Genomic DNA, 57,205 nt, shown 5'->3' on the forward strand with positions numbered 1-57,205 from the left:
CATAAGCGTCGTCCATCGCGGCGTAACCTGCCGCGCGGATGGCCGCGAAGGCGGCATCCGCCGCGTCCGGATCATGCGCCAGGACGTTCCATGGCTCAGGCGAACGCGCCGCTAGCGTAATGGCGTGATTACGTTCGGGTGGCGCGCAGAAGGCGAGGAAGGCCCGGCCAAGGGAGGTGGCGAGCACCGGGGCACGGAAGCCGGTGCGGCGCTCAAACATGAAGCGCCCCTCGCCGCGGCTTGTATGTGCCACGACCATCGCATCGCCATCGAACACCGCGACGTCGGAGGGCCAGCCGATGCTGGCACGCAGCCGGGTCATCACCGGCGCCGCGGCGATGCCGACCTCCCGGTGCAGGGTGTAGCCCGCACAGAGTTCCAGGGTCCGTCCGGTTGGGAAATAAAGCGGCAGCTGGGGGTGGCGTATCACATAACCGGCGTGGATCAGTGTTTCGAGCATGCGCACGATCGTTGGCGGGTTGAGTCCCGTGAGCCGATGGATCTCGGAGACGCCGGCCTCCGACAGGCGGTTCACAATCCGCAGCACTTCCAAGCCCCGCAGGAGGGCAGCTACGGGTTCATAGGATGGCATCATGACGCCTCATTGCCTGAGACTGCGCTTTCCAGGTTTGCATCGCTGCAACCCCATGCCATAGTTCGTCTGAAATTAAATTTCACCTGTTGAAATTGGCCTCGAAAGTAGGAGCCGACAGGGCGGAAGTCCAGCTTGAAACGGCCGGCCGGCCGGCATCGGATCGGTGAGTTTGAGGTCAGAGTACGGGAGGAAACGCCGAATGGCTGCTGGGAAGCGGCGCCTGCCGACAGGCGGCGCCAGCGTGAGCGGGGCGGCAATCAGCGTCAACCAAGGCGCCTACGCCGTACCCAACGTCGTCGGCCGTGAAGTCGTTGCAGACCTGCCGGCCGGAGACCTCCGCATCAGCCGGCTGCGCTTCGACGCCGCCCTGCGCCAAGCCGATCTCCACGACCACGCCTTTCCAGTGCAAGGTGCCTCCGGCAGCTTGCTGTTCGTACGAGGCACCGTCCTCCCCAGTGATCTGGATTGAGCTGCATGAGTAGCTTCTTGCTTTCATGGCATCACAAGCAGCTGGCCGCGCCGGCTGGGAGCGTCCCGGCGCGACGCAGCGCCTGCGCCGCACGGAGAAGTGGGGGGCAGTTCGATCAGGACGCGTCGCCTGAAGTTCAGGAACCACTGCGGTGACGGGCAGCGCCGAGGTCCTGCCCCGGCGAGTGCAGCTCCAGGGTTGCACCAACATGCGCGACATCGGTGGCTATGCCGCGCATGGCGGGCGGCGGGTGCGCTTCGGCCAGGTGTACCGCGCCCCTTCGCTGAGCGGCCTCACCGACGAGGACCTGCCCCGCTTCGTGACGCTCGGCCTCCGCACCATCGTCGACCTACGCGGCGTGCACGAGAGCGCCAAGGCGCCCTCCCGCCTGCCCTCTCCCGGGCCGGAAGTGGTGGCGCTGCCGATCGAGCCCACGGTCGGCGCCTCCCTGCGCGACATCCTGGCCACCGGCCGCGCCACGGGCGAGGACGTGCTGACGCTGCTCGGCCGCGCCTATGCGGCCTATGCATCGGAGAAGCTGCCGATCTATCGCCGGCTGCTGGCGCTCGTCGCCGATCCGGCGCGGCGGCCGCTCGCCTTCCACTGCTCGGCCGGCAAGGACCGCACCGGCTTCGGCACGGCGCTGCTGCTGATGGCCCTCGGCGTCGCCCGCGACGACATCGTCGAGGACTACCTCGCCACCAACCGCTTCTGGCGCCGCGAGCACGCGCTGCCCGAGGGCACGCCGCCGGAGGTCGCCGAGGCGCTGACCCGCGCGCACCGGCCGCTGCTGGAGGGCGCGATCGAGATCGCCCTCACCGGGCACGACAGCGAGGAGGCCTTCCTCGCCTCGCTCGGCCTGGATGCGGCGCGGCTCGCCGCGCTCCGCGACCAAATGCTGGAATAAGGCCAAGGCGGGCCGCACCAAGCGGCCCGCAACGAAGGGACGAAGGATGGACAGAAGGAATTTCCTGCGCGGGACGACCGGGCTGGCCATCGCCGGACCCCTCGCCATGCCCGCGGTCGCGGCGAGCGGCGGCTTCCCGTCGCGTCCCGTGACCATGATCGTCCCCTTCCCGCCGGGCGGCGCGACGGATGTCGCCGCCCGCACCATGGCGGAGAAGATGGCGCCCCTGCTCGGCCAGCCGGTGATCGTCGACAACAAGCCCGGCGCGCAGACCGCCATCGGCGCCGATGCCGCCGCGCGCGCCGAGCCGGACGGCCACACGATGCTGATGGCCTCCGGCACCACCATGACGCTGAACCCGCTGCTGCCGGACAAGCTTCCCTACAAGGCGGAGGATTTCGCCCCGGTGGCGCTCGTCACGACGCTGCCCTTCGGCATCGTGGTGCGGAAGGGGTTGGCGCATGACATCGAGAGCTTCATCGCGCTGGCGAAGGCGCGCGGCGGCCAGCTGAACTACGGCTCCAACGGCCCGACCAGCTTCAACAACCTCGCCGCCGTCGTCGTGATGGAGGGTCTCGGCATCAAGATGCAGGAGATCACCTACCGCGGCGATGCCCAGCAGCTCACCGACCTGATGAGCGGGACGCTGGACGTGATCTCGGTCGGCGGCTCCTCCTCGCTGGCGGCGCTGCGCGCCGGGCGCGGCACCATCATCGGCTGGACCGGCGAGAAGGGCGAGCGGCTGGCGGTCACGCCCGACATCCCGAACTTTGCCGAGCGCGGGCCGGACATGGTCTGCCAGACGCATTTCGGCCTGCTCGTCCCCGCCCGCACGCCGCCCGCCGCCATCGCCCGGCTGAATGCCGCGGCGCAGCAGGCGATGCAGGCGCCGGACCTGCGCAAGCGCCTGCTGGACGAGGGCCAGTACGTAATGGGCGGCACGGCGGAGGACTATGCCGGCTACCTGCAGCGCGACCGCGACCGCTGGCGCGACCTCGTCACGCGCCTCGCCAAGAGCAATCCGGCCTGACATGCGCAACACGGTCATCATCGCCGGCGCGCTGGGGCTGGTCGGGCGCGCGGCGCTCGACCGCTACGTTGCCGATGGCTGGGACGTCATCGGCCTCTCGCGCCGCGCCCCGCCGGAGGGCACCGGCGCGCGCTTCCTCTCCGTCGACCTCACCGATGCCGCCGCCTGCCGGCAGGCCCTGTCGGGCCTCGGCGCGACGCACCTCGTCTACAGCGCGCTCTACGAGAAGCCCGAGCTCCGCGCCGGCTGGCTCGACACCGAGCAGATGGAGACCAACCGCCGCATGCTCGCCAACTGCGTCGAGGCGCTGGAGGGCGACGGCGACAGCGGCCTGCGCCACATCTCCGTGCTGCAGGGCACCAAGGCCTATGGCGTGCATCTCGGGCAGATGCCCATCCCCGGCAAGGAGGATGCGCCGCGCCACATCCACCCCAATTTCTACTGGCTGCAGGAGGACTACCTCCGCGAGCGCCAGCGCGGGCGCGGCTGGCACTGGACGGTGTTCCGCCCGCAGGCGGTGATCGGCTTCGCCCTCGGCAGCGCCATGAACATGCTGACGGCAACCGGCGCCTATGCCGCGATCAGCCGCGCCATGGGCCTGCCGCTGGTCTTCCCCGGCAAGGGCGACCGCGTCACCGAGATCACCGATGCGCGGCTCCTTGCCTCGGCCATCGCCTGGGCCGGCCGCAGCGAGGCGGCGCGGGACCAGATCTTCAACGTGACCAACGGCGACACGCTGACCTGGCGCGGGCTGTTCCCGGTCGTCGCCCGCGTCTTCGGCATGGAGCAGGGCGCGCCGCACCCGATGTCGCTGCCGGTCATCATGTCGGACAAGGAGGCCGTGTGGCAGCGGATCGTGCGCGACCACCAGCTGCAGCCCCATACGCTCCGCGAGCTGGTCGGCGCGTCCTGGCAATTCGCCGACTTCGCCTGGAGCCGCGACGACCAGGCAGCCTCGCTGGTGAGCACCATCAAGATCCGACAGGCCGGATTCCACGACTGCATCGACAGCGCCGCCATGCTGGAATGGTGGCTGCGCGACCTGCAGCGCCAGCGCATCCTGCCGCCATGACCTGAAGCGCCTTCCCGCGTGCCCGGGGCGGCTTCTCCCGGGCAAGGACCCCGACCATGGAAAACCATGGCGGCCATGGAGGACGTTCCGATGTTGATATCCCGCAAGGGCTTCCTGCAGCTGGGCGCCATCGGCGCCGCATCCCTCGCCGCGCCGCGCCTCGCCCGCGCCGCCGATCCCATCAAGGTCGGCGCGCTGTTTCCGCTCAGCGGCGGCACCGCCGTGCAGGGCCAGCATGTCTGCGAGGCGATCGGCATCGCCGCCAGCATGGTGAACGACACCGGCGGCGTCATGGGCCGCAAGGTCGAGGTCATCCGGCGGGACGACGAATCGACGCCCGCGGTCGGCGTCAGCCGCGCCAACGAGCTGATCGGCGAGGGCGTCTCGGTCATCATCGAGGGCTGGAACAGCCCCGTGACCCTGGCGATCCAGACCGTCATCGCCCGGGCCGGCGTGCTCGACATCACCGCCATCTCCAAGGCGGACCAGATCCTGACGGGCGGCGGCAACCCGCTGGCGATCCGGCTCAACTCCTCCAACGCCCAGGACGGGCAGGTCATCGCCGACCACCTGAAGGCGACCGGCGCCAAGCGCATCGCCTTCCTCACCCAGAACGATGCCTATGGCAACGGCGCCCAGGCCGCGATCGAAGGCATGCTGAAGGCCAATGGCCATACCTATGAGAAGGTGGCTGAGGAGCGCTTCCCCTTCACCCAGGTGGATTTCCGCGTGGCGCTCACCAGTATCCGCGGCAGCAATGCCGACGCGGTCGTCGCCATCAACGCGAATGAGGGCTCCGGCCTGCCCGCCCTGCTCCGCCAGGCACGGCAGATGCGCCTCAAGGGCGAGCTGGTGACCGCCGTCGGCACCGTCGCCCCGAGCGTCATCTCCGTCGCGGGCGATGCGGCCAACGGCATCGTCGGCGCCGACATCTACTTCCCGAAGGTCGAGCCCTTCGCCTCCAACCCAGTGAACCAGGACTTCGTCCGCCGCGGTGAGGAGAAGATCAGCTACACGCCAGACAAGTTCATGGCGCTCGGCGCCGCCTCGCTGCAGGTCTGGGCCACGGCGGCGAACGAGCTCAAGACGCTCGACCGTGAGAAGCTCGGCGCCCATATCCGCAACGGCGCCTTCAAGGGCACGATCTTCGGCGACGTGGCCTTCAAGGACGGCCAGCTCGGCTCCTCCCACCACCTCTTCACGGTGAAGGACGGCAAGATCGAGGTCCGGGCGTGAGCGGGCCCGCGCCGGCGCTCCGCGTCGAGGGGCTCGGCGTGCGCTACGGCGCCCTGGTGGCGCTCGAGGGCGTCTCCTGGGAGGTCGCGCCCGGCGAGATCCTCGGCATCATCGGGCCGAACGGCGCGGGCAAGAGCTCCTGCTACGACGCGACCACCAACATGGCGCCTCGCTCGGGGCGCGTCTGGATCAGCGGTGAGGAGGTGACGGCGGTGCCGCCGCATGGCCTCGCCGAACGCGGCCTCAAGCGCGCCTTCCAGCAGAACGCCTTCTTCGCCGCCCTCACCGTGCGGGACAACATGGTCGCCGTGCTGGCGCGGGAAGCGGGCACCGGCCTCCTGCAAAGCCTCGCCCTGCCCTGGCGCGAGGCCTCCCGCCGCCACGCGCTGGAGGCGGAGGCGGCGGCGATCCTCGAGCGCTTCGCCGTGCCGCGCGAGATGCACGGACTGCGCCCGGGCAACATCCCCTATGGCAGCCAGCGCATGCTCTCCATCGCCCTCGCCTTCGGCCGCGGCGCCCGTGTGCTGATGCTCGACGAGCCGGCGGCCGGCCTCGGCGGCGCCGACATGGCCCGGCTCATCGCGCTGCTGCGCTCGCTGCGGGGCGAGGGCATCGCCCTGGTGGTGATCGAGCACCACATGGACCTCATCATGTCGGTCGCCGACCGCATCGTGGTGCTGGAGCAGGGGCGGTGCATCGCCAACGGCACGCCGCAGCAGATCCAGGCCGACCCGCGCGTGCTGGAAGCCTATCTGGGGCAGGCGGCATGAGCCCGGTCCTCGAGGCGCGCAACCTCCGCGTCGCCTATGGCGGCAATCTCGCGCTCGACATCCCGCATCTCGCGCTCAAGCCCGGCGAGCTGGTGGGCGTGGTCGGCGCCAACGGTGCGGGCAAGTCGACCCTGGTGAACGCGCTGCTCGGCTGGTCGCGCGGCACGCCGAGCGTCAGCGGCAGCATCCGCCTCGACGGCGAGGAGATCGGCCATCTGCCGCCCCACGCCCGCGTCGCCCGCGGCCTGACCCTGGTACCCGAGGGGGGCGCCGTCTTCATGCGCCTCACCGTCGAGGACAACCTCGCCGCAGCCCAGGCGCCGCGCGGCAGCAACCGCCGCGCCCATGACGAGGCGGAGATCTACGCGCTCTTCCCCCGCCTGAAGGAGCGGCTGCACCACCACGCCTCCATGCTCTCTGGCGGCGAGCGGCAGATGCTGGCCATCGCCCGCGCCCTGCGCCTCGGCCCGCGAGCCCTGCTGCTGGACGAACCCTCGATCGGCCTCGCCCCGCGCCTCGTGGCGGACGTGCTGCGCACGGTACGGGACCTCGTCGACGAAAAGCTCTCAGTCCTCCTGGTCGAGCAGAATGTCCGCGCTGCGATCGAGGTGGTGGACCGCCTCGTGCTGCTGGAGCGCGGGCGCATCCTGGCCTCGGGTCCGGCCGCCGCCATGCGCGACGACCCGCGCATCCTGGCGGCCTATCTGGGGGAGGCCGCCGCATGAACCTGGTGCAGCAGCTCATCAACGGCATCGTGCTCGGCCATGCCTATGCGCTGATCGCCATCGGCTGGACCGTGCTGCTGGGCGTCGCCCGGCTGGTCAATTTCGGCCATGGCCAGATCTACATGCTGGCGGCCTTCGTCACCTGGTGGTCGGTCGCGGCGCTCGGCCTGCCCTATCCGGTGGCGATCGGGGTCGCGGTCGCCGCTGGCGTCGTCATCGGTTTGATCATGCAGGCGGCGATGCTGCGCCTCACCTTCGCGCAGGACCTCGTCTCCATCATGATCGTGACGCTCGGCTTCGGGCACATGATGCGCGGCGTCGCCGGCCTCGTCTTCGGCGGCAACCCGCAGGTGCTGGAGACGCCGCTGAGCTGGGTGGAGTTCGAGGTCGCCGGTTCCTGGGTCACGGCGCAGGACCTGGCGATCGTCGTCGTCGCCATCCTGTTCTTCCTCCTCCTCTACTTGGTGCTGGAGCGCGGCTCGCTCGGCCGCACCGCGCGCATGGTGGCCGAGGATCCGAAGCTCGCGCAGCTCGCCGGCATCGACGTGCGCCGCGTCTACTTCGCCGTCTTCGCCTTCGAGGGGGCGGCGGTCGCGCTCGCCGCCGCGCTGGTCGCGCCGCGCACGCCCATCCTCACCAATATTGGCTTCGAGGAGGTGATCATCACCTTCGTCGTGGTGGTGCTGGGCGGCATCGGCTCGGTGGCCGGGAGCTACCTCGCCGGGCTCGGCCTCGGCATCTTCACGGCGCTGTTCGGTGGCTTCGTCTCGCCCGCCTATGCCACCACGGCCGCCTTCCTCGTGCTGATCGTCGTGCTGGTGTTGCGCCCGAGCGGCCTCGCCATGGGGAGGGCCAGCCGGTGACCGCGCCGCTTCGTGCCGCGGCCTTCGCCGTCGCGGCCGTCCTCGTCTTCCTCCTGCCAGGCTGGATCGGCGGCGTGCACGGCGCCTTCGCGGTCATCGCCATCATGGCCGTCGCGGCCTACGGGCTCGACATCGTGGTCTCCGACCTCGGTGAGGTCAGCCTGGCCCATACCGTGTTCTTCGCGGCCGGCGCCTATGCCGCGGGGCTGCTGTCGACCCGACTCGGCGCCGGCGCCTGGGTGACGCTCGGCGCGGCGCTGGCGAGCGGCGCGCTGATCGCGCTGCTGCTCGGCCTGGTCACGCTGAAGCTGCGGGAGTTCGTCTTCTCCCTCGTCACCTATGCCGCGACGGTCGTCGCCGCCGCGATCGCGCATAACTGGAGCGTGCTCGGCGGCTCGGACGGCGTCTCCGGCATCCCGACGCTCGATCTCTCGGTCGGCCCGCTGCACCTCGCCGCGACGAACGACGTCGAGCTCTGGCCCGTCGCCTTCGCGCTGCTCCTCGTCACGCTCTACGCCATCCGGCAGTTCCGCCGCTCCCGCCTCGGCGCCATGGCGATGATGGTGCACCTCAACCCGCGCCTCGCCACCATGTCGGGGATCGAGCCGCGGCGCGTGCGGCTCGCCGTCTTCGTGCTCTCGGCGCCCTTCAGCGCGGCGGCCGGGTGGCTCTACGCCTATCAGCGCGCCTATGTCGGGCCGGACCTCTTCGAGACCTACTTCCTCGTGCTGATGCTGACCGCCGTGGTGCTGGTCGGCCGCCGGCGCCTGCTCGCGCCGCTGATCGGCACGGCGCTGGTCGTCGGGCAGGAGCGTTTCCTGTCCTTCGGCGGCGACGTCAACGCCATCATCCTGGGCGGCGCGCTCGTGATCGCGCTGGCGGTCCTGCCCGGCGGGATCGATGCCACGCTGCGCCGCCTCGTCGAACCCCGCCGCGCCACGCTGATGGGCGCGCCGAACACCAAGCCGGTGGTGCAGCCATGACCCCTGACATCCTCTCCGCACCCACCCGCCGCCCGGTCTATCGCCGCGCCGACCTGCTCCGGCTGCTGGAGCCGGGGAGCATCGCCGTCGTCGGCGCCTCTGCCCGGGCCGGCTCCTTCGGCGAGCGCACGGCGCGCAACCTCGCGGGCTTCGCCGGCCGGCTCCACCTCATCAATCCGCGCTACGAGACGCTCGGCGACAGGCCCTGCTTCCCCTCCATCGCCGCCCTGCCGGAAGTGCCGGACATGGTGGTGGCGGCGACGCCGATGGGGGCCTGCGAGGCGGTGGTGCAGGACTGCGTCGCCGCCGGCGTCGGCGCCCTCGTCATGTATGCCGCGGGCTTCGCCGAGACCGGCAAGCCCGATCGCATCGCCTTGCAGCACCGCCTCGTCGCCATGGCACGCGAGGGTGGCGTGCGGCTCGTCGGACCCAACTGCCTCGGCCTCACCGACTACATGCGCGGCGCCGAGATTTCCTTCACCGCCATCCCGCGCCCCGCCGCGCCGCCGACGCGCCCTGCCATCGGCATCGTCAGCCAGTCCGGCAATCTCGGCTTCGCCCTCGCCCAGTCGGTCGAGGCCGGGGTGCAGGTCTCACGCGTGCTCACCTGCGGCAATTCCGGCGATGTCGACGTCGCCGACCTCGTCGCGGCGCTGGCGGAGGATCCGGGCTGCTCGGCCATCGCGCTGCTCTTCGAAGGCATGGCCGAGCCCGGACGGCTGATCGAGGCCGCCGAGATCGCCTGGCGACAGGACAAGCCCGTCGTCGTGCACAAGCTCGGCACGGGCGAGCAGGGTGCACAGGCGGCGATGTCGCATACCGGCTCGCTCGCCGGGGCCGATGCCGTCTACCGCGCCGCCTTCGAGCGGGCGGGCATGGTGCATTCCGAAAGCTTCGAGGGGCTGCTGGAGCTCGCCAGCTTCCTGAGCAAGGCCGGCACGCCGCGGGCGCCCGGCGTCGCCGTGGTCTCCACCTCGGGCGGCGCCGCCATCATGGCGGCGGATCGCGCCGAGGCGCGCGAGGTCGCCCTGCCGCAGCCCGGCCCCGAGGCCCGCGCCGTGCTGGAGGCGCGCATCCCCGAATTCGGCTCGGCCCGCAACCCCTGCGACGTCACGGCCCAGGTGCTGACCGACCCGAACTCGCTCCGCGACTGCATGGATGCGCTGTTCGCCGACCCGGCCTATGGCGTGGTGCTGGTGCCGAACGGCTATGCCTATGACGTGGCGACGCCGCGCTTCCGCGTGATGGGGGAGCTCGCCGCCAAGCACGACAAGGCCGCCTGCGTGGTCTGGACCACGCAATGGCTGGAAGGCCCCGGCGCGCGCGAGGCGGAGGGCGAGGAACGCGTCGCGCTGTTCCGCTCCATGGACCGCTGCATGGCCGCCATCGCCGCCTGGCACGCGCGCGATGCGAAGCGCCGCGCCGGCGCCGCCGTCGTCTCCCGCGCCGCGCCGCCGGAGGCCCGCGCCGCAGCCGCATCGCTGCTCGATGCCGCCCAAGGCGCCGTGCTGACCGAGCGCGAGGCCAAGTCCGTCCTCGCCGCCTACGGCATCCCGGTCGTTGCCGAAACCCTCGCCACCGATGCCGAGGCCGCCGTCACCGCTGCCGAAGCGGCCGGCTACCCCGTGGTGCTGAAGGTCGAGAGCCCGGCCCTGCCGCACAAGACCGAGGCGGGGGTGATCCGCCTCAACCTCGGCAGCGCGGAGGCCGTGCGCGAGGCCTTCGCCGCGGTGATGGCGAATGCCCGCAGGCACGCGCCGGACGCCCCGATCAACGGCGTGCTGGTGCAGCCCATGGTGCCGCAGGGAATCGAGATCGTCGTCGGCGCCCGGCGCGACCCGCTCTTCGGCCCAACCGTGCTCGTCGGCCTGGGCGGCATCCTGGTGGAGCTGCTGCGCGACAGCACCATCGCCCTCGCCCCCGTGGGCCATGCGGAGGCGCGCGCCATGCTCGGGCGGCTGAAGGGCGCGGCACTGCTCTCCGGCTTCCGCAACATGCCCGCCGTCGACCTGGACGCGCTGGCCGGCATCGTCCAGCGCGTCTCGGAACTCGCCGCCGACCATGCCGACCGCATCGCCGAGATCGATGTGAACCCGGTGATCTGCGCCGGGCCGCGCCTCGTTGCAGTCGACGCGCTGATCGGCCTCAGCGCGGGGGGCCATCCCCCGCATGCGTGACGAGCAGCAGCTTGCCCACCGCACGCCGGTTGATGAGCAGCTCGAGCGCCTCCCCGGCCCGCTCCAGCGGGAAGCGGTGCGACAGGGCGGGCACGAGCCTGCCCTCCGCCACCCATTGGAACAGCCGGGCCAGCATGGCGCGGTTGTTCTCCGGCTCGCGCCGCACGAACTCGCCGTAGAAGACGCCGATGATGGCGCAGTTCTTCAGCAAAGCGAGGTTGAGCGCGATGCGCGGGATCTCGCCGGCCGCGAAGCCCACTACCAGGTAGCGCCCGCGCCAACCGATGGAGCGCAGCGCCGGCTCTGCATAGGGGCCGCCCACCGGGTCGAACACCACGTCCGGCCCGCGCGCCCCGGTCAGCTCGCGCAGCTGGTCGCGCCAGCCGTCGCGGGTGTAGTCGACCAGCCCATCCGCCCCGGCCGCGCGGCAGGCCTCCAGCTTCTCCGCCGAGGAGGCGGCCGCAATCACCCGCGCGCCGAGCAGCTTGCCGATCTGGATCGCCGCCATGCCGACGCCGCCCGCGGCGCCGAGCACCAGCAGCGTCTCGCCGGGTTTCAGCGAGCCGCGGTCCTCGAGCGCATGCAGCACCGTGCCGTAAGCTGCGCAGACCGCGGCCGCCGCATCCGGCGCCACGCCCTCCGGCACGGGCACGAGGCGCCCCGCCTCGACCGCCACGGCCTCGGCGAAGCCGCCATAAGGGATCAGCGCCGCCACGCGCGTGCCGATCGCCGGCCCCGGCACGCCTTCGCCCAGCGCCGCAACGGTGCCGCACACCTCGCCGCCCGGCGCGAAGGGCATGGCGGGCTTCTGCTGGTACTTGCCCTGGATCATCAGCGTGTCGGGAAAGTTCACGCCGCAGGCCTCGACATGCACCAGCACCTCGCCGGCGCCCGGCACGGGCTCGTCCACTTCGCTCACCACCAGGCTCGAGGGCGGCCCGAATTCGCGGCACAGCACGGACTTCATCTTTGCGTCCCTCCGGTCGTTCTGCATCGTCAGAAGACTGGACACGCGCGCCCAGACACACAAGCCTGCCCATCGAACGACTGAAGGAAACGTCCCATGGATTTCAGCTTCTCCCCGAAGGTTCAGGAGCTGCGCATGAAGCTGCAGGGCTTCATGGACGAGCACATCATCCCGAACGACCACCTGCACCACGAGCAGCACGCCGCCATGCCCGATCGCTGGCAGCCCATCCCCATCGTCGAGGAGTTGAAGACACGGGCGAAGGAGGCAGGGCTTTGGAACCTGTTCCTGCCGCAATCGACGCATGGTGCCGGACTCACCAACCTCGAATACGCGCCGCTTGCCGAGATCATGGGCCGCATCCCCTGGTCGAGCGAGGTGTTCAACTGCTCCGCGCCCGATACGGGCAACATGGAGACGATCGAGCGCTACGGCACGGAGGAGCACAAGGAGCGCTGGCTGCGGCCGCTGCTCGCCGGCGAGATCCGCTCCTGCTTCGCCATGACCGAGCCCGATGTCGCCTCCTCCGACGCCACCAACATCCAGACCCGGATCGAGCGGCAGGGCGACGACTACGTCATCAACGGGCGGAAGTGGTGGTCCTCGGGCGCCGGGGACCCGCGCTGCGCCGTCTTCATCGTCATGGGCAAGACGGCGCCCGACAGCCCGGACAAGTACCGCCAGCAATCGATGATCCTGGTGCCGCGCGGCACGCCGGGGCTGACCATCAAGCGCATGCTGCCGGTCTTCGGCTTCGACGACGCGCCGCACGGCCATGCCGAGCTGCTGTTCGAGAATGTCCGCGTGCCGGCCTCGAACATCCTGCTCGGCGAGGGCCGCGGCTTCGAGATCGCGCAGGGGCGGCTCGGCCCGGGGCGCATCCATCACTGCATGCGTGCCATCGGCCTCGCCGAGCGCGCGCTCGAGCTGATGTGCCGCCGCTCGCTGCAGCGCCGGCCCTTCGGCAAGCCGCTGGCCGACCAGGGCGTCATCATCGACCGCATCGCCCAGGCGCGCATCATGATCGACCAGTGCCGGCTGCTGACGCTCCACGCCGCCTGGCGCATGGACACGGTTGGCAACAAGGAGGCGCGCGCCGACATCGCCGAAATCAAGGTCGCGGCCGGCGAGATGGCCTGCCAGGTGATCGACTGGTCGATCCAGGCGCATGGCGGCGGCGGCGTGACGGAGGACTTCCCGCTCGCCTACATGTTCAAGACCGCCCGGACGCTCCGCATCGTCGACGGTCCGGACGAGGTGCACCGCTTCCAGCTCGGCCGCATGGAGCTGAACAAGTACAAGCCGCCGCGCAACTCGCAGGCCGGCGCACCGGCATGACACCAGCCACGCCGCAGCCAGGTGTCCCGATGCTGGTCCCGGTGCTGGACATCCATCGCTTCGACGAGGCGGCGCTCGCGCGCTACCTCGCCGGCCGGCTGCCGGGCTTCGACGGCTCCGGCCTCGTCGTCCGGCAGTTCCAGGGCGGGCAATCGAACCCGACCTTCCACTTGACGACGCCGTCCGGCGCCTACGTCCTCCGCAAGAAGCCGCCCGGCAAGCTGCTGCCCTCGGCCCATGCGGTGGAGCGCGAGTTCCGCGTCATGCAGGCGCTGAACGGCAGCGCGGTGCCGGTGCCGCATATGCGCCTGCTCTGCGAGGACGCCGCCGTCATCGGCACGCCCTTCTTTGTCATGGACCACGTCGCGGGCCGCATCTTCGCCGACCGGGTCATGACGACCGGCGCGCCCGCCGAGCGCCGCGCCGTCTACGACGACCTGGCCCGCGTGCTGGCGGCGCTCCACGCCGTCGACTGGCGCGCCGCCGGCCTCGAAGGCTTCGGCAAGACCGAGCGGTACATGGAGCGCCAGGTCGCGCGGGGCATCCGGCAGTGGGAGCAGGTGAAGGTCGAGGAGATGCCGGCGATGGATCAGGTCGGCGCCTGGCTCGCCGCCAACCTCCCCACCGACGACGAGACCGCCATCGCCCATGGCGACTACCGCATCGGCAACGTCATCATCCACCCGACCGAGCCGCGCGTCGTCGCCGTGCTGGACTGGGAACTCGCCACGCTCGGCCACCCGCTGGCCGACCTCGGCTATGCCTGCCTGACCTACCACATGCCGCCCGGCCCCACCGGCGTGACGGGGGTGCAGGGCCTGGGCTACGAGGATACGGGCATCCCCACCCAGGACGAGTTCGTCGCCGCATACTGCGCCGCCGCCCGCCGCCCGATCCCGCAGAACCTCGACGTCTTCATTGCCTTCTCGATGTTCCGCCTGGCCTCCATCGTCGCCGGCGTATGGCGGCGCAAGCTGGATGGCAACGCATCCGATCCGAGCGCCGTCGGCTACCGCGAGCGCTACCGCGGCATGGCGGAGGTCGCCTGGGCGATTGCACGGCGCCTCGGCGCCTGATCATGCCAGGCGATTCTAGAAAAGGGAGGTCAAGCCCGCCACGGCAGTCATGGGTTTGGAAATGGGGACCGCGGAACTTCCATCCACCCGGCGGCTCCAGGTATCCGATCGATCACTGGGGGTTCCGGAGGTCGTCTGCCGTCAAGCACGCCGCGCCTTGCCCGCACTTCAACCGGGTAGGGCGAAGCCCGCGCTGGCGAGGACAGCCATCCTACCCTTGAGCCGCATAAGCGACTCAGTTCCGCACGGCGGCGCAGAGCCCGCCATCGACGAGGATTTCCGTCCCCGTGATGTACTTCGCGGCATCGGAGGCCAGGAACAGCGCAGCCTCGGCAACGTCGAAGGCTTCGCCCATCCGCCCCATCGGCACCTGCTCGTGGCGTCGGCGGAAGAAGGCCTCGCGGTCGATGCCCGTCTCGCGGCTCGCGAATTGGGACGCGAGCTTCTCGACGAGCGGCGTCTCGATCAGGCCCGGCAGCACGCAGTTGAGCCGGACACCGCGCCGCGCATAGTCGACCGCCACCACACGGCTGAATTGGATCAGCCCGGCCTTGGCTGCGGCATAGCCAGCCTGCGGCTTGCCGGTGTAGCGAATGCCGGCCGTGGAGGCGATCGAGACGATGGCGCCCCTGCCCTGCTTCTCCATCAAGGGCAGCACCGCTTTGGTGCAGAGGAAGGCCGACTTCAGGTTCACCTCGATCTGCGCGTCCCATACCTCCTCCGCCATCGTAGCCGGGTCGCCCGGCAGCGACAGGCCGACATTGTTGACCAGGATGTCGACGCGCCCGAGCTTCGCCACGCAGTCGGCGACCAGCGCCTCGACGGTCGCCCGCTGCGTCACGTCGCCGACGCCGAGCACGAAGCGGCCGCCCTCGCCTTCCACTAGGCGCTGCGTCTCCTGGCCCGCCTCGGGGTGAAGATCGACCCCATAGACCGCCGCGCCGGCGCGCGCGAAGGTGACGGCGATTGCCTTGCCGTTGCCCCAGCCCGGCCCCTGAGAACCGCAGCCGGTGACGATCGCAACCTGCCCCTCCAGGGCCCGTCGCTCAGGACTGGGCATGAGCCGATGCCGTCATGTCGTCATGGTGGTCGATCTGCAGCGCTTCTAGGAAGCGCGAGACCATGTTGTAGGCGCCGATCGTTGCAGTGAGCTCGACGAGCTCCCGGTCCGGCAGGGCGCGGCGCACCCGGGCGAAGACCGCGTCGGGCACGCGGATGTCGCGCGTCATCGCATCGCAGTAGGCCAGTACCGCGCATTGCGTCTCATCAAACAGGTCGGAGCCCTGCCAGTCTGTCAGCGCGGCCACCTGCTGCTCCGTCAGCCCCTCCCTCACGGCGATCGGCGCGTGCTGGGCGGCCTCGTATGGGGCGCCGTTCAGGGTGGCGATCCGCATGATGACCATCTCGCGTAGCGCACCAGACAGCTGGCACTCGTGCCGGATCGCGGTGAGATAGCGCAGCCATCCCTCGGCCACGGGGCCGCTGTGCATCAGCATCGCATAGAGGTGCAGCACGCTGCCGCGTTCTCGGATGATGCGCTCTGCCAGCGGGCGCGTTTCGGCTTTCGTAGGGTCGGCATAAGCAAGACGGGCCATTTGGCGCTTCCTTCCACGTCGCCCCGTACAGGGCGCTTCTGCCTGGCCACGAAACAGCAGTGCCCTGTATGGGTCAACCGGGGCGTTGCTCCGTCAGGTCTCGGCGCCAGCTCGTTGCAACCGCCACGCCGCGTCGCCCCATGAAACTCATATTGGCGAAGCAGCCAGATGGCGGCAACGCGTCGATATGGTCGAACCTGCGGCAGGAGGATGATCGCCAAGGCATTGTGCGCGCATCATTCCGAGTGTGGTCATCTTGCTCGGCGCCCGCCTGTCGTTGCCTGCCTTGACACGCTGAGAGTCGAGGTTCCTCGTGAAGCCTGATGCGGAGCATGGAACTGGCCGTCGCCAATCTCAGCGTCACTGGGGTGGTGATCTGGTGAGCAAGCGGGCGACGTGGCAGACAGCCGGACAACGGTGCGAACCGGCGGACATGATCAGCCGGGCGGGTGAGAATTAGATGCGATCCGACACAGGATCAGCCAAGCGACACCCAGCCCGCACCCGCCTGCCCGGAAGACACCGCCGCTTCGATGAAGCGCATCCCGCGCATTCCCTCCTCGATCCCTGGGACGAGCCGGCTCATGGGATCGGGTGGGCGGCCCTCGCGAACCGCGACGATCTGGTCGGCGAAGTCGCGGTACAGTTGGGCGAAGGCCTCGAGATAGCCCTCGGGGTGCCCGGCGGGGATGCGGCTGGCTTGCGCGGCGATGAACGATGCGCCAGCGCCGCCGCGGCGGATCATGCGCGGCGCCTCCGCGAAGGGAGTGTGGACGAGCAGGTTCGGCTGCTCCTGCGCCCATTCCAGGCCGCCAAACTCGCCATAGACGCGAAGCCGCAGCGCATTCTCATTCCCCGGTGCGACCTGTGAACACCAGAGCATGCCGCGTGCACCGCCGTCGAAGCGCAGCAGCATGTGGGCGTTGTCGTCGAGGCGACGGCCAGGCACGAAGGCGGCGAGATCAGCCGCCAGGCTGCCGACCCGCTGACCGGTGACGAACTCCGCAAGGTTGAAGGCGTGGGTGCCGATATCGCCGACACTGCCGGCGGCGCCACTGCGCGCCGGATCGGTCCGCCAAGCGGCCTGCTTCTGGCCCGTGCTTTCGAGCGACGTCGTCAGCCAATCCTGCGGATACTCGACCTGCACGATGCGCACCGTGCCGATCGCGCCCTCCGCGACCATGGTGCGCGCCTGGCGCACCAGCGGATAGCCCGTGTAGTTGTGCGTTAGCGCAAAGAGCGCGCGGCTGGCCTTCGCAGCGCGCTCCAGCTCCCGCGCTGCGTCCAGCGTGTGGCAGAGCGGCTTGTCGCAGATCACATGGATCCCGGCGTTGAGGAAGGCGATGGCTGGATCGGCATGCAGGTGGTTGGGGGTGACGACCGAGACTACCTCCACGCCATCCGGCCGTCCGGCTTCCGCGGCAGCCATGGCCTGCCAACTTCCGTAGGCGCGGTCAGGCGCGACATGCAGCGCGGAGGCGCTGGCGCGCGCCCGATCGGGATCGGAGGAGAAGGAGCCAGCGACGAGTTCGTATTGATCGTCGAGCCGCGCAGCGATGCGGTGCACGGCGCCGATGAAGGCACCCTGCCCGCCACCTACCATACCGAGCCGGATGCGCCCGCTCATCGCGCGAGGCCCAGCATGGCGCGGTTCGCCGCCTCATCCACGCCGCTGGCGGCGAAGTCGTCGAAGGCGCGCTCGGCCACGCGGATGATATGAGAGGCGATGAAGGGCGCGCCCTCGGCAGCGCCCTGCTCGCTGTCCTTGATGCAGCATTCCCATTCCAGTACCGCCCAGCCGTCGTAGCCGTACTGGCTGAGCTTCGAAAAGACGGCACCGAAATCCACCTGTCCGTCGCCGAGCGAGCGGAATCGCCCGGCGCGGTCAACCCAGGGCGCGTAGCCGGAGTAAACGCCCTGACGGCCCGTGGGGTTGAACTCCGCATCCTTGGCGTGGAAGGCGCGGACGCGCTCGTGATAGATGTCGATGAAGGCGAGGTAGTCGAGCTGCTGCAGCACGAAATGGCTGGGATCGTAGAGAATGTTGCAACGCGGGTGGTTGCCCACGCGCTTGAGGAACATTTCAAAGGTGGCGCCGTCGAACAGGTCCTCGCCCGGGTGGATTTCGTAGCAGACGTCCACACCGGCCGCGTCAAACTCGTCGAGGATCGGACGCCAGCGGCGTGCCAGCTCGTCGAATGCGGCCTCAATCAGGCCTGCAGGGCGCTGCGGCCAGGGATAGGCGTAGGGCCAGGCGAGCGCGCCGGAAAACGTGGCATGCGCAGTGAGGCCGAGCCGCTGCGAGGCACGGGCGGCGAGCTTCATCTGCTTCACCGCCCATTGCTGGCGCTCCGCAGGGCTGCCGCGCACTTCGGATGAAGCAAAGCCGTCGAAAGCCATGTCATAGGCTGGGTGAACGGCGACGAGTTGGCCCTGAAGATGGGTCGAAAGCTCCGTCAGTTGCAGCCCGGCATTCACCAGCGTGCCGCGGACCTCGTCGCAGTAGTCCTGGCTCTCCGCCGCCCGCGCGAGGTTGAAGAGGCGGGCATCCCAGCTCGGGATCTGCACGCCCTTGTAGCCGTGGCCTGCCGCCCAGTGCGCAATTTCGGACAGGCTGTCGAATGGCGCGGCGTCGCCGGCGAACTGTGCCAGAAAGATTGCTGGTCCCTTGATCGTCCTCATCCGCATTCCCCCTCGTCAGCGCTTTGCGAAGTGACGCTCGTTTACCGTGCGAAAGGCCTTGAGGAACACGTTCTGCTCGGTATTCGGGATCAGCGTCACGTCATCCCGTGCCGAGGCGTCCCAATCGCCGGTCCAGGTACCGAAGGTGCTGTTGCCGTCCGTCACGGGCCAGAGGCGCGGGCCGCTGACATAGTTCATCCAAGGCATGTCGCATTTCGTGATGCAGTAGGAGAAGCTGTGCTCGGTGTCGTCGAGATGCAGAAGCTTCTCGTGCAGATGGCCCGCACCGAAGTAGAAATCACGCGTGCCGGAGACCTTGTCGCTGCGAACGCCGCCGATCATGTGCATCCTGGTGATGTCGTCATGCCAGCCGCCCATGCCGGCGAAGTCGCGGATGATGGCCCAGACTGCGTCCACCGGCCCGTCGATGACGCTGCTGCACCAAACCTTGTTTGGCGGGAAGCCGGCCCAGCGCTTCGCCCCGGCCGGCGCCTTGCAACTGGCGATCTTCGGCTTCAGCGCATCCCAACCGCCCTGGAATACGGCATTGCCGATGATCTCGACATACTTGCCCCGGTCCTCCGGCGCCTCGTCGAAGACCGCCTCCCACTCGGCGAAGGTGCGGTCGGTGTCGGTGACCGGCATCAGCCGCACGCGGGCGACGTAATTCGTGACCGGGAAGGCGGGCATCTCGAAATTATAGGAAAAGCTGTAGTCACGGTCGCTGAGGCTCAGCAGACGCTCGCGCACCATTGCGCCGTCCTGCAGTTGGAAGCGGCGGATACAGCCGACCACGTCGGAATCGAGACCATCCTCAATCTCCGACCGCGCAATGCCGGGATGCCAGGAGGGCAGGCCGTTGAAGTCGCGGATCACGTCCCAGACCGCCTCAACGGGCGCATCCAGGATGGTGGAGGCATAGGCGCGGGCCATGGCGTGTATCCCTCAGAAAGAGATCGACTTGAATTCGCGGGTGCGCCCGGTCAACGCGACCTCGGTCGGCAGCCGCTCCATCGAGGATGCGCCGTAGAATCCGTTGACGTTGTTGGTGTTCCGCAGGATGTAGGTCGCGTCCTCGGGCGTTGCGATCGGACCACCATGGCACAGCACGATGATGTCCTTGCGGACACGACGCGCGGCCTCTGCCCATTCGTCGATCAGCTTCGGGCAATCCTCAAGCTTCAGCGCCGTCTGCGCACCAATCGCGCCGCCGGTGGTCAGGCCGAGATGGGGGACGAGGATGTCGGCGCCGGCCCTCGCCATCTCCGCCGCCTCATCGGCATCGAAGACATAGGGAGTGGTCAGCATGTCCTTGCTGTGGGCAAGGCGGACCATATCGATCTCATGCCCGAAGCCCATGCCGGTCTCCTCCAGATTGGCGCGGAAAGTGCCGTCAATCAGCCCGACGGTAGGGAAGTTCTGCACGCCCGCGAAGCCGAGCGCCCTCAATTCATCGAGCAGGTGGTCCATGATGGCGAAGGGGTCGGTGCCGTTGACGCCGGCGATCACTGGCGTGCGTGTCACGACCGGCAGCACCTCTCGCGCCATCTCCTTCACGGTCTCGTTTGCGTTGCCATAAGCCAGCAGCCCGGCGAGTGAGCCGCGGCCAGCCATGCGGTAGCGTCCTGAGTTGTAGATGACGATGAGGTCGATGCCGCCCGCCTCCTCGCACTTGGCGGAGAGGCCTGTGCCGGCGCCGCCACCGATGATCGGCTCGCGCCGCGCGACCATGGCGTTGAACCGGTCCAGCAACTCCTTGCGGGTGAAACGGGGCATGTCAGGCGATCTCCCGGAAGGCAGCAAGGACGGCATCAGCGAAGGTGCGATCGTTGACCGCAGCCGGCACCTCGATCAACCGGCGGTTCGGAGCGGGCGCGAAGCCCGCGCGAATGGTGTCAAACAACGCGGCATCGGCATCCGGGTCGTGGAATGGCATACCGGGCACATCGATGGCCGAGACGCCGCCGAGCGGCAGCAGGAAGCGGACCGGGCCGTCCATGTGATTCAGCCGCTCCACGATGAAGCGACCGATTGCTCGGTTCTCCTCCGGCGTGGTGCGCATGAGCGTGACCTGCGGATTGTGGACGTAGAGGTTGCGGCCGGCGAACTGCGCCGGCACTGTGTCCTTCGCGCCAAAATTCACCATGTCTACCGCTCCAACGCTGCCGATATAAGGCAGGCCCGTGCGGATCGGCGCGCCAAAGCGATCGTCATCGCAAGGAAAAACGCCGCCGAACAGGAAGTCCGGCACCTCGGTCGTCGTCAGGTCGATCAGCGCCGCAACAAGGCCGGAATCGGCCAACTTCTCCATGCTGCGGCCGCCGGCGCCGGTGGCGTGGAAGACGTAGCACTCATGCGTCGGCTCCAGCGCCTCGCGCAGCATGGTCACGCAGGTGGTGGTGACGCCGAACATGGTCATGCCGATGCCCGTTTTCTCCGGGACAGCAGCGGCGGGCGGAGCGCTCAGCGCCATGCCAGCCGCTGCATGCGCGGCATTGGCGATCACCCGACGCGATATCGCATTGATGCCAGCCACATCCGCCACGGAATACATCATTGCAATGTCCGTCGGACCGACATAGGGCGCGACATTGCCCGAGGCGACGGTGCTGACCATCAGCTTCGGCGTGCCGATCGGCAGCGCCCGCATCGCCTGCGTCACCAGCGCCGTGTTGCTCGATCCACCAAGGCCGAGCACCGCACCGATATCGGCGCGCGCGAGCAGCCAGCGTGTCAAGGCCTCCGCCATGCCGGTCACCGCCTTACCGCGATCGTTCAGACCGAGTACGGCGTCGGCGCCTGCGGGGTGGTATGTGGCGATCTCGGCTGCGGTCACGTCGGCGTCGTGACCGCCCCCCTTGGTGCCGACATCCACCAGCACCGGCACCGCGCCGGTGCGGCGCACGCAATCCGCCGCGAAATGCAGCTCCTCGCCCTTCGTGTCCATTGTGCCGATGACGTAGACCCTCGCCATCACGTCCCTCCTTGCGTCAACGCCCGCCTGCCGCCACGCCGAGGTAGCGGCGCTGCAGTTCCTGGTCCCCCACAAGCCGCGCAGCCGGCATCGCCGCGGCTATGCGGCCCGTCACCATGATTGCGACATCCTCGGCCACCTCGGTCGCCACCCGCAGGTTCTGCTCGACCAGCAATACCCCCATGCCATCCGCCGGCAGCCCTCGCAGCACTGCGATGAGCTGGTCGACAATGACCGGGGCGAGGCCCTCGCTGGGCTCATCCATGATCACGAGCTTCGGATTCATCAGCAACGCTCGCGCGATGGCGAGCATCTGCTGCTCGCCGCCCGAGAGTTCCGCGCCGCCGTTGCGACGGCGCTCCGCCAAGCGTGGGAAAGTTCGGTAGACGCGTTCGATGTTCCAGCTGGCGCCCGGCACCGCGACCAGCCGCAGATGCTCATCCACCGAAAGGGACGGAAAAGTGCGCCGTCCCTGCGGCACCAACGCAACGCCGCGCCGCGCGATGCGGTAGGGTGGCATGCCGTTCAGCCGACGACCGCCGAACGCGATTCCTCCCTCGCTCGTGGCGACGAGGCCCATTACTGCCTGGCACAGTGTGGTCTTGCCCATGCCGTTGCGCCCGACGATTGCGACAGGCCGCTCGCCGACCGAGAGCGAGACGCCCTGGAGGATGTGCGCTTGGCCGAACCGCACATGCAGATCGCGCACCTCCAGCATCAGTGGCCGCCGCCGAGATAGATGGATTGCACCACCGGATCACCCTCGATTCGGTCGGGTGGCGCCTCTACGATAACCTCACCGTCCTTCATCACCGTCACGATGTCGGCTGCAGGCAGCGCGATGTCCATGTCATGCTCGATTAGGATCAACGTCAGCGTACGGGGCAGGTCATGCAGCAGCCTCAGCAGCTCCGGCCGGTCGCCGGGCGAGAGGCCTGCGGCCGGCTCATCCAGCATCAGCACGCGCGGATCACCGGCCAACGCCATTGCGATTTCGAGTTGACGGCGCTGGCCGTGGCTGAGGTTCACCACCTCCGCATCCACGAGATGGTCCAGCCGCATGCGTTGCGCGAGGTTGCGCGCCTTGGCCACTGCTTCATCGCCGCGGCGGGGGCGGAGAAATGAGAAACGGTTGGGCCGCAGGCCGCGCACCGCAATGAACAGGTTTTCGAGCACCGTCAACCCGTTGAACAGCAGCGAAGTCTGGTAGGTGCGGCCAATCCCCAGGCGCGTGCGTTGGTGCGGCTTCAGTCCTGTAATGTCGGCGCCGAAGAAGGCGATGCTGCCGGAAGTCGGCGGGAAGTCGCCGCAGATCGTGTTGAACAGCGTTGTCTTGCCCGCGCCGTTCGGGCCGAGCACGGCACGCCGCTCGCCATGCATGACGTCGAAGTTGATGTCGCGCACGGCTTGCAGCGCGCCGAAACGGCGGCTGACGGAACGGAGGCGGATGGCGGGTTCGGTCACGGTCGGCCGCGGGACTGGCGGGGCCAGGCAGGCCAGCGCCGCCGATTGCCGCTCACGAGGCGATGCAGCCCGTGTTGTCGCGCGAGGGCGAGCCGAGCGTCAGAAACTGCTGCTCGGGCAAGCCGAGTGTCTGGTTGACTGCCCGTGTGCGGCCGAAGGCGACGACCTGCGCCGTGCTGCCCCGCTCCTCGATCTTGTTCAGAAAGATGTCGGAGATCGCTTGGCGGTTGTGGTCGAGCTTCACCGCTGCGCCGGTAGGTGCGGTGATCTCGGCGGCGGCGAGTGCGTGCTGGAAGGGCTGCTGGTTGCTCGACAGGTCGCCGTTCACCGCTTTCAGGGCATGCAGGATGCCGTAGAGGTTGGTAGCGTAGTTGACAGCATGGATGGAGGGCGAGGTGAAGCCGCCCTCGTTTGCCCAACGGCGGCGGTAGCGCGCGACGAAGTCGTTCCAGGTCGGGTCGTCGATGACATCTGCGATCGGGCCCCCGGAGATCATGTCAACCATGACACGGCGATGCGGGCCGCGCGCTGACAGCATCGTCTGGTCGGCCATGATGGAGCCGCCGATCAGCGGTTTGCTGCCGCCGGCCTGGGCGTATTGCGTCATGAAGGCAAGACCATCCGTACCACCATGCACTACTACGACGGCGCCCGCGTTGGAGCGGTTGATCTGTGCGATCTGCGAGGTGAAGTCGGTGGTGCCGAGCGGCGCCCAGTAATGCGTCGTGCGGCCGCCGAGGCGGCAGAATTCCAGGTTGAAGCCGAAGACCTGTGCATAGGGGAAAGCGTAGTCGCCCGCGGTGACCGCAACCTCGCGGATGCCCATGGTCTGATGGACATGCTTGCCAAGCCCGGCCATCCACTGCGTGCCATCGGTGGAAAAACGGAAGAAATTCGGCGACGGGTTGCGCAGCGTTGTATCGGACGCGCCGGAAGAGCCGTTGACAATAGTCTTGCCCGTCAGCGTGCGAGAGTAGTCGCGGAGCGCGATGCCCTCCGCACCTGAGAGCGGGCCGAGGATGATGTCGACATTGTCCTGCTCGATCAGCTTACGGGCGCGGGCCAGTGCCACGTCGGCTTGGGCGTTGGAGCTCTCGCGGACGAACTCGATCCGCCGGCCGCCGACGGTATGGTTGACGCGCTCCAGCTCCATCTGCACGCAGCGATAGGCATCCTGTCCGCCCGTGGCAAAGGGGCCCTCCAATGTGGTGAGACCGCCGAGGCGGATGGGCGCGTTCTGCGCGATGGAGGGCGCGGCGAGCGCGCCGGCCGCGAGACTCGCGCCGCCCAGCAAGGTGGCGCGACGGGTGATCCGGACGTCCATGGCAATCCCTCCTTCATGATCCGTTGACGTGCTGCGCGGAAGCAGGCTTGTCCCCGAATACGTTGCGCTCATCGTCGCGATGCTGCGAGCAGGCGGCGCAGTCGCACGCCAATGCCGATCGCGCCGTCCGGCGAAACCAGTACTATCGCCAGGAAGACAAGGCCGATCAGCGTGTTGAAGCGGTCGCGGTCGTAGATCGTCGCCGCAAAGGTATCGAAGACGGTGAAGATCAGCGAGCCGATGAAGGCGCCGATCGGATGGCCGAGGCCGCCGATCACGCTCATGATCAGTACGTTCACCGTGCCGCCGAGCCCGATCGTGCCTGGCGAGATCCCGATATTGTAGATCGTGGAGAGTACGCCGCCGCACCCCGCGATAAAGCCGGCGACGCCGAAGGCGGCGGTACGGTGCAGCGCGACGGAATAGCCCAGCGCCGCCACCCGCCTGGGATTGTCACGGATTCCCTGCAACACCAGCCCGAAGGGCGTCCGCACCAAGTAGATGATTCCGATGTATAGCAGCGCAGCCGTGCCGAGCGCGACGTGGTAGAATACGAAGGTATTTCGGAAATCCATGCCGAGCACCGAAGGACCGACGACGTTACGGATGCCCTCGTAACCGTTGAACCAAGCGATGTTGGTCTCGATGAAGCGGAATACGCCCATCGCCAGCGCCAGCGTGATCATCAGCAGATAGATATCGCGCGTGCGCATGCTGATCGCGCCGACCAGCAGCCCCATGGCGGTGGCGGCGAGCAAGCCGAGCGGGATGGCGGCGCCATAGCCGAGGCCGCCGACGATGCGCGGCACGGCACCTTCGGCGAAGACTGCCAGAGTATAGCCCGCGACCCCGGCGACCATCATCTGCGCCAACGAGATGAAGCCGCCATAGGTGGCGAGGAAGGTCAGCGACATGGCGATAATGCCGAAGACGATCGCACGACCTAGGATGTTTGCGATCCAGAACTGTGCCTGCCCCGCAGGCATGACCTGCGGTAGCAGCCAGGGCAGCGCCAGCAGCAGGAGGGCACTCAGCAGCGACCAAGTCACCGTGCGGCTATGCACGGCCCAGAATCCCCTGCGGCCGCAGAGCCAGCACGACAACCATGATAACGAAGGTTAGGACGACCGAATAGGTCGGGAACATCGCTTGGCCGATCTGCTCCGCCAGACCGATCAACACAGCACCGAGTGCCGTGCCCGTCACGCTGCCCATACCGCCGACGATGACGACAACCAGGGAGATCAACAGGAAGCGTCCATCGGCCCCCATCGCCAGCGGCTGCGCGGTGGCGCCGATGATGCCGCCAAGCCCAGCGAGCGCCGCGCCGAGGGAGAAGACGGCCACCCCAACCAGCGGCACGTTCACGCCGCAAGCCCCGAGCATCTGCCGGTCATCGACGCCAGCGCGGATCATCATGCCGAGCTTCGTGCGGTTCAGCAGCAGCCACAGCCCTACGCCCACCGCCACGGCAACGCCGATCTGCACGAGCCGGAAGGTCGGATAACCGCCTATCCCCGGCACACGGGTCGAGCCGAAGATGGCATCGGGTGCAAAGAATTGCCGCGGCGTCCCGCCATACATGGCGAGGAGCTGGTCGGCGACGACGATGGACAATCCGATGGTGACGAGGGCCTGCCGCAGTTCCTGCCCCTGCATCCAGCCGAGCAGCAGCACCTGAACCAGCGCGCCGAACACCGCGGCAAAGGCGACGCCCGCGGCCAAGCCGGCATACCAGGCATACCAGAGGTCGTGGTCGTAGAGCGGCTCGAAGACCGAGTAGCCGACATAGCCGGCAACCAGGTACATCGCACCATGCGCCATGTTGACGACGCGCATGAGCCCGAAAATGAGCGAGAATCCGCTCGCCACAATGAAGTAGAGCGCGGCCAGCGTCAGCCCGTTCAGCACGATAGTGGCCGCAAGGTCCATGCGCCGGCCCGATCCTCCCGGCGGCGTCGTCGCGCCGCTTCCGGCCGCGACCATGGCAGTCCAAGTTTGGGCGATGCAAGATGATTCGAGTGCAAAGCATGGGTAAGAATGGGTAATGGCCACCCGACTGCTTCCAACTCTTCAACCGCGAGCCGAGATCAATGCACTTGGACCCGCCGAGCGGTCCCGGGCGATCTTCCTTCCGGCCCTGGCCCCCTTTCCACCTGGAATGTGGCCCCTCGTCGCCTTGCTGCCGGTGCTCGACATCAATGGCGCACTGCGCGCAGCGTTGAAGGCACGTCGCCCTTTCCGCGGCTCGCCGCCGGTGGCCGGCGTCTTCGCTTGCGATCCCTTTCTGCGGATGACGGACATGGTGGCGAGTCTGCGCCAGGCAGGCATCACGGCCGTGGTGAACTACCCGACCGTGCAGATCCTGGAGGGCGAGACAGCCGCCGCTCTTGCCGCTGTCGGCTACCGCGCCGAAGCCGAGTTACGCTTCCTTCAGCGCCTGGCGGAACAGGGTTTCACGCCCATCGCCTGCGCAACCTCGCGCCGCGCAGTGGATGCGGCGCTCGGCCTCGGACTGCGCCGCATCCTGCTAAACCCCGGACTACTGCCGGGCTGCGAGGCTGCCGCATGGTGGGCGGACCTCGCCGGGCATGTCGCTATCAAGGGCGGCGAGGCGCTGGTCTGGGCCGCGCCGTGCACAGCTCAGGTCTCGAGACCCAAACGGCGCATACGGTTGTAGAGCGTTTTGCGGGCGATCCCGAGGAAGGACGCGGTCTCGCCTCGGCGGAAGCGGTTGCGGCGCAGTGCATCAAGGATCCAGGCACGCTCATCCACCGGCGAAGCGGGCATGACGGCACTCGCCGGGCCGAGTTGCGCCTCCAGCACCGCCAGCGTAATGCGCCCGCCCGCCGCTTCAGTCGCAGCTTGTGCCAGCACCTCTGCCAGATCGCGCAGGTTGTTTGGCCAGCTTCGAGCCATGAGAAGCCGCAGCGCTGCCGGCTCCAGCTCCGCCACATTGCGTTGCATACCACGAAGCATCGCCCGCGCGAGCAGCGGGATGTCCTCCATGCGGTCCCGCAGCGGTGGGACTATGAGGCGCTGCGCCGAAAGCGAACGCGCCAACGCCTCTCCGCCCGGTGGATGCGTCAGCACGAGCCGGGCGCGCGGCACGCGCTCCTCTGGCTTGGCAAAGCGATCAAAGGTGCCACGCTCGATCCAGTCCCCAAGCTTCGTCCGCAAGGTCGGTGGCAGTGCGTCGGCGTTCTCGATGACCACCGTGCTCTGGCGCAGCGCGAGCAGCGCCGCCGGCCCACCCTCCCCGAAGAGGTGCGGGGCGATGTCCTGCCTTGCGTCAAGGAAGGTCAGGCTGCCAGCGCGGCCGCTCGCCTGATGGATTGCCCGCGCGACCGTGGTGCGGCCGGCGCCAGGCTCGCCTGCGACTAAGATGGGCAGGTCTGTTGCGACCAGGCGCGCCACGCGCTCGGCAAGCTGGCGAACTGCCTGCGAATGTCCGACCAGGCCTGGAAGCCGGCCTGCCTCGCGCGCCGGTTTGTCGCGCAGCAACCCCGCCGTCTTGAAGGCGGAGGTGGTCTGCATCACGGACATTTCGAGCGGCAGGCGGTCGAGTGTCGAACCGCCCACATAGCCATCCGCCCGCGACGTGTCGCAGACCTGCAGCAGATGGCCCGGATCGATGATGGGGCCACCCTCGACGAGGCAAAGCGTGCCGGGTGCCCGGCGCCGGACGTGGGCGAATACCCGGCGCGCCCGCTCCGCCGCTTGGTCGAGCGGCACGCCGCTCGGCACGCCCTGGCTGCCGCCCGAGTTCCACCCGAAGTTGAGGCAGAGGCGCTCGACCCCGGCAGCAATGACAGCGTCCACCTCGGTACGGGTTTTGGCGTAGCCGAGCGTTGCCAAACCGAAGCGCGGTGCGGCGCGCAGCATCTCGACCTCGCGCGCGAAGCCGAGCCCAGCGCCTTCCAACGCGGCGCGGAAGGCGCCGTCATAGTGTATGGCCGTCGGGAAATTGGCCACACCTTGATAGCCCGCGTCGCGAATGCGGCCCAGCAACCCATCGATGGATAGGCGCGGGTCGCAGGCGGCCGCGCCGAAGAAGACCGGAATGGAGACGCGATCAAGGATCTCCCCGCGTGCGAACTCGTCGGTGAAGGCATTGCTGTCGCGGATCGGCAGCATCGCGGCGATTGATGGCGCGCCCATCACGCGGAGCCGCCCGGCGCTGAGCGCCAGCAGGAAGTCGGCTCCGCCGTCTGCCGCGGCGCGCGCTGTCATCCCGAGACCGATGGCGGCACCAACAAGGATCTCAAGCCGTTTTGGCATCGCATCGCCTCCGAAGTCATTCTTGCGGGCCCGACTCAGGATGCGAAGATGCGCGGCCCAGCCACCCTCTCCGCCGGCGCTGGCCCTGTTTGCCCACTAGTCTGAGACGGGCGAGCAGGAGCTGTGCCTCCTACTGCGACGGCCCGCCTTTCGTCGAAGAATCGTTCATTCAGCAGAGCCACGACCTGGGCCGCGCTTGCCATGACGCTGCGGTAGGCACCGCACGCCGTCGCCTGCGGTTTGCCCCGATAATGGTCGTGCCGCTGCCGAGCGCGTGCGGAACGGCGGATGCCGCACCCCGGGCTCCGGATTACAGGCGAAGCCCCCGCGCGGGTCAGTGCCGGTCGTGCTCCCCCAAGGATGGGAGGGCCAGCCTACGCGTCAGCGCGCCGACATCCCCTCCCGTACGGAACGAGCGGATACAGACGAGGCTCGCCTCGACAGCGTCAGGAGCGAGGCCGGAAAGTGGCACAAGGCGCCGGTACTTCGCCTCGACATCCGCCCACTCAAGGCCGCCGGCATGCGACCCGCGCGGCGCCTTGCAGGTGCTCCTTACCTCGCGCCCGTCTTTCAGGACGAGCGTCACCGTCCCACCATGTCGGTGCGGAAAGCGGTCAGGCAGCGGTGGAGGGTTCGGGTCAAGAACCACACGGGCGAGCAGGCCCTGGATCACCGGGTCGGCCATCTTGGCCGGTTCAATGTGTTCCCACCGGAAACCGCGGTCGGCCACCGCGGCGGCAACGAAGTAGACGAAGCTGTGGGCCGCGCCGACAAGGTCCGTCGGATGAGTCGGTCCGTGCCAGTCGGCAAGCTGTGCGGCAGTCAGGACGATACGTTCGACCTCATCGGGACGCACATTCCCGGCAATGGCCGCTTCGGACGCCGCCTCGGCAATGGCGTGGAATGGATGGGCCCCGGGCATCAGCTTGATCGCCATATCCGTCACGATATCCCAGGACGCGCCGAGATCCTGAGCAATCGCCTTGACCGCCTCGCCGTTCATCGCCGACAGGAAGCCCCGGGGCGCCTCAAGCACGGACGGCTCTGCGCGGAAGCCCCGCGCCGCTGCCCGCGCCGCATCCAGCCCGAGCATGGCCGCGAGGCCCGCATGCCACTCACGCGCCCAGCTCGTATCGGCCGCTATCGCCATGCCGCCGACCGAAGTTGCGGCGAGCGCGATCGCATGCGTCATGCGCTCCTCGTCCAGTCCAAGCAGGGTGCCAGCCGCCACGGCCCCGCCGAACACCGTCGAGACCGAGCCGTGAAACCCGCGGCGCATGCGGCCTGGCGTGAGCGCCTCGTCGATCCGGCCAGCTACCTCGTAGCCGAGCACCATGGCCCGCAGCATCTCGGCCCCGCCGAGGCCCAACTCCTCGGCGAGGGCCATGGAGACGGTCGAGACGATGGTGCCAATATGAGCAATGCTGCGCATATCGCTGTCGTCGGCGGCGGCGGCATCGCTGCAGACGGCGTTGGTTCGAGCCGCAGCGCGCGCCGGGAGCCGCGCCGGGGTGAACCACACCGCGGCCGCAGGCGCTCCGCCCGCGTCCAGTTCCATCGCGCGGACGATCGCCGCGGACGGAATTGACAACCCGGCCGCCGCACTGGCGATCGTGCTGGCAAGGCTCATAGCGGCCCGATCGAGCGCGAGCGGCGGGATGTCCCCCTGGCGGGTGCCCACCACAAACTCGGCCAGAACTCTGGTGAGAGGCGCTGCGCCAGCGCCTGCTGCTTCTGCGGACAAAGGAAATCTCCTTGATCTAGGCCCGCAGACGGAGCCCCTTCTGACGCTGGATGCCCGTGCGAGGCCTACTCAGGCTTCGCGCCGGCTTGACGCAAGATGGCCGGCCACTTCGCCAAGTCATCCTGTATCAACTGCAAGAACTCCGCTGGCCCAGGCACGGACCCGGGCGGGAGGTCGAAGCCCTGCGTCGTCAGCTTCTCCCTCAAGGCGGGCTGCGAGAGGATCTGGTCAAGCGTTTTATGGATACGTTCGATTATGAGCGGTGGCGTACCCGCGGGCGCCACGAGGCCAAGCCAGGTCGACACGTCGTAATTCTGCAGCCCTGCCTCCTCAAGCGTGGGGAGATCGGGCAACGAGGCTGAGCGGCGCATGGCCGTGACGGCAAGCGGGCGGAGATCCCCCGCCGCGAGAAGTCCTTTTGCAGCAGGGATGTTGAAGAAGCCCGTGTCGACGTCTCCCGAGATGATCGCAGTCATCGCGGCGGGTGCACCCGTGTAGGGGATGTGCGTAAGCTCCGTATCGGTCGTACGGGCGAACATGGCGCCCGCGATGTGCATGCTCGTGCCAACTCCGCTTGAAGAGTAGGTGACTGTGCCTGGTGGCTTTGCCCGAATCGCTTCGATCACCTCACGAACCGAGCGGTAGGGACTGTGGCGCGAGACCACCATGACGTTCGACATGGCTGCTACCACGGCGATTGGCGCGAAGTCGCGGATCGGATCGTAGCCGATGTCCCGGTAAAAGGCCGTGTTGATCACCATGTTGCCCTGGCTGACCTGGCCGAGCGTGTAGCCGTCAGGCGCGGAGCGTGCGATAGCTGTGGTGCCGATGTTGCCGCCGGCACCGACGCGATTCACGACGACGGCAGGCTGTCCGAGCACGCTTGAGAGCTGCTGCGCAAGATCGCGCATCAGGGAGTCGGCCGCGCTGCCGGCCGCGAGTGGGGCGATGATCGTGATCGGCCGGGATGGGTAGCTTTCGGTCTGCCCGCGTGCCACGGATGCCCTTGCAAGGAGAGCTGGCACGGCGACTGCCGCCACGACAGACCTCCGCCTGATGTATCCGCCAACAGCAGGCGGACCTCTACCCGCGTGGCACATCGACATAGGCGGCTCCTCTCCCTCCCCGGTTGGCTGGGGTTTCGTCAAATCGGAGCGGATGATAGCCATCGACCGCGCTTCGCTGCAACGATTCAGCCGATTCGAGGCCTGCGGACATCGCTGTGGTTGAGCAAGGCTGTGCAGAACGGGGCGTTGTCCACTCCAATACTGTCCATCAGACAAGCGTCTCCGCTAAACTTCGGGCAGGTTTGCTGCGGCGCTGGTCCTCAATGTCGGGCAACGGCGATGAACGCCTGCGTCGCCATAGGGCTAAGAGTTCGCGGAACAGCCGTCCAAGCATCATTACATCGGTCATCCAAAAGGAGTTCTTTGGGCTCCTTGCAGCGTAGCTCGTAAACGCCTGGGGGAGCGGAGCAGGAGCCTAGGAGGAATTGCGCGGCCTGCGCCTCCGCCCCCATCGCGGAGCGGCCGGAGCTACCGGCGATTACGCTGCCGAGCCTGTGCCAAGCAGTTCAAACTGCGTTGCAACAAGCTGCTGCACCGCAAACGGCATATTTCTGTCGTGATCAAGCTGGTGGTCCTGTGGCGGCTGCACTACAGCCTGATCTTGCGCGACTTGACCTAAATATCCCTCCAGCGCGGCATCCAGCACTTCTGCCTCCGATCCCAGCAGATCGGAGGAACTACGGAATCAGCACACCAGCGCCGGCACGGCGTCCCCCGGGAGGGGGCGGCGCGGTCGCAGAACCGGATTGCGGCGCCGGCCCTGGTGATGCATGAGGGGGGCCGAAGGCGAGCGCAGGCCGCCTACTGCGTTTTTCCGGGCGCGACCGAGTGTTGCTGCCACCTCGCGCCCCATAGGGGGCGCACCGCCTGCCCAACCATGACGCGGTTGGATCACCACGAAGGACGGAGACGATCGATGAGCTGGAACCCCTGCCCGGACCCGACCCTCGGCGACCGAAGGAGCGCGGAAGCCATCGAGATCACCATCGTGCCGCGTGCGGTCGATCTCGGCGAGATGACGGTTCGCCGGGCTCTGCCCTCCAGCAAGCGGCAGATGGTCGGTCCCTTCATCTTCTTCGACCAGATGGGGCCCGCCGAGTTCCTGACCGACCAGGGCATCGACGTGCGGCCGCACCCGCACATCAACCTTTCGACGCTGACCTATCTGTTCGAGGGCGAGATCCTGCACCGCGACAGCCTCGGCACCGAAATGGCGATTCAGCCCGGCGCGGTGAACTGGATGCGGGCCGGGCGCGGCATTGTGCATTCCGAGCGCACGGCCGAGGCACGCAAGCAGAGCGGGCAGCGCCTGTTCGGCATCCAGACCTGGATGGCGCTGCCCGTGGCGCAGGAGGAGAGCGATCCCGCCTTCCTGCATCACGGCGCTGACGCCCTGCCGGTGGTCGAGGCCGGCGGCATACGGGCCCGGCTGATCGCCGGGCGCGCTTTCGGCATGACCTCGCCCCTCGAGGCAGCATCCGAGACCCTTTATGCCGATGTGCAACTGCAAGCCGGCGCGCGCATGCCGATCGATGCCGGCTACGACGAGCGGGCACTCTACACGCTCAGCGGCCGGATCGAGATCGCCGGCGACAGCTTCGAGTCCGGGCAGCTGCTGGTGCTTCGCCCCAACGATGCGATCACTGTGACAGCGACGGCGGATGCGCGCTTCATGCTGTTCGGCGGCGCGCCGATGGAGGGGCCGCGCTACATCTGGTGGAATTTCGTTTCTTCCCGCCTTGAGCGTATCGAGGCCGCGAAGGAGGAATGGGCAAAGGGCCGCTTCAACACCGTGCCGGGCGACGAGGCCGAGTTCATCCCACTGCCGACCCGCACCGACGCGCCGCAGCGCGCGACTGGTGGTGTATTCTACCCCTGAGCGATCGCTCAACATCGGAGTGTTGGAAGCGCTATCTTGAGCTCAGGAGCCAAGCCTGTGACGGCTAAGCATTAGGCCGCCTTGAGGCGGCGAGAGCTCTTCCATATCGGGGCATGACTCGCAAAGCCGAGCTGTTCGAGGTTTCGAACGGAGGGTTGCGCTGCCCCCGTCCCGCCGGAGAAGCACGACCTGCGCTGCCTCGCCTGTATTTCCCTTCAGATGACTTGGCGGACCCTCGCTCGATCCGTCATCCCGCGCATTCCAGTGCCAGGAAGGGGGAGGCTTGGCGGCTTTCGAATTCGAGGCGCTCGTTGATCGGAGGCCCTGCAAGTGGCCGCGCAATCAATCAAGCCCTATCCCAAAAGCGCCCAGGCGAACCCACTTCCGCCAATCAGTCCCGCCTCTCACAGGACGCCGCCGCCGGGCTTCGCCAGGCCGATGCTGATCGATCCCCACTCCGCCCCGGTCGCCTCGGCCTCCATGGCGACGGCCACGACCAGGGCATAGGTGGCACCGCTCCTGGTCCGCAGCGCCGGGCCAAGGCCGTCGCCCTCGCCGGCGCTGCCTCATGTTAGCGTCGTGCCCGACAGCGGTGGCCAGCTGGCCCGCGTGGCGGTTGACGGGCCAAGCCAGACAATCTCCTTGGCTCCTCGTCCCTGAAGCAGCCGGAAGGCGGTGGCGCCACCGGTAAAGGTGTTGGCCAGGGCCAGCGAGCCGCTTCGCGCGCAGCGATCCAGGACAACCGCTTCCAGACTCTGGTTGTCTTCGGCCACGATGAAAATCCTCGGCCAACGCCGGATCGACCTCAACCGGCGCGAGCGCGCGATCCAGCGCGACCGGATCGCTGCCGCGCGCCGCGAGCTTGGTCTCCAACTCCGGGTAATGCGCCTGGAAGCCCAGCTTCAGACTTCCGCCTGGCGTCAGCGTCTCGACTCCCGCCAACATCTCGCCGGCATGGGACTCACCGATGCCAACGGAGTGGAAGCGCTTCAGGCGGGCCACGCCGCCCAGCCCGGCGCTGGCGAGGAGCCGGGACAGCAGCTCCTCCGGCCTGCGCCGCATCTCGCGCGGCACACCCGGAGTGAAGTAGAAACGTGCGGCCCCAATGATGACCGCGAAGCCGCAGGCCGTGCTGATCGGTTTGTCGATAAGTTCCGCACGGTGCGGCAGCATAGGCTGCTCGCGGTTGTTCGACGGCGGCCAGCCGGCTGCTTCCCTGTCCAGGAGGCCGACCCCCTATCTGCGTGAGCGTGCGGACATCGTCGAGCGCCGCGTGCCGCAGATCAACCCGCTGCTCGCCTGCGCGCGATGACCATCGTGGCAGCTGCTCAATCCCGCCGGATGGTGCAGCGAATGAACTCGACTCACTTCACCAGCTCGGTGCTGATTCGAGAGGGTATTTGGTACCCGCAAGGGTGGCCTCGGCCTGTAGCGGATGCGCTGGATCAGGTTCGCCAAGGCAAGGTTGCAGTCCGCATCGCCGCAACCGCTTACAATCGACTGCGCGCTAACCCTGCCGAAGCCTGCCACGATCTGCCACGGGACGTGTCAGCCTGCAGCAGGCCTTGCCTTCACAGAAAGGGCGGTGCAGGACAGCAGCAACAGGTCGAGCGAGCCACGACGACGCCAATGCCAACTATGGCCCGATGGCTACATACACGCACAGCGCTCGTTAGCTGTGCTATTTGGTACCGCTCCTGTCCAGCTTGCGCTACAGCTGCACGCGACATAAGGCAGCCCTCCGTCGCCTACCCATTCACGGTCTGCTTGGCCACCTTTCCATGCCAACAGAAAAGTTATGATCAGGTCGCGGATATGGCGGGCATCTGGCAACAGATCTTGGAAACACATACGTTAGCAACATGGCTTTCGCCGTGCCATTTCACAAAATGCATCGACCAGCGGATAGGTAGGATTACACAGGCCTTGGAAGTGGCTTGACGACAAGAGTTGGCTAGGCGGCCGGAGTGCGCCAGATGTTGACCGCCGAGAAGACCGCGTAAGGGTGCTGTCGCTGGTGCAAGCCCGACACTTGCCCTGTCTGTACACAGAGTGCAACTACAGCGCTGCTGTTTCGTTGCGTGTTCCTGCGTACTGGAGGCCATCGATGCCAGTGAAGACGTCTCGGCAGCTTGAAAGGCAACTTACCCTCGGTACCGCAGGCAACAGCAGCATGGGTGCCGGTGTCGCATTTGTGCTTTCCGCTGCTACGGCAGTGATCGAAATCGACGATGTGTCGAGCGCCGAGGGTGCCGGGGTGATGCCTCATGCTATCGAACGAGCAGGCAGCGCACCGGCCGCATTACAGGCATGCCTGCCGCGCCAGGAGCAGGCCCAACCGTGTCCTTGCAAGCTGCTCGGCCGCTTCGGTCGCCTCGATATTCTGATAATCAACGCTGGATTTCCGAGGAATGCAGGCTTGGCTGCATTGGCGCCTGACCAGTGGCAAATAGTTCCCGACATCGACCTGACCAGGCTGTTCCTTGGCGCGCGCAAGGCCGTCGAAAATCCCGGCCGGCAGGTCCGCAATCCTCGACACTTGGCAACTGCGGGCGAGGTCACCCACATGCCAGAGGCGCTGAACTGCCTGCTTGCCCTCAGTTCCTATGGCCGCATCGGCCAATCTGAAGATGTCTTCAGAGCTGCCGCCTGGCTTGCGTCCGACTACGTCACCGGCACGGCGTTGTCCGTGAAACGCGGCATCCTTTTGGACCTCGGATTTCATGCACATGGCTAAGGCAAAGCAGAAGGCTGCTCCGCCTCCGTCAGGTTTATATGCAGCGGCGGAGACGCTGCGCATCGAGGACTATGCGCTAATCGGGGACACCTTTACCGCCGCGCTGGTGGGCCGGAACGGCTCGATTGATTGGCTCTGCGCACCGCGCTTCGACAGCGGCGCCTGTTTCGCAGCACTGCTAGGAGGGCCCGAGAACGGCCGGTGGCGGATCGCGCCGGCCGGAGAAATTCGCGCGGTGTCACGGCGTTACCGTGACGGTACGCTGATCCTCGATACCGAGTTCGAGACAGAAACCGGTGCGGTCGTCATCACAGACTTCATGCCGCTGCCCACCACCGAGGATGAAGTTGACGTCGTGCGGATCGTGCGTGGCCTCCGCGGTGAGGTGTCGATGCGCCTGGAGGCGGTGTTCCGGTTCGACTACGGCCATGTCGTCCCCTGGCTACGACGCCGCCCCTACGGGCTTCAGGCCATCGCCGGACCCAATGCCTTGCAACTATGGTCGCCAGTGGAGTTGTCCAACCGGGATTTTACGACCACGGCGGAGTTCAAGGTACGGGAGGGACAGAGCGTTCCGTTCTCCCTGTGCTGGTACAAGTCGCACCGGCCCGAGCCCGCGGTTCAGCACCCAGAGGTGCTGCTTGAATGTACCGTGCGCTGGTGGCGCGACTGGTCGGCCAAATGCACCTATCGTGGACCTTGGGCCGACGCCGTGCAGCGATCCCTCATCACCCTCAAAGCGCTGACCTACAGTCCTACTGGCGGCATCGTTGCTGCGCCTACAACGTCGCTACCGGAGGAGATAGGCGGCGTGCGGAACTGGGACTATCGCTACTGCTGGATCCGCGACGCCACCCTGACCCTCTACTCGCTGCTGAGTTCCGGCTATACCGAGGAGGCGGTGGCATGGCGGCGCTGGCTGCTCCGCTCCGCCGCCGGGCGGCCAGAGGAGATGCAGATCATGTATGGGCTGGCTGGCGAACGCCGCCTGCCGGAGTTGGAGTTACCATGGTTGAAAGGTTATGAAGGCAGCCGGCCCGTTCGTATCGGCAACGGCGCCCAGGAGCAGTTCCAGCTCGACATCTATGGTGAGCTGATGGATGCATTGCACGTCGCCCGTAAATACGCCGTCGAGCCGGATGCCGAAGCGTGGCGGATGCAGACAGTGCTGATGCAGTTCATCGCCGAAAAATGGGCTGAGCCCGACAGTGGCATCTGGGAGGTGCGCGGGCCACGACGGCATTTCACCCACTCGAAACTGATGGCCTGGGTCGGGGTCGACCGGGCGATCTCCGGCGTCGAGCAGTACGGTCTTGATGGGCCGGTCGAGGTATGGCGCACCCTGCGCACCAGAATCCATGACGATATTTGCCGCAATGCCTTCAGCGCCAAACGCAACAGCTTTGTCCAGCATTATGGCGGAACCGATCTCGATGCCGCGTTGCTGCTCATGCCGACAGTCGGCTTTCTGCCGCCGTCAGATCCGCGGATCGTCGGCACCGTGGAGGCGATCGGACGCGAGCTGACAGTCGACGGTTTTGTCTTACGCTATCGGCCGGAGACTGGCGTTGATGGTTTGGTCGGTGGGGAAGGTGCCTTTCTGCCATGTACCTTCTGGCTGGCTGATGCCTTGGCGATGATGGGCCGCCAGGATGAGGCTACGGAGATCTTCGAGCAGCTGCTTAGTATCCGTAACGACATCGGTCTTCTGGCAGAGGAGTATGACCCGCGTGCGCGCCGCCAGCTCGGCAACTTTCCGCAGGCCTTTTCTCATATCGGTCTGATCAATACGGCGCAGAACCTCACCCTAACCCAGGGTCCAGCCCAGCGTCGCGCCATTGACGCGAAGCTGGGCCCAGCCTGAGCCATTGTTGAGTTGAGACGCCATATTGCTCGGGCGCCGTCCTCGGTTGTTTCCGGAAGATGGTTGTCGGCGGTTTGAGCCGCCCGACACTGGGGCTAGGCGCTGCACGGTTCGCGTATTGCTCGATCGGCCAAACTAGCCGACGCCTGCCCCGTGCCATCCTTTCAAATGCCGAGAGGACGACGTGCTAGACCAGGGAAATGCTTGAGTGCCCTGCTGACACCCTTGGCCCCCTCGGGGGACACATTGGCTTTCGGTGGAGCCGGGTATTGCCCAGAATGCCTTCACACTGGGTGTCATGTCCCGCGTCGTCAGATTGGCCGCATGCGATGCCAGCGCCTTGCGGAACCACAGCGAAATACCAAGGCTCTGTTCTACGGACTACTTCCCCCATGACCACAGGGACTGGGCGCGCATCATCCTGTCAGGGCGGTCCTCGAACGACCATGCGATAGCAGTAGCAGCAGGCGCCACAGGTACCGATCACAGGCTACCTTGAGCCGCAGCCGAAAGGCGCGATCCGACGCGGTTGCCCCGTGGCAGCCTGATGTGGACGTTCCCTCGGCCACGCCTTCATCGAACCCCGTCGCTGAGTGGGCGTTCTGTGCTGTGACCGCGACTGGCGTCAGTTGCCCGTCCCGGCTGCCCCTAACCAAGGAGACGCGCCATGGGCTTGCTGTCGAAGCCAATCAAGACGCTGGACGATTTGTTCGTCCATACGCTGCAGGACATCTACTACGCCGAGAACCAGATTGCGAAGTCTCTTCCAAAAATGATCGCAAAGGCGACGGACGCGGAGCTGAAGCAGGGGTTCGAGACGCATCTTGAGGAAACCAAGGGCCAAATCAAGCGGCTGGAGCAGGTGTTCCAGATGCATGGCCAGGATGTGAAAGGCGTCACCTGCGCGGCGATGGACGGCATTCTCGAGGAAGCGACCGAGACGATGTCTGACGTCGGCGACAAGGACGTGCTTGACGCCGCGATGTTGTCCTCGGCGCAAGCCATCGAGCACTACGAAATCACCCGATACGGCACGCTGGTCGCCTTCGCGCGGCAGCTTGGCCGCGACGATTGTGCTGATGTGCTGCAGCAGACGCTCGACGAGGAAAAGGCGACCGACAAAAAGCTCACGGCCATCGCCGAGAGCAAGGTCAACAGGAAGGCCGCCTGACATTCGGGTGGGCGGCGATCTTCCGATCGCCGCCATTATTCAACCGGTGCGGTGTCGTCAGCGCCGGTCGCGGTTGCCGGTAATATGGGCGCGCCGCCCGGCGAGACCCGTTCCCGAGCCCAGTTGGATGTTGCCATCTGCCTGCGGCACTGCGAGTGGCGCCACCGCCACCGGAAAAACCCCGCTCCGGCGTACACCCAGGAATTCTGCCACTTTGGGACTGACATTGAGGATGCGCCCGTCGGTCCCCGAGATGCGATCGCGTACCCGCACCATCGCCACTTGACCATTCTGGAGGTTGGTCACTCTCGCCGTCGCGCCGAGCGGCAACGTGTTGCTGGCAACGACGGATGCCTCGGGATTGAAAAAACCGCCATCGGCCATGCGCCTACCTGCAAGATGACGCGCAAAGATAGCAGCCTTGCCACGCAACTCGCGTCCCGAACGGTCGACGGCTGCCGCCTCTCCTTGGGCGGCACCCACAGCCGGTTCGTTGCAATAAGCAGCATCGGGCAGGATGAGCAAGAACCCGATGACGATGGCTAGCCGTAGCACGATGGTCTCCGGGCCAAACATGGCATCAAAGACGCATAGCTAGGCGAAGCGTTCCTTGGAAATATTACCTGTAGGCGAAATGCGGCCTTCCAGCCGACTTCACTGGTGACATTCGGAGTGCTTTGGCCAACTCATCGATCAAGAAGGTTTTGTCGGACTTCGTGTCAAGGGCGCTCTTTTCTCACCATGGGAGCATGGCTGGTAACCTCATGCGGTTTGCCGACAGCTCTTTCCCACCATGTCCTCGGCGTTCGATGCTTGAACCTTGCGACGGGGATCGCAACGATGCGTGCCGAGAAGATCGACGAGATCAACACCCTCCCACCGCTTGGACCGGGCTTGTGAGCAATGGATACAACCAGTCCCTGTCGATGAGTGTCGTAGCGGCAAGAGCTGCATCGTCCAAGCCGCTCACAGAGCTAGCCAGGCAACCCAGGGCAGAGACGATGCTGGACCAGTAACGGCTGGGAGGCGCGCCAGGCTAGCCGCTTCGTGGATGGGAGCTGAAGCTCCGAGGCCGCGTGCGGTACCGAGAGACGGAGCCAGCACAGCACCGTCGATGGCGGCGTCAAAGGTGGGCGGGAGATTCATCGACGTTCGTGTTGGGACGGCGGTTCAAAGGCCACCAGTGTCCGGCACGGCGCTGAGGCCTCGGCGGGTTCGGCGCAGATCGCATGGCTAAGCACCTTCCGGTACCTGGTCACCTGGCCGCTAACGCTTGACTGGCTCGGCTCCTGCGATGGCCTTCCATCCATACCGGGCCTTACTCACCAATCGGCGCCGATTATGGCGATGTAGCTCGGGTCCGCGATGTCCTTGTCGTACCGGACCAGGCGCCCACAGCGGAACGAGAAGCCAGTGCTTGGGATCTCGCTGCCCCGTGCAACACCAATGGACTCCGCAAATCAGGATCACTTTCCAATAGCAAAGCCTACGCCACTGCCGTCAGCGGTTTGGCCAATCGCGTTCGCCCAAATCCCAAAAGAGGCCAGCCGCAATTGCCAATCCTTCCCGCATCAGCGGCAACAGCGCGTGCTCGTTCGGGGCGTGCTGCGAGCAGCCGCTATAGGAATGGGGGATGTAGATCGTGGGCAGGCCGAGCGTGACGGCGAAGCTGTCATTCGGCAGGGAGCCGCCGGCATTGGGGATGACCATGGGGTCCTTCCCCGTGCTGCGACGGACCGACTCCGCGACGAGCAGCGGCCAGGGCCCTTCCGGGTCCATCCGCGTGGCGGCCCATTCGGCGCCGCCCTTCACCTGCTCGACGCTCACATCGTCGAAGCCCTGCTCCGCCAGGTGGCGGCGGATGGCGGGGATGAAGCTCTCCACCGAACGGTCCACGGTGTAGCGGATCTGGCAGCGGGCGAAGGCCTCGGGCGGTACGGCGTTGACTGGCGCGGCGGGGTGGCCGGTGCTGAAGGCCAGAATCTCGAAGGTGTTCCAGCTGAACACCTTCTCGGCGGAGGACAGGCCCGGCTCGCCCCACCATTCGTCGATCTTCGGCCCGTTCGGTCCGCCATCCACCCGGCACTTGGCCAGCGCCCGGCGGATGCTGTCCGGGATGCGCTCCGGCACAAGGTCGCGCACCAGCACGCGGCCGTTGCGGTCGATGATGCTGGCAAGGGCATGAGCCAGCCGAACGCCGGGATTGGCAAGCAGCCCGCCCCAATTGCCCGAATGGTGCCCGCCCTCGCGGTACCGCACGCGCAGGTCCAGGCTGATGGCGCCGCGCGTGCCGAGCGTTAGGGTCGGCACCTCCGGCACCAGCCGCGGCCCGTCGGAGGCAATCAGCACATCGGCGGCCAGTTCCTCCCGGTGGGCGCGGCAGAACTCGTCGATGCCGGGGGAGCCGACCTCCTCGCTCATTTCCAGCAACACCGCCACGTTGAAGCCGAGCCGCCCGCGGATGCGGCGCACGGCGTCCAGCGCCGCGAGGTTGGCGGTGAACTGCCCCTTGTTGTCCACGATGCCGCGGCCGTAGATCCGCTCGCCGCGCCGTGTCAGCACCCAGGGGGAGAGGCCCTCCTCCCAGCCGGCATCCAGCCCCAGCACCGTGTCGCCATGGCCGTAGGTCAGCAGCGTCGGCAGGGCGGGGTCCTCGATCCGCCGGCCGATCAGGAAGGGCCCGCCGCGCGGATCGGGGTTGGGGTGGATGGTGCAGGTGAAGCCCATCCGCTCCAGGTCGGGGGCGATCTCCCGCTCAAGATAGGCCCAGAGATGCGGGCCGCTCTCCGGGTCCTGGCTGGCGGTGGGAAAGGCCACGCGGCGGGCCAGGCAGTCCAGCAGCGTGCCGTCGTCCAGCAGGCCCGTGGCAGCGGCGATGGCGGCGTCCCGCGTCATGCGTCTTCCTCCTAGCGGCGCAGCACCAGCGCGCCGTTCGCCTCCATCTCCACCGACCAGCCGGGCGGCACAAGGGTGGTGGCGTCGAGCTGGGTGACGATGGCGGGGCCGGAGAGGCGGTCGCCGGCGCCCATCGTGCCGCGGTCGTAGAGCGCCGCGTCCCGGCTACCGCCGACGAAATGCACGCGGTGGTGGCCGATGGGCGCGGCGCCCGTCCCGGGCGGGCGGGGGGCGGTGATGGTACCGGCCAGGGCGCCGGTCGCCTCCAGCCGCAGGGTGACCATCTCCACCGCGGTGCCGGGCAGCTCGAAGCCGTAGAGGGCGTGGTGGGCGGCGCCGAACGCGGCCGGGGCGCGCGCGGCGCCGGACCAGGGCACCGCCAGCTCGGAGCCCTGCCCGGCATAGCGCATCAGCACTACGCGGCGGGTGTGGCGGGCGGCGGGGGGCACCGCCTCCTCGGCGAACCAGGCTGTCGCCTCGGCCTTGAGCGCGGCGAAGGCGGCCTCCACGCCGGCGTCACCCGCCTCCCCGGCATGAAGGCTGCGGCTGAACTCGGCCTTCAGGTCGGCCGCCAGCAGCCCCTGGGCGCAGAGCACGCCCGGTGAGGGCGGCACCAGCACGGTGCGGATGCCGAGCAGGTCGGCCAGGGCACAGCCATGCAGCGGCCCGGCCCCGCCGAAGGGCACCAGCGCGAAGTCGCGCGGATCGTGCCCGCGCTCGACCGAGACCACGCGCACGGCGCCCACCATGTTGCTGTCAGCGATGGCAAGGATGCCGCGCGCGGCCTCGTGCAGGCCCATCCCCAGCGGCTCCGCCACGGAGCACCGCACCGCCGCCTCCGCGGCCGCGACGTCCAGCGCCATGCGGCCGCCGAGCAGACGGGGCGGCAGGTGACCGAGCACGACATGGGCGTCCGTCACCGTCGCCTGGGTGCCGCCGCGGCCGTAGCAGGCCGGGCCGGGCATGGCGCCCGCGCTCGCCGGCCCGACCGCGAGCGCCCCGGCTGCCGTCACGCGGGCGAGGGAGCCGCCGCCGGCGCCGATCGTCACCATGTCCACCATGGGCAGGGGCAACGGCCAGTCGCCCACGCGGCCGCGCTGGGTCAGGGCGACCTCGCCGCCCTTCATCAGGCAGATATCCGCCGAGGTGCCGCCGATATCGACGGTGATGAAGTCGGGGAAGCCCGCCGCCTCCGCCATGGCGCGCGCGCCGACCACGCCGGCGGCCGGGCCGGAGAGGGCGGTGACGGCCGGCGCCCGGCGGATGGCCGCCGCGCCGGCGACGCCGCCGTTGGACTTCATCAGCAGCAGCGGGGCATCGATCGCGGCCGCGGCCAGCCGCCGCTCCAGCCGGCCGACATAGGTGGAGACGGCGGGCATCACCTGGGCGTTCAGGATGGTGGCGAGGCTGCGCTCATACTCACGGACCACCGGCAGCACCTCGGAGGAGGCGGTGACGGCCAGATCCGGCAGGGCCTCGCGCAGTGCCGCGGCCACCCGGCGCTCATGCGCAGGGTTGGTGAAGGCGTGCAGCAGGCAGACGGCCACGGCCTGCACGCCCATCGCGCGGCAGGCCGCTACGGCCTCGGCGAGGCTCGCCTCGTCGAGCGGGGTGAGGACGGAGCCGTCGGCGGCGATGCGCTCCGCCACCTCCACAACCCGCTCCGGCGGCACGGGGCGGGCGGGCTTGACCCAGGTGTAGAGGTTGGCGGCGCGCGGGATGTCCTGCCGCCCGATCTCCAGCACATGGCGGAAGCCGGCGGTGGTGACGAGGGCGGTGCGGGCCCCCTTCCCTTCCAGGATCAGGTTGGTCGCCACGGTCGTGCCATGCAGCACCCGCCCGATGCGCTGCGCCGGGAGGCCGGCCGCTTCCAGCGCCAGGGCTACGCCGGTGAGGAAGGCCTCCGAGGGGTCGGCGGGAGTGCTCGGGGTCTTCGCCGTCCAGGCCTGGCCGGTGGCGGCGTCCTGCAGGGTGATGTCGGTGAAGGTGCCGCCGATATCGACGGCGACCAGCAGGTCGCGGGCGGGCATCTCAGTCGAGGACATCGGCGTAGCTCCCGCGGTGGAAGGCCATGGTGGCGGGGCGGTCGGCGCGCAGCGCGGCGGTGGCGGGCGCGTCCACTGCGCCGTCGCGGATGACGACGCCGTAGTGAAGGCGCGCCGCCTCCAGGCTGACCATGCCGCCGAGGACGTCGGCGAGGACGGCGGCCTCGGGGCGGTCGTAGGGATGGCCGCGCCCTCCCCCGCCGCCGGTCTCGATGCGCAGCACGTCGCCGCGCTTGAAGCGGTTGCCGTCGGAGAGCGGGCGGAGCGTGCGCTCGCCGGGCGTGCCGGGGTTCAGCACCACCCGGCCCGGGCCGCCGGAGAGGCCGCCATCGGCGCCCCAGGGCGGGTTCTCCACGCCGTCGATGCGGACGGAGAGCACCGCCTCCTCCGCCATCACCTCATACTCGCGCACCACGCCGCAGCCGCCGCGCCAGCGCCCCGGGCCGCCGCTGTCGCGGTTCAGCCCGTAATGGCGCATCCGCACGGGGTATTCGAGCTCGAGGAACTCGAGCGGGAAATTCTCCTGCGCAACGAAGTAGACGGCATCGATTCCGTCCGCGTCGTGGCGCGCGCCGTAGCCGACGCCGATGCCGTCGCTCAGCAGGAAGGGCGCGCCCGCCGCCATGCCGCGCAGCAGGATGATGACATAGGCCGCATGCGCCGCCGGCGCCCTTCCACCCGCCACCGAGACCAGCCCGTTCAGCGCCGCCAGCACGCGCATCATGGTCAGCCCACGCATGCCGAGCGGCGCGGGGAAGCGCGGCTGCAGCAGCGAGCCCTCCCGCAGCCGCACCTCGTCGATGGCGCGCGGGCAGCCGGCATTCACCACCTGGGTCGGGTCGCCGCCGAGGAAGAGGAGGCCGAGCGCCATGCCCGGCACGTCGCGGTTCATCAGGAAATTCACCGGCCCCGGCGACTGGTCGTCGGTCGCCGTGGCGTCGATGATGAAGCGGTCCTCCGGCGTCCGCGTCAGGGAGAGGCGGATGCGGAAGGGGCCGTTGCCGTGGCCGTCGCTGTCGATGCGGTCGGTGAAGCTATGGGTGCCGACGGCGAAGGTCTCGCGCAGCCGGGCGCGCACCGTCGCCTCGGTGCGGGCGAGGAGCTGGGCCAGCGCATCGGCCAGGCGGTCGGGGCCGAAGCGCGCGGCCACCTCCCGCATCCGGGCCACGCCGAGCGCGACGCTGGCCATCAGCGCCCGCGCATCGCCCTGGACGAGGCCCGGGTAGCGGGAGTTGCGGTAGAAGATCTGCAACGCAGCCTCGTTCACCTCGCCGTCGCGGATCAGCCGCATCGGCGGGATGATGATGCCCTCCTGGAAGATGTCGGTGGCGTCGGGGCTGATGGAGCCGGCGCGCAGCCCGCCGATATCGGCGAAATGCGCCCAGCCCATCACGAAGGCCACGCGCCGTCCCTCGAGGAAGACCGGCGCCAGGAAGACCTGGTCGTTGGAATGGCTGACCGCGCCGCCGCTCTCGTAGCAGTCGTTGTACCAGTAGAGGTCGCCCTCGCGCATCGTTCCGATCGGGAAGCGGCGGAAGACCGGGCCGGTGATGTCGCCGAAGACCGGCACGTTGGAGCCGACGGCCATGACGCCCTCCGCGTCGAAGAGCGCGGTGTAGAAGTCCTTCTTCTCGCGGATGAAGGCGGACATGGCGGTGCGCTCGACCAGCGCCTCCATCTCCGCCTGGGCGGCGCGGATGGCGCCGCGCACGATCTCGAGGGTCACGGCGTCGCAGCGCGCGGGCGGGGCGTGGTCCATGGCGTGTCCTCGCTGATTGGTCAGGCGGGCTGCATCGCGGGGTCGTCGGCGCCGGCGATCTCGCGCCAGCGCAGGCAGGCATTCTCGCCGCGGCCGTCCTGTTCCAGCGCCGGGTCCACCTCGCGGCAGCGCGGCTGGGCATGGGGGCAGCGGGGCGAGAAGGCGCAGCCCGGCGGCAGGCGTGCGGCGCTGGGCGGCTCGCCCGGCGGCACGGGGGCGCGTGGCCGGGTCTCCGGCGCGAGGCTCGGCGAGGCGGCAAGCAGGGCGCGGGTATAGGGATGGCGCGGATGGGCGAAGACCTCGGCGGCCGAGGCCAGCTCCACCACCCGGCCGAGATACATGATCGCCACCCGGTCACAGAAGCGCCGCACCACGGAGAGGTCGTGGGAGATGAAGACGTAGGTCAGGCCGTAGCGGCGCCGCAGCTCTGTCAGCAGGTTCAGCACCATGGCCTGGACGGACATGTCGAGGCCGGAGGTCGGCTCGTCGAGGATCACCACGCGCGGCCGCAGCGCCAGGATGCGGGCCAGGGCCACGCGGCGGAGCTGCCCTCCGGAGAATTCATGCGGGTAGCGGGGCCGCGCGCTGGCATCCAGGCCGACCGCGGCCAGCACCTCGTCGATCCGCGCCCGGCGCTCGGCCGCGTCGCGCACGCCCTGCACCGCCAGCGCCTCCTCCAGCGTGCGGCCGATGCTCCACCAGGGATCGAGCGCCGCGCCGGCATCCTGGTGGACGTAGTGGACGGCGTTGCGCGCCCGCCGGGCGGCGCGGGGGTCGAGCCCGCTCACCACCGCGCCGTCCAGCCGGATCTCGCCGCGGCTTTCCCGCTGCAGCCCGAGCATGGTCCGCCCCAGCGTCGTCTTGCCACAGCCGGACTCGCCCACCACGCCGAGGATCTCGCCCTCCGCCAGGTCGAGGCTGACGCCGCGCACGGCCTGCACCGGCGGCACTGAGGCACGCAGCCATCGCCTGCGGCCGCCGAGGCTCACCGCCACGTCGCGCAGCGCAAGGATCGGCGTCACGACACGGCCTCCACGGGCACCGGATCGTAGAGGATGCAGTCCACCGCCCGCCCCGACGCGGCGGCACGCGGCTGCGGCGCACGGGCGGGGCAGCCCTGCCGCGCCTCCGGGCAGCGCGGCGCGAAGCGGCAGCCAGGTGGGGCGCGCAGCGGCGAGGGCACGGCGCCGGGGATGCCGACGAACCCCTCCGAACGGTCCGGGTGGCAGGCCAGCAGCGCGCGGGTATAGGGATGCATCGGGCTGCCCAGCACCGCCCGCGCCAGGCCCGTCTCCACCGACTGCCCGGCATAGATGACGCAGAGGTCGTCGCAGAGCTCGGCCACCACGCCGAGATCATGGGTGACGAAGAGCATGGAGACGCCGGTCTCCTCCACCAGCTCGCGCAGCAGCAGCAGGATCTGCTGCTGCGTCGTGACGTCGAGCGCCGTGGTCGGCTCGTCCGCCACCACCAGCCGCGGCGCGCAGGCAAGAGCGGCGGCGATCAGCAGGCGCTGCCGCTGGCCGCCAGAGAATTGATGGGGATAACGGTCGAGCGCCGCCTCGGCATCCGGCAGCTGCACGCGGCGCAGCAGGCGCACCAGCTCCGCCCGGTGGTCCTGCCGCGTGCCGTGGCGGTGGCGGCGCATCGTCTCCAGCAGCTGCGCGCCCACGGTGAAGACCGGGTTGAGCGCAAGATACGGGTCCTGCGGGATGAAGCTGATGCGGCTGCCGCGGACCTGCCGGTTCAGCTCGGCCTCGGAGAAGGCGAGCAGGTCCTCGCCCTCGAACATCACCCGCCCGCCGCCGACCTGCGCGCCGCGCGGCAGGATGCCGAGGATGGTGCGGATCAGCGTGGACTTGCCGCATCCGGATTCGCCGACGACACCGAGGATGCGCCCCGTCTCCAGCCGGAAGGCGATGTGGTCGAGGATGCGCGCCATCCCCTCATCGCCGCGGATGGCGACGCGCAGCGCCTCTACCTCCAGCACCGGCATGGCCATCAGCGGGACCGCCGCAGGCGCGGGTCGACGAGGTCCCGCAGCCCGTCGCCCAGCAGGTTGAAGCCCAGCACGGCGACGAGGATGGCGAGGCCGGGGAAGGTGGCGAACCACCAGGCATTGGGCAGGTAACTCCGGCTCTGCGCCACGGCCAGGCCCCAATCCGGGTCGGGCGGCGTGGCGCCCATGCCGAGGAAGCCCAGCACGGCCGCGACGAGGATGGTGAAGCCGAGGCCGATGGTGGCGCGCACGATGATGGGCGAGAGGATGTTGGGCAGGATGTGCAGGAACAGGATGCGCGGCGTCGAAGCACCGATGCCCTGCAGCGCATCCACGAACAGCGCGTTGCGCAGCCGCTGCGTCTCGGTATGCACGATGCGGGTGAAAAAGGGCCAGTAGGTCAGCGCCAGCGCCAGCATCGCACTCTCGACCGAGGGGCCGAGCAGCTGCGCCAGGGCCAGGGCGAGGATCAACTGCGGCAGGGCGAGGAAGACATCCGTGACCCGCATGATGGCCTCGGAGAGGATGCCCCGCCCGTAGCCCGCGACCAGGCCGAGGGGCACGCCGATCGCCATGGCGGCACCCACCACCGCCAGCGACACCTTCAGCGCCCCGCGCGCGCCGAGGATGACGCGCGAGAGGATGTCACGCCCGAGATTGTCGGTGCCGAAGGGAAAGGCGGCGCTAGGCGGCCGCAGCCGGCGCAGCAGATGGGAGGCCGCGGCATCTTCCGGATAGGGCGCGATCCAGGGGCCGAAGATCGCCAACAGGACGACGCCGAGCACGATCACGGCGCCGAGGACGGCGGGTATGTCGCGCAGGAACTTGCGGAGGACGAGCATCAGGCGCGGTCCCGCAGCCGCGGGTCGATCAGGGCGTGCGCCACATCGGTCAGGATGTTCACCACCGCATAGATCAGCCCCACCAGCAGCGTGACGGCCAGCATCACCTTCGAATCAGCCGTCAGGATGGCCTGCACGGTGTAGCTGCCGATGCCGGGCCAGTCGTAGATGGACTCGACCACCACAGCCCCCGCGATCAGCCCGCCGAAGAGCAGCCCAATCTGCGTGACGGTCGCCGCCACGGAGTTGCGCAGCACGTAGATCCAGACCAGCCGCCGCGGCGCATAGCCCGAGGCGCGCTCGTAGAAGACGAAGTCCTTCTGCAGCGTGTCGAGCACGCCCGCCCGGGTGAAGCGCGTGATCGTCGCCAACCCGCCGAGGGAGAGGGTGACGGCCGGCAGTACCAGATGCCGCAGCGCGTCCGCGAACAGATCGAAGCGGCCAACGAGGAGGCTGTCGAGCAGCAGGAAGCCGGTGGGCCCCGGGGGCGGCGTCAGCCCGGCGCTGAGCTGCCCGCGCAAGGGCAGCCAGCCCAGCTGCATGGCAAAGAGCATCTGCAGCATGATGGCCAGCCAGAAGGCCGCGATGGCGACCCCGGCCACCGAGACCACGCGCAGCACGAAATCCGGCCAGCGATTGTGGTTCACCGCAGCCAGTACGCCGAGCGGCACGCCGAGGCCGACCGAGATCAGCAGCGCCGCCATGGTCAGCTCCAGCGTGGCCGGCAGGCGTTGAGCGATGTCCTCCGCAACGGGCCGGCTGGAGAACTGGCTCTGGCCGAAATCCAGCCGCGCCACGCCCTCGAGGTAACGCAGGAACTGCACATGGATCGGCTGGTCCAGACCATAGCTGCGGCGGATCGCCTCGATCTGCGCCGGGGTGGCATTGTCGCCGGCGAGCGCCACGGCCGGATCGGCCGGGACCATGCGGATCAGCAGGAAGCAGACGATCAGCAGGCCGAGCAGCGAGGGCAGCACCAGCAGCACCCGCCGCAGAACGAAACCCGCCATGTCAGCCCTTCAGCTGGAGCCAGCGCAACTCCGACCCGCCGCCGGCGGGGCAGAAGCGATAGCCGGAGAGGCGGTTGGAGACGCCGCGCAGCTCAACCGTGTTGTAGACCCAGATATCGGCGCAGTCCGCCATGACGCGGCGCGTCGCCTCCTCATAGAGCGGGGCGCGCTCTGCCTGCTTCACCAGCCCGCGCGCCCGGCCGAGCAGCGCGTCCACCTCCGGGTTCTTGTACCAGGAGGAGGCCTTCCAGGTGCCGTGGAACTGGCTATCGTACATCTGGCCGACCCAGTTCTCGGGATCGACGAAATAGGTGCTGACCCAGTGGATCCACATGTCGGGCGAGGTCTCGGCCGAACCGGTGGATGTCACGATGTTGGCCCAGGTATCGGTCACGATGCGCAGGTTCACGCCGATCGACTGCAGGTCGCTCTGAAAGAGCTGCGCCGCCTGGTTGGTCTGTTCGAGCTGCGACTGGATGTGGATGCGAATCGGCTGGCGGATGTTCACGCCATCGGCTTGTGCGGCGCGGAGAAAGTTGCGCGCCTTGCCCAGGTCGTAGTCATAGCCCGCCGCATCCTTCGGCACGCCCCAGAGCGGGTTGGGCATGGGGCCGGCGTTGCGGTCGGCATAGCCCTTAAGGATTTCCTTGATGAATCCGTCGTAATTGAAAGCGTGCGCCATCGCCTTGCGGAAGTTCAGGTTGTTGAACGGCGCCCGCGCATTGTTCATGCGGATGACGAAGGTCCGCAGGGAGGAGTGCCGCTCCACTCGCGCCACGCGGCTCGACTGGATCTGCTCCACCTGGTCCGTCGGCAGATAGCTGTCGGTCCAGTCGATCGAGCCATTCATCAGGCCGAGCACGCCCGTGGAGGTCTCCCGTGCCGTGCGCATCGCCACGCGGGCGACAGGCGAAGGATTGTCGGACCAACCCCAGAAGTGGCCCTCGAAGCGCTGCATGCCCAGCCGCTCGTTCGGCGTCAGCGTGCCCGGCACGAAGGAGTAGGCGCCGGAGCCTGCCTCGTTGCTGGCGAGCCATGCGGCACCGTGATCCCCGCCCTTCTCGTTGGCCTGGACGAGTTTGGCGTTGACGATGGCCACGATCGGGATGGCCGCCAGGAAGGGGCCATAGGGCCGGTCCAGCCGGAAGCGCACGGTGAGTGGGTCGGGCGCCGTGACGTTACCCGGCTTCAGGATGGGCAGGAAGGCGCTGGCCGGTGCCTTGTTCAGCGCCAGCACGCGCTGGAAGCTGTAGACCACATCGGCCGCGGTCAGCGGGCTGCCATCGTGGAAGGTCACGCCAGGGCGGAGCTTGAACTCCCAGTCCAGTCCATCCTCCGACGAGGCATGCCCAGTGGCGAGCCAGGGCTCGAGCACCGGCGGATTGTTCTGGTACCTGTACAGCCCGTCATAGGTGTTAAGGGCATAGCCCATCATCGGCACGTCGAAGATCTGGTGCGGGTCGAGGTTCTGCGGCTGCCCGTCCGAGCGCACCATCAGACCCGGCGTCGCCGCCCCCGCCCGGGCCGGCGCAGCGATCAAGGTTGCGAGGGTCAGTGCCGCGTAGTTCCGTCTGGTAAGCTCCACCGTTCTCCGCCCCCTGCTGCCTCGCCGCCGGAGCCTTGCAAAGGCCAGGCCAGTGACGGGCGCGGCAGCTGGCACGGGTTTCGCTCACCCATGACGATCGCGGCACGAAAGGCCGCCGCCACGCCGTGAAGGAAACGACATGCGCCAAGAACAGCGCCAGATGCATCTCGGGGTCTTCGTCCTGGGGACCGGCAACCACGTGGCCGGCTGGCGGCTGCCCGGTGCCGCGGACAGCTTCCAGAATCTTTCCGTCGCGCAACAGATCGCGCGCACGGCCGAGCGCGGGTTGTTCGATCTGCTGTTCCTGGGCGACGGGCTGAGCGCCGACCCCAACGCGCATCCGTCCTTCACCGCGCGGTTCGAGCCGATTACCATGCTGGCCGCGCTGGCAGCGACGACGACCCATGTCGGGCTCGGGGCGACCGCCTCCACCACCTATGCCGAGCCCTATACCGTGGCGCGGCTCTTCGCGTCGCTCGACCATCTGAGCGGCGGTCGCGCGGCCTGGAATGCCGTCACCACCTCCGGCGGCCAAGCGGCTGCGAATTTCGGGCGGCAGCACCCGCCGCACGGCCAGCGCTACGAGGTCGCCGAGGAGTTCATCGACGTGGTCCGCGGGCTATGGGATTGCTGGGAGGATGACGCGATCGTCGCCGACCGGAAGACCGGCCGCTACATCGACGCGGCGAAGGTGCACAAGCTGCACCACAAGGGACGTTTCTTCGAGGTTGAAGGCCCGCTCAACATCGGCCGTTGCCCGCAGGGGCAGCCGGTGATCCTGCAGGCCGGCGCCTCGGAGCCCGGGCAGGAGATGGCCGCCCGCAGCGCCGACGTCGTCTTCTCCGTGGTGCAGGATCTCGATGAGGCCCGTGCCGCCTACGCCGCGCTGAAGGAGAGGCTGCCGCGCCACGGCCGCGATCCGGGCGAGGTGGCGGTGCTGCCCGGCGTGATGCCGGTGATCGGCCGCACGCAGGAGGAAGCGCTGGAGAAGCTGGACCACCTGCAGAGCTTCGTGAATTCCACGAACGCGCTGTCGATGCTCTCCAATCGCCTGGGCCAGGACATGTCCGCCTATCCGATGGACGGCCCGGTGCCGGACCTGCCGCTGCCGGATACCTCGCATGGTTTCGCCCGCACCATGCTGGCCAAGGCGCGGCGGGAAGGGATGACGCTCCGCGACCTGTACAATCTGACTGCCGCGGCGCGTGGCCACTGGGTGATCTGCGGCACTCCGGCCAGCATCGCCGACACGCTGGAGGAATGGTTCTTGGGCGGCGCTGCGGACGGGTTCAACATCCTGCCGCCCTATTTTCCAGGCGGCTTCGACGAGTTCGTGGACGGCGTCGTGCCGGAGCTCCAGCGCCGCGGGCTTTTCCGCCGGGCCTATCGCGGGCGCAAGCTGCGGGATCATCTCGGCTTGTCTCGGCCCGCACGGCAGCACGGCACACCGACCTGATGGATGGTTCGAAGCTGGTGTGGGAGGGCTCCTCTAAGCAAGGGCCGGTGGCCGGAGCGGACCAGCCTGGCGAAGCTGGCCAGATGACACCAGGCCCCGCCCGCTGCCCTGGATACCGCTTCCCGGCGGAGATCATCAGCCACGCAGTCTGGCCCTCCCAGGTGTTCGGCCGGAGCATATGGGATGTCGAGGTGGTTCCGGATCGGCGGGACGGAGCGCGGCCAACCCCGCTACTCGTCGCACCATTTGCCGATGCCTCGAGCCGCAGTGAACAGTCTTGCCGCTCCGTTCTCCCTGCCGGGCCACCTGATTCGCAACGCGGGAGCGCGGAAAGCCTGGACGGACGCCACGCCGCCCGCGACCATGCGCGCGCAACTCAGGGAGGGGGCCAGCATGACATCCAGCAAGGACGACATCTTTGCCGGACTGCGCAAGATCGACACACCGACCATCACCAACGTGGTGGCGACCTACCCGAAGAACCCGCTTTGTCTCGGCTTGTACAATCCGTGGACCGAGAACTGGTACACCGACACGTCGATCCGCTGCCTCTATCCGGATATGGGGCCGGTGGTCGGCCACGCCGTCACCTGCATCTACGGCCTTCCCGACCCCAACTACAGCGGCAGGCTCAGCTTCATGGACGTGATCGACGCGCTCGATGCCATGCCAAAGCCAACCATCCTGGTCATTCAGCAGAAATGGCCGCCGGAACTGATGGCCAAGGCGGGGCTGGCTGGCGAGATCATGGTCACCTCCATGATGTCGGTCGGCTGCATCGGCCTGCTCTCGAATGGCCCCTCGCGCGACGTCGATGCGATCCGCAAGCTCGGCTTCCAGCTGCTGCTCGGCGGCGTCACGGCCGGGCATGGCGAAATGGCGGTGCAGGCGGTGAACGTGCCGGTCTCGGTCGGCGGCATGGATGTGGCACCGGGCGAGTTGATCCACATGGACGAGAACGGCGCGGTGAAGTTTCCCGCCGACCGCGCCACCCAGGTGCTGCAGAACGCCGAGACGATGCTGGCCGGCGAAGCCGAGCAGCTGGCACGGTTGCGCGCTGCGAAGACAGCGGCCGAGGTACGGGCGGCCGGCAGCGCCTATTCCGCCAAGCCGAAGGCCTGACGCGATGCAACGGGGCGGACGGGCTCATCATGCTCCGCCCCGGATCGGGCGATGTCGGGAAGGTCGGTGCTGGGACACTATGGATCGCTACAGCCACCGGCCGCTGCCGGTACGCTAAGCCGGCCTCAGGCGTTCAGCTTGCATCCGAGGCAAGGGTGGAAAGGCAAGGGCGATCGCCACGGCCCCGAAGCCTATCGCCAGGGAGCTGAGGTGCATCCCGGCATAGCTGCCGAAACGGTCGAAGATCCAGCCACCGACCGCGGGTCCGGCCGCCATGCCAAGGCAGGACACCATGGTGGCTGCGCCGAACACCGTGCCCAGGACATGGGGCCCGAAGTAGTCCCGCGCGAGTACCGCGTAGAGCGGCATCACCCCGCCATAGGCGAGGCCGAAAACCGCCGCGACGGCGTAGAACTCGCCGAGGCTGCTGGTCGGGAGAAAGGCGCCGATCGCCAGCGCCTGCAGCAGCAAGCCACCGATCAGCACGGGCTTGGCCCCGTGCCGGTCGGCGAGCACGCCCAGAAGCAGACGCCCGCCAAGCCCTGCCAAGCCTTGCAGGCCGTAGACGCTGACGGCGGCCGCGGCGGACAAGCCGCAGACCATCGCATAGCTGACGACGTGGAAGATCGGCCCGGCATGCGCCAGGCAGCAGGCGAAGAAGGTCGCCGCGAGCACCACGAATTGCCGGGAGCCCAGCGCCTTGCGGGCGGTGAAGCCTTTGCCTTTCGCGGTGTCGTCCGCGCCTGCGTTCAGGGCCGTGGCCGGCGGGCGGCGCAGCAGCAGCGCGGCCGGCAGCAGGACCGCCCAGGCGATGACCCCCATCAGGAGTTGCGACGTGCGCCAGTGATGGCTGGAGAGCAGCCATTGCGCGAAGGGCGCGACCGTCACGGGCGCCGTTCCGAGGCCGGCGGACACGAGGGAGACCGCGAGCGCCCGCTGGCGGTCGAACCACGCGCTGGCCGTCGCCATCATGGGCGCGAAGAAGGCGCCGACCGCCGTGCCGAGAAACAGGCCATAGGCGAGTTGGAACGTCAGCAGGCTGGTCGCCTGGCTGGCCAGAAGCAGCCCGGCACCCAGCAGCAACCCGCCCGCGATGCCGACAATCCGTGGTCCATACCGGTCGCTGATCCAGCCCCAGCCAAAACCGCCGAACCCCATGGCCAGGAAGGCGATCGTCATCGACGCGGAAATGCCGGCGCGTGACCAGCCGGTATCGGCGGCAACGGGACCAAGGAAGATGGCGAGGGAGAACAGCGACCCCATGCCGATGCAGCCCATCAAAGCCCCGACAGCGACGATGACCCAGCCGTAGTGTCGTTCCATTGGCGTTTCTCCCCGCGAGGTCCGTGCCGACTGGCCCGGGCTCCGCCACGGTCGGCATCGTCCCAGATCGGCGGCGCGAAGCAAGCTCCCGTCCTGCAGGCGGAGCATCGCCAGCGGTGACGAGCAGGGTGGCTTCGGCAGGCGGCGCCGCGGTTCCCCGGCGTGCCGGTCACCTCGGCGGCGCCGGTACAACCGGCCAGTGGCCGGCGACGGCCGAAACCTTTCCTGCTCAGGTAAACCTGGATCCCGGAGGCGAACCGCCTCATCGAACGTCACGTTGCGAGGATGACTGCAATCGCCACATCATGCCGTGGCGAATTGCCAAAGGAGGAAGGCTCATGCCCACATCCCCTCGTACCGTTTCGGTTGTTGCCCTCCTGCTCGGCTTCGGGGTTGCCGTTCCGGCCGATGCCCAGGCGCCGACCCCGACGCAAGTGATCGAAGCCTTCGAGGGGGTACTGGGCCCGATCCGGACGCATCGCCCGAGCCATCCGAAGGGTACCTGCGCCTCCGGCTTCTTCGAGGGCACGGCCGACGGGGCGCGGTTATCGGTCGCGCCGACCTTCGGCGGGCAACGCATTCCGACGATCATCCGCTTCGCCGTGGGCGGTGGTCCTGCCGCCGCGGATACCAGCCGCAGCACCCGCGGCTTCTCGATCCGCTTCCAGGTGCCCGGTGGCACTTCCTGGGACATGGCGAACATTTCCGTGCCCATCTTTGGAGCGCCGACGCCCGAAGCATTGGTCGAGGGGCTTCGCGTGCGCAGGCCCGACCCGGCAACCGGGCGGCCGGACCAGGCGGCGATCGACGCCTTCGTCGCCGCGAACCCGAAGACCACGCTGCAGGGAAGGTGGCTCGCCGCCAATGCTCCGCCGGCGAGTTGGGCGACGACGCCCTATTGGGGGGTCAACACCTTCCGCTTCCGCGGCGCCGACGGCGAGGTCCGCCCGGCACGCTGGGTGTTCGAGCCCGTGGCCGGGACGCAGCGCCTCAGCGAGGAGCAGATGCGCAGCCTGCCGGCCGATTTCCTGGCGGATGAGCTGCGGGGCCGGATCGCCCAGGCGCCTGCCACCTTCGACATGGTGCTGATCTTTCCGCAGGCTGGCGACGACCTGAACGACCCGACCACCGCATGGCCCGACGACCGGCCACGCGCGACCGTGGGCCGTCTGACGGTCACCGAGGTCGCGCCCGGGCCGGGCGGCGCCTGCGACCGGATCAGCTTCCTGGCGCTGGCCAATCCGCCCGGCGTCGAGTTCAGCGACGACCCGACGCTTCGTGCCCGGCCGGCACCCTACGCGGTGTCGCTGTCGAAGCGGACACGGCCTCAGTAACGCCAAGCCATAGCCAACATCTTGGCTTCGCCTCGCCAGGGCGCCAGCGTCTTGCGTGCCGGCGCAGCGGTCGGCCAGCCGTCTCCCCTCAGGCTGGTGACGTTGCCGCAAACAGGATGAAGCGGTCGAGCTGGGCGGCAGCCCAGCTTGCCGCCGGCCATGCTGATGCAGTCTCCCATCTGTGCCCGACCCCGGGCTTCGGCGAGGGTTTGAACACGGGCTCGCCCTGCCTTCCGCCTTGCGAAGCCATCAGTCGATCGACAGGTTCAACCGGGTGACCATTCGCTGCTCGTACCCGGCGCGCTCGCGCGCGAAGGCGGTGTAGTCAGCGGGGCCGAGGTACTCGTTCGGCATGTCGTTGCTGGCCATGAACTCCTGGACCCGCGGATGAGATTGCGTCTTCCGGAAGGCTTGATGCAGCGCCTCTGTCACCTCGGGGTCCATGCCCTTCGGTCCGGCGACGCCATAAGGGGAAGTCACCACCATGCCGTAGCCAAGCTCCAGCAGCGTCGGCACCTGAAGGAAGCTGCGCAGCCGCTCCTTCGTCCAGACGGCGAGCAGCCGCAACTGCCCCGTCTCGACAACCGGCGCCCAGGAGTTGGAGTTGGCGATGCAGTCCAGTTGCCGGGCCAGTACCGCGGTGATGTTCTCCGAGGTGCCACGGTAGGGCACATGAGTCATCTGCACGCCTTCCTTCTCGCAGAGCTCCTCCATGGCCAGGTGGTTGGAGGTTGCGATGCCGGAGGTGCCGTAGGTGAGCTCGCCCGGGCGCCGCCGCGCTTCGGCGAACATCTCGGCCAGCGTGGTCCAGCCCGAGGCCGGATGCACCACATGGCCGAAGACGA

The 57,205-nt window shown here is 68.3% G+C and carries 51 protein-coding genes (2 of these 51 only partly in view); 21 read left to right on the forward strand and 30 right to left on the reverse strand.

Annotated elements, in window-relative coordinates; translation table 11 throughout:
* Nucleotides 1–595, reverse strand: the 5' portion of a protein-coding gene (locus tag JMJ56_RS21000) for a helix-turn-helix domain-containing protein (RefSeq protein ID WP_202833728.1). 197 nt of this gene lie to the left of the window's left edge; the window shows 595 of its 792 coding nt (coding positions 1–595); the start codon lies at nt 593–595; its stop codon lies beyond the left edge, outside the window.
* 199 nt (nt 596–794) lie between these two features.
* Between JMJ56_RS21000 and JMJ56_RS21005 the strand changes: the two genes are divergently transcribed.
* The 10 genes from JMJ56_RS21005 to JMJ56_RS21050 all read left to right on the forward strand — a co-directional run bounded on the left by JMJ56_RS21005 (nt 795) and on the right by JMJ56_RS21050 (nt 10,827).
* Nucleotides 795–1,064: a hypothetical protein gene (locus JMJ56_RS21005; RefSeq protein ID WP_202833729.1), complete on the forward strand. Its 270-nt coding sequence runs from the start codon at nt 795–797 to the stop codon at nt 1,062–1,064.
* A gap of 151 nt (nt 1,065–1,215) precedes the next feature.
* Complete coding sequence (locus tag JMJ56_RS21010; RefSeq protein WP_202833730.1) at nt 1,216–1,971, forward strand: tyrosine-protein phosphatase; 756 nt, start codon at nt 1,216–1,218, stop codon at nt 1,969–1,971.
* A 46-nt stretch (nt 1,972–2,017) separates the two neighbouring features.
* Nucleotides 2,018–3,001, forward strand: a complete 984-nt coding sequence (locus tag JMJ56_RS21015) for a Bug family tripartite tricarboxylate transporter substrate binding protein (protein WP_202833731.1) — start codon at nt 2,018–2,020, stop codon at nt 2,999–3,001.
* Nucleotide 3,002: 1 nt separating this feature from the next.
* On the forward strand, nt 3,003–4,073 hold the full coding sequence (locus tag JMJ56_RS21020) for an SDR family oxidoreductase (protein ID WP_202833732.1): 1,071 nt from the start codon (nt 3,003–3,005) through the stop codon (nt 4,071–4,073).
* A 90-nt stretch (nt 4,074–4,163) separates the two neighbouring features.
* Nucleotides 4,164–5,309: an ABC transporter substrate-binding protein gene (locus tag JMJ56_RS21025; RefSeq protein WP_202833733.1), complete on the forward strand. Its 1,146-nt coding sequence runs from the start codon at nt 4,164–4,166 to the stop codon at nt 5,307–5,309.
* Entirely contained in the window at nt 5,306–6,079 is a 774-nt protein-coding gene (locus tag JMJ56_RS21030) for an ABC transporter ATP-binding protein (RefSeq protein WP_202833782.1), read from the forward strand. The genes JMJ56_RS21025 and JMJ56_RS21030 overlap by 4 nt, the downstream gene beginning before the upstream one ends.
* Nucleotides 6,076–6,804 carry an ABC transporter ATP-binding protein gene (locus JMJ56_RS21035; RefSeq protein WP_202833734.1) on the forward strand — a complete coding sequence of 243 codons (729 nt, stop codon included), beginning with the start codon at nt 6,076–6,078 and terminating at the stop codon, nt 6,802–6,804. Before JMJ56_RS21030 ends, JMJ56_RS21035 begins: the two co-directional genes overlap by 4 nt.
* Nucleotides 6,801–7,667, forward strand: a complete 867-nt coding sequence (locus JMJ56_RS21040) for a branched-chain amino acid ABC transporter permease (RefSeq protein ID WP_202833735.1) — start codon at nt 6,801–6,803, stop codon at nt 7,665–7,667. Before JMJ56_RS21035 ends, JMJ56_RS21040 begins: the two co-directional genes overlap by 4 nt.
* Nucleotides 7,664–8,650: a branched-chain amino acid ABC transporter permease gene (locus tag JMJ56_RS21045; protein WP_202833736.1), complete on the forward strand. Its 987-nt coding sequence runs from the start codon at nt 7,664–7,666 to the stop codon at nt 8,648–8,650. Before JMJ56_RS21040 ends, JMJ56_RS21045 begins: the two co-directional genes overlap by 4 nt.
* Nucleotides 8,647–10,827, forward strand: coding sequence for an acetate--CoA ligase family protein (locus JMJ56_RS21050; protein WP_202833737.1), 2,181 nt, complete (start codon nt 8,647–8,649; stop codon nt 10,825–10,827). Before JMJ56_RS21045 ends, JMJ56_RS21050 begins: the two co-directional genes overlap by 4 nt.
* Here the strand turns inward: JMJ56_RS21050 and JMJ56_RS21055 are convergent.
* Complete coding sequence (locus tag JMJ56_RS21055) at nt 10,796–11,794, reverse strand: NADPH:quinone oxidoreductase family protein (protein WP_202833738.1); 999 nt, start codon at nt 11,792–11,794, stop codon at nt 10,796–10,798. The genes JMJ56_RS21050 and JMJ56_RS21055 overlap by 32 nt on opposite strands.
* A 96-nt stretch (nt 11,795–11,890) precedes the next feature.
* Here JMJ56_RS21055 and JMJ56_RS21060 point away from each other — a divergent pair, with 96 nt between their 5' ends.
* Entirely contained in the window at nt 11,891–13,132 is a 1,242-nt protein-coding gene (locus tag JMJ56_RS21060) for an acyl-CoA dehydrogenase family protein (protein WP_202833739.1), read from the forward strand.
* The gene (locus tag JMJ56_RS21065; RefSeq protein ID WP_202833740.1) at nt 13,129–14,208 is read left to right on the forward strand and encodes a phosphotransferase; all 1,080 of its coding nucleotides are present in this window, start codon (nt 13,129–13,131) and stop codon (nt 14,206–14,208) included. Before JMJ56_RS21060 ends, JMJ56_RS21065 begins: the two co-directional genes overlap by 4 nt.
* Before the next feature lie 235 nt (nt 14,209–14,443).
* Here the strand turns inward: JMJ56_RS21065 and JMJ56_RS21070 are convergent, their stop codons facing one another.
* The 12 genes from JMJ56_RS21070 to JMJ56_RS21125 form a co-directional block, all read right to left on the reverse strand.
* A complete protein-coding gene (locus JMJ56_RS21070) occupies nt 14,444–15,268 on the reverse strand; it encodes an SDR family NAD(P)-dependent oxidoreductase (protein ID WP_202833741.1) in 825 nt (274 codons plus the stop codon).
* The gene (locus tag JMJ56_RS21075; protein ID WP_202833742.1) at nt 15,255–15,803 is read right to left on the reverse strand and encodes a carboxymuconolactone decarboxylase family protein; all 549 of its coding nucleotides are present in this window, start codon (nt 15,801–15,803) and stop codon (nt 15,255–15,257) included. The genes JMJ56_RS21070 and JMJ56_RS21075 overlap by 14 nt, the downstream gene beginning before the upstream one ends.
* Before the next feature lie 478 nt (nt 15,804–16,281).
* The gene (locus tag JMJ56_RS21080) at nt 16,282–17,430 is read right to left on the reverse strand and encodes a Gfo/Idh/MocA family protein (RefSeq protein WP_202833743.1); all 1,149 of its coding nucleotides are present in this window, start codon (nt 17,428–17,430) and stop codon (nt 16,282–16,284) included.
* Nucleotides 17,427–18,485, reverse strand: coding sequence for a sugar phosphate isomerase/epimerase family protein (locus JMJ56_RS21085; protein ID WP_202833744.1), 1,059 nt, complete (start codon nt 18,483–18,485; stop codon nt 17,427–17,429). Before JMJ56_RS21085 ends, JMJ56_RS21080 begins: the two co-directional genes overlap by 4 nt.
* A 15-nt stretch (nt 18,486–18,500) precedes the next feature.
* Complete coding sequence (locus JMJ56_RS36235; RefSeq protein ID WP_202833745.1) at nt 18,501–19,418, reverse strand: SRPBCC family protein; 918 nt, start codon at nt 19,416–19,418, stop codon at nt 18,501–18,503.
* A 12-nt stretch (nt 19,419–19,430) separates the two neighbouring features.
* Nucleotides 19,431–20,261, reverse strand: a complete 831-nt coding sequence (locus tag JMJ56_RS21095; RefSeq protein WP_202833746.1) for a phosphoenolpyruvate hydrolase family protein — start codon at nt 20,259–20,261, stop codon at nt 19,431–19,433.
* A 1-nt stretch (nt 20,262) separates the two neighbouring features.
* Nucleotides 20,263–21,459 (reverse strand): Tm-1-like ATP-binding domain-containing protein, encoded by a 1,197-nt coding sequence (locus JMJ56_RS21100; RefSeq protein ID WP_202833747.1) that lies wholly within the window; start codon nt 21,457–21,459, stop codon nt 20,263–20,265.
* Between the two features lie 16 nt (nt 21,460–21,475).
* The gene (locus JMJ56_RS21105; RefSeq protein ID WP_202833748.1) at nt 21,476–22,177 is read right to left on the reverse strand and encodes an ABC transporter ATP-binding protein; all 702 of its coding nucleotides are present in this window, start codon (nt 22,175–22,177) and stop codon (nt 21,476–21,478) included.
* Nucleotides 22,177–22,923, reverse strand: coding sequence for an ABC transporter ATP-binding protein (locus tag JMJ56_RS21110; protein WP_202833749.1), 747 nt, complete (start codon nt 22,921–22,923; stop codon nt 22,177–22,179). The genes JMJ56_RS21105 and JMJ56_RS21110 overlap by 1 nt, the downstream gene beginning before the upstream one ends.
* Before the next feature lie 52 nt (nt 22,924–22,975).
* Nucleotides 22,976–24,247, reverse strand: coding sequence for an ABC transporter substrate-binding protein (locus JMJ56_RS21115; protein ID WP_202833750.1), 1,272 nt, complete (start codon nt 24,245–24,247; stop codon nt 22,976–22,978).
* Between the two features lie 68 nt (nt 24,248–24,315).
* Nucleotides 24,316–25,233 (reverse strand): branched-chain amino acid ABC transporter permease, encoded by a 918-nt coding sequence (locus tag JMJ56_RS21120; RefSeq protein WP_202833751.1) that lies wholly within the window; start codon nt 25,231–25,233, stop codon nt 24,316–24,318.
* A 70-nt stretch (nt 25,234–25,303) separates the two neighbouring features.
* Complete coding sequence (locus tag JMJ56_RS21125) at nt 25,304–26,179, reverse strand: branched-chain amino acid ABC transporter permease (RefSeq protein ID WP_202833752.1); 876 nt, start codon at nt 26,177–26,179, stop codon at nt 25,304–25,306.
* Between the two features lie 256 nt (nt 26,180–26,435).
* Between JMJ56_RS21125 and JMJ56_RS21130 the strand changes: the two genes are divergently transcribed.
* Nucleotides 26,436–26,927, forward strand: coding sequence for a phosphoenolpyruvate hydrolase family protein (locus JMJ56_RS21130; protein ID WP_328702442.1), 492 nt, complete (start codon nt 26,436–26,438; stop codon nt 26,925–26,927).
* Here the strand turns inward: JMJ56_RS21130 and JMJ56_RS21135 are convergent.
* The 4 genes from JMJ56_RS21135 to JMJ56_RS21150 form a co-directional block, all read right to left on the reverse strand.
* Nucleotides 26,891–28,528, reverse strand: a complete 1,638-nt coding sequence (locus JMJ56_RS21135) for a phosphoenolpyruvate hydrolase family protein (RefSeq protein WP_202833754.1) — start codon at nt 28,526–28,528, stop codon at nt 26,891–26,893. The two genes, JMJ56_RS21130 and JMJ56_RS21135, sit on opposite strands and share 37 nt — an antisense overlap.
* 334 nt (nt 28,529–28,862) lie before the next feature.
* Nucleotides 28,863–30,272, reverse strand: coding sequence for an MmgE/PrpD family protein (locus JMJ56_RS21140; protein WP_202833755.1), 1,410 nt, complete (start codon nt 30,270–30,272; stop codon nt 28,863–28,865).
* A gap of 65 nt (nt 30,273–30,337) precedes the next feature.
* A complete protein-coding gene (locus JMJ56_RS21145) occupies nt 30,338–31,270 on the reverse strand; it encodes a Bug family tripartite tricarboxylate transporter substrate binding protein (RefSeq protein WP_202833756.1) in 933 nt (310 codons plus the stop codon).
* Between the two features lie 547 nt (nt 31,271–31,817).
* Nucleotides 31,818–31,985 carry a hypothetical protein gene (locus JMJ56_RS21150; RefSeq protein WP_202833757.1) on the reverse strand — a complete coding sequence of 56 codons (168 nt, stop codon included), beginning with the start codon at nt 31,983–31,985 and terminating at the stop codon, nt 31,818–31,820.
* Between the two features lie 270 nt (nt 31,986–32,255).
* Here JMJ56_RS21150 and JMJ56_RS21155 point away from each other — a divergent pair, with 270 nt between their 5' ends.
* Entirely contained in the window at nt 32,256–33,218 is a 963-nt protein-coding gene (locus tag JMJ56_RS21155; RefSeq protein WP_202833758.1) for a pirin family protein, read from the forward strand.
* Between the two features lie 566 nt (nt 33,219–33,784).
* Here the strand turns inward: JMJ56_RS21155 and JMJ56_RS21160 are convergent.
* Nucleotides 33,785–33,991, reverse strand: a complete 207-nt coding sequence (locus JMJ56_RS21160; protein WP_202833759.1) for a hypothetical protein — start codon at nt 33,989–33,991, stop codon at nt 33,785–33,787.
* A 1-nt stretch (nt 33,992) separates the two neighbouring features.
* Between JMJ56_RS21160 and JMJ56_RS21165 the strand changes: the two genes are divergently transcribed.
* From JMJ56_RS21165 to JMJ56_RS21180, 4 genes are all read left to right on the forward strand, one after another.
* Nucleotides 33,993–34,466 (forward strand): hypothetical protein, encoded by a 474-nt coding sequence (locus tag JMJ56_RS21165; protein WP_202833760.1) that lies wholly within the window; start codon nt 33,993–33,995, stop codon nt 34,464–34,466.
* Nucleotides 34,467–35,325: 859 nt separating this feature from the next.
* Entirely contained in the window at nt 35,326–35,955 is a 630-nt protein-coding gene (locus tag JMJ56_RS21170) for an SDR family oxidoreductase (RefSeq protein WP_202833761.1), read from the forward strand.
* Nucleotides 35,948–37,819, forward strand: a complete 1,872-nt coding sequence (locus tag JMJ56_RS21175) for a glycoside hydrolase family 15 protein (RefSeq protein ID WP_202833762.1) — start codon at nt 35,948–35,950, stop codon at nt 37,817–37,819. The genes JMJ56_RS21170 and JMJ56_RS21175 overlap by 8 nt, the downstream gene beginning before the upstream one ends.
* 667 nt (nt 37,820–38,486) lie before the next feature.
* Nucleotides 38,487–38,990 (forward strand): YciE/YciF ferroxidase family protein, encoded by a 504-nt coding sequence (locus tag JMJ56_RS21180; RefSeq protein ID WP_202833763.1) that lies wholly within the window; start codon nt 38,487–38,489, stop codon nt 38,988–38,990.
* 57 nt (nt 38,991–39,047) lie between these two features.
* On the opposite strand, the gene JMJ56_RS21185 is transcribed toward JMJ56_RS21180, so the two are convergent.
* From JMJ56_RS21185 to JMJ56_RS21225, 9 genes are all read right to left on the reverse strand, one after another.
* Nucleotides 39,048–39,566, reverse strand: a complete 519-nt coding sequence (locus tag JMJ56_RS21185; RefSeq protein WP_202833764.1) for a septal ring lytic transglycosylase RlpA family protein — start codon at nt 39,564–39,566, stop codon at nt 39,048–39,050.
* Nucleotides 39,567–40,490: 924 nt separating this feature from the next.
* Nucleotides 40,491–41,885: a M20 family metallopeptidase gene (locus JMJ56_RS21190; protein WP_202833765.1), complete on the reverse strand. Its 1,395-nt coding sequence runs from the start codon at nt 41,883–41,885 to the stop codon at nt 40,491–40,493.
* 11 nt (nt 41,886–41,896) lie between these two features.
* A complete protein-coding gene (locus tag JMJ56_RS21195) occupies nt 41,897–43,930 on the reverse strand; it encodes a hydantoinase/oxoprolinase family protein (protein ID WP_202833766.1) in 2,034 nt (677 codons plus the stop codon).
* The gene (locus JMJ56_RS21200; RefSeq protein WP_202833767.1) at nt 43,917–45,689 is read right to left on the reverse strand and encodes a hydantoinase B/oxoprolinase family protein; all 1,773 of its coding nucleotides are present in this window, start codon (nt 45,687–45,689) and stop codon (nt 43,917–43,919) included. The genes JMJ56_RS21195 and JMJ56_RS21200 overlap by 14 nt, the downstream gene beginning before the upstream one ends.
* Before the next feature lie 20 nt (nt 45,690–45,709).
* Nucleotides 45,710–46,711, reverse strand: coding sequence for an oligopeptide/dipeptide ABC transporter ATP-binding protein (locus tag JMJ56_RS21205; protein WP_202833768.1), 1,002 nt, complete (start codon nt 46,709–46,711; stop codon nt 45,710–45,712).
* Entirely contained in the window at nt 46,708–47,691 is a 984-nt protein-coding gene (locus JMJ56_RS21210) for an ABC transporter ATP-binding protein (protein ID WP_202833769.1), read from the reverse strand. The genes JMJ56_RS21205 and JMJ56_RS21210 overlap by 4 nt, the downstream gene beginning before the upstream one ends.
* A complete protein-coding gene (locus JMJ56_RS21215) occupies nt 47,691–48,530 on the reverse strand; it encodes an ABC transporter permease (RefSeq protein WP_236038169.1) in 840 nt (279 codons plus the stop codon). The genes JMJ56_RS21210 and JMJ56_RS21215 overlap by 1 nt, the downstream gene beginning before the upstream one ends.
* On the reverse strand, nt 48,530–49,540 hold the full coding sequence (locus JMJ56_RS21220; protein ID WP_202833770.1) for an ABC transporter permease: 1,011 nt from the start codon (nt 49,538–49,540) through the stop codon (nt 48,530–48,532). Before JMJ56_RS21220 ends, JMJ56_RS21215 begins: the two co-directional genes overlap by 1 nt.
* Before the next feature lies 1 nt (nt 49,541).
* Nucleotides 49,542–51,125, reverse strand: coding sequence for an ABC transporter substrate-binding protein (locus tag JMJ56_RS21225; RefSeq protein ID WP_202833771.1), 1,584 nt, complete (start codon nt 51,123–51,125; stop codon nt 49,542–49,544).
* Nucleotides 51,126–51,264: 139 nt separating this feature from the next.
* Here JMJ56_RS21225 and JMJ56_RS21230 point away from each other — a divergent pair, with 139 nt between their 5' ends.
* Both JMJ56_RS21230 and JMJ56_RS21235 read left to right on the forward strand, forming a co-directional pair.
* On the forward strand, nt 51,265–52,581 hold the full coding sequence (locus tag JMJ56_RS21230; protein ID WP_202833772.1) for an LLM class flavin-dependent oxidoreductase: 1,317 nt from the start codon (nt 51,265–51,267) through the stop codon (nt 52,579–52,581).
* Nucleotides 52,582–52,974: 393 nt separating this feature from the next.
* Nucleotides 52,975–53,703, forward strand: a complete 729-nt coding sequence (locus tag JMJ56_RS21235; protein WP_202833773.1) for an RraA family protein — start codon at nt 52,975–52,977, stop codon at nt 53,701–53,703.
* 114 nt (nt 53,704–53,817) lie between these two features.
* On the opposite strand, the gene JMJ56_RS21240 is transcribed toward JMJ56_RS21235, so the two are convergent.
* On the reverse strand, nt 53,818–55,110 hold the full coding sequence (locus tag JMJ56_RS21240; RefSeq protein WP_202833774.1) for an MFS transporter: 1,293 nt from the start codon (nt 55,108–55,110) through the stop codon (nt 53,818–53,820).
* Nucleotides 55,111–55,364: 254 nt separating this feature from the next.
* On the opposite strand from JMJ56_RS21240, the gene JMJ56_RS21245 reads away from it, so the two are divergent.
* Entirely contained in the window at nt 55,365–56,360 is a 996-nt protein-coding gene (locus tag JMJ56_RS21245) for a catalase family peroxidase (RefSeq protein WP_202833775.1), read from the forward strand.
* 249 nt (nt 56,361–56,609) lie between these two features.
* Here the strand turns inward: JMJ56_RS21245 and JMJ56_RS21250 are convergent, their stop codons facing one another.
* Nucleotides 56,610–57,205, reverse strand: partial view of a Bug family tripartite tricarboxylate transporter substrate binding protein gene (locus JMJ56_RS21250; RefSeq protein ID WP_202833776.1) — the 3' portion only. 385 nt of this gene lie beyond the right edge of the window; 596 of the gene's 981 nt are visible here — the last part of the coding sequence; its start codon lies beyond the right edge, outside the window; it ends in the stop codon at nt 56,610–56,612.

Origin of the sequence: Belnapia arida, assembly GCF_016773205.1 — a bacterium.
GTDB lineage: Bacteria > Pseudomonadota > Alphaproteobacteria > Acetobacterales > Acetobacteraceae > Belnapia > Belnapia arida.

Coding starts and splice junctions, on each gene's coding strand:
- JMJ56_RS21005 (WP_202833729.1), top strand. CDS start 795: ATGGCTGCTGGGAAGCGGCGCCTGCCGACAGGCGGCGCCAGCGTGAGC.
- JMJ56_RS21015 (WP_202833731.1), top strand. CDS start 2,018: ATGGACAGAAGGAATTTCCTGCGCGGGACGACCGGGCTGGCCATCGCC.
- JMJ56_RS21020 (WP_202833732.1), top strand. CDS start 3,003: ATGCGCAACACGGTCATCATCGCCGGCGCGCTGGGGCTGGTCGGGCGC.
- JMJ56_RS21025 (WP_202833733.1), top strand. CDS start 4,164: ATGTTGATATCCCGCAAGGGCTTCCTGCAGCTGGGCGCCATCGGCGCC.
- JMJ56_RS21035 (WP_202833734.1), top strand. CDS start 6,076: ATGAGCCCGGTCCTCGAGGCGCGCAACCTCCGCGTCGCCTATGGCGGC.
- JMJ56_RS21040 (WP_202833735.1), top strand. CDS start 6,801: ATGAACCTGGTGCAGCAGCTCATCAACGGCATCGTGCTCGGCCATGCC.
- JMJ56_RS21050 (WP_202833737.1), top strand. CDS start 8,647: ATGACCCCTGACATCCTCTCCGCACCCACCCGCCGCCCGGTCTATCGC.
- JMJ56_RS21055 (WP_202833738.1), bottom strand. CDS start 11,794: ATGAAGTCCGTGCTGTGCCGCGAATTCGGGCCGCCCTCGAGCCTGGTG.
- JMJ56_RS21060 (WP_202833739.1), top strand. CDS start 11,891: ATGGATTTCAGCTTCTCCCCGAAGGTTCAGGAGCTGCGCATGAAGCTG.
- JMJ56_RS21065 (WP_202833740.1), top strand. CDS start 13,129: ATGACACCAGCCACGCCGCAGCCAGGTGTCCCGATGCTGGTCCCGGTG.
- JMJ56_RS21070 (WP_202833741.1), bottom strand. CDS start 15,268: ATGCCCAGTCCTGAGCGACGGGCCCTGGAGGGGCAGGTTGCGATCGTC.
- JMJ56_RS21075 (WP_202833742.1), bottom strand. CDS start 15,803: ATGGCCCGTCTTGCTTATGCCGACCCTACGAAAGCCGAAACGCGCCCG.
- JMJ56_RS21080 (WP_202833743.1), bottom strand. CDS start 17,430: ATGAGCGGGCGCATCCGGCTCGGTATGGTAGGTGGCGGGCAGGGTGCC.
- JMJ56_RS21085 (WP_202833744.1), bottom strand. CDS start 18,485: ATGAGGACGATCAAGGGACCAGCAATCTTTCTGGCACAGTTCGCCGGC.
- JMJ56_RS36235 (WP_202833745.1), bottom strand. CDS start 19,418: ATGGCCCGCGCCTATGCCTCCACCATCCTGGATGCGCCCGTTGAGGCG.
- JMJ56_RS21095 (WP_202833746.1), bottom strand. CDS start 20,261: ATGCCCCGTTTCACCCGCAAGGAGTTGCTGGACCGGTTCAACGCCATG.
- JMJ56_RS21100 (WP_202833747.1), bottom strand. CDS start 21,459: ATGGCGAGGGTCTACGTCATCGGCACAATGGACACGAAGGGCGAGGAG.
- JMJ56_RS21105 (WP_202833748.1), bottom strand. CDS start 22,177: ATGCTGGAGGTGCGCGATCTGCATGTGCGGTTCGGCCAAGCGCACATC.
- JMJ56_RS21115 (WP_202833750.1), bottom strand. CDS start 24,247: ATGGACGTCCGGATCACCCGTCGCGCCACCTTGCTGGGCGGCGCGAGT.
- JMJ56_RS21120 (WP_202833751.1), bottom strand. CDS start 25,233: ATGCCTGCGGGGCAGGCACAGTTCTGGATCGCAAACATCCTAGGTCGT.
- JMJ56_RS21125 (WP_202833752.1), bottom strand. CDS start 26,179: ATGGACCTTGCGGCCACTATCGTGCTGAACGGGCTGACGCTGGCCGCG.
- JMJ56_RS21135 (WP_202833754.1), bottom strand. CDS start 28,528: ATGCCAAAACGGCTTGAGATCCTTGTTGGTGCCGCCATCGGTCTCGGG.
- JMJ56_RS21155 (WP_202833758.1), top strand. CDS start 32,256: ATGAGCTGGAACCCCTGCCCGGACCCGACCCTCGGCGACCGAAGGAGC.
- JMJ56_RS21165 (WP_202833760.1), top strand. CDS start 33,993: ATGAAAATCCTCGGCCAACGCCGGATCGACCTCAACCGGCGCGAGCGC.
- JMJ56_RS21170 (WP_202833761.1), top strand. CDS start 35,326: ATGCCAGTGAAGACGTCTCGGCAGCTTGAAAGGCAACTTACCCTCGGT.
- JMJ56_RS21175 (WP_202833762.1), top strand. CDS start 35,948: ATGGCTAAGGCAAAGCAGAAGGCTGCTCCGCCTCCGTCAGGTTTATAT.
- JMJ56_RS21180 (WP_202833763.1), top strand. CDS start 38,487: ATGGGCTTGCTGTCGAAGCCAATCAAGACGCTGGACGATTTGTTCGTC.
- JMJ56_RS21185 (WP_202833764.1), bottom strand. CDS start 39,566: ATGTTTGGCCCGGAGACCATCGTGCTACGGCTAGCCATCGTCATCGGG.
- JMJ56_RS21190 (WP_202833765.1), bottom strand. CDS start 41,885: ATGACGCGGGACGCCGCCATCGCCGCTGCCACGGGCCTGCTGGACGAC.
- JMJ56_RS21195 (WP_202833766.1), bottom strand. CDS start 43,930: ATGTCCTCGACTGAGATGCCCGCCCGCGACCTGCTGGTCGCCGTCGAT.
- JMJ56_RS21200 (WP_202833767.1), bottom strand. CDS start 45,689: ATGGACCACGCCCCGCCCGCGCGCTGCGACGCCGTGACCCTCGAGATC.
- JMJ56_RS21210 (WP_202833769.1), bottom strand. CDS start 47,691: ATGGCCATGCCGGTGCTGGAGGTAGAGGCGCTGCGCGTCGCCATCCGC.
- JMJ56_RS21215 (WP_236038169.1), bottom strand. CDS start 48,530: ATGCTCGTCCTCCGCAAGTTCCTGCGCGACATACCCGCCGTCCTCGGC.
- JMJ56_RS21220 (WP_202833770.1), bottom strand. CDS start 49,540: ATGGCGGGTTTCGTTCTGCGGCGGGTGCTGCTGGTGCTGCCCTCGCTG.
- JMJ56_RS21230 (WP_202833772.1), top strand. CDS start 51,265: ATGCGCCAAGAACAGCGCCAGATGCATCTCGGGGTCTTCGTCCTGGGG.
- JMJ56_RS21235 (WP_202833773.1), top strand. CDS start 52,975: ATGACATCCAGCAAGGACGACATCTTTGCCGGACTGCGCAAGATCGAC.
- JMJ56_RS21245 (WP_202833775.1), top strand. CDS start 55,365: ATGCCCACATCCCCTCGTACCGTTTCGGTTGTTGCCCTCCTGCTCGGC.